47 protein-coding genes and 2 pseudogenes (1 of these 49 running past the window's edge) are annotated in these 57,671 nt (G+C 69.8%); 33 read left to right on the forward strand and 16 right to left on the reverse strand.

The features are described from left to right. Positions 1–320: 320 nt before the first annotated feature. Positions 321–1,499, forward strand: coding sequence for a serine hydrolase domain-containing protein (locus ACZ6CV_RS35280; protein ID WP_469255740.1), 1,179 nt, complete (start codon positions 321–323; stop codon positions 1,497–1,499). Between the two features lie 47 nt (positions 1,500–1,546). Here ACZ6CV_RS35280 and ACZ6CV_RS35285 read toward each other — a convergent pair whose 3' ends face one another. Then, a complete protein-coding gene (locus ACZ6CV_RS35285; RefSeq protein WP_469255742.1) occupies positions 1,547–2,662 on the reverse strand; it encodes an FAD-dependent oxidoreductase in 1,116 nt (371 codons plus the stop codon). A gap of 25 nt (positions 2,663–2,687) precedes the next feature. Next, a complete protein-coding gene (locus tag ACZ6CV_RS35290) occupies positions 2,688–3,749 on the reverse strand; it encodes a Clp protease N-terminal domain-containing protein (RefSeq protein ID WP_469255744.1) in 1,062 nt (353 codons plus the stop codon). A gap of 68 nt (positions 3,750–3,817) precedes the next feature. On the opposite strand from ACZ6CV_RS35290, the gene ACZ6CV_RS35295 reads away from it, so the two are divergent. From ACZ6CV_RS35295 to ACZ6CV_RS35305, 3 genes are all read left to right on the forward strand, one after another. Continuing rightward, the gene (locus ACZ6CV_RS35295) at positions 3,818–4,177 is read left to right on the forward strand and encodes an excisionase (protein WP_469255746.1); all 360 of its coding nucleotides are present in this window, start codon (positions 3,818–3,820) and stop codon (positions 4,175–4,177) included. A gap of 74 nt (positions 4,178–4,251) precedes the next feature. Continuing rightward, positions 4,252–5,328, forward strand: coding sequence for a YncE family protein (locus tag ACZ6CV_RS35300; RefSeq protein ID WP_469255748.1), 1,077 nt, complete (start codon positions 4,252–4,254; stop codon positions 5,326–5,328). A 118-nt stretch (positions 5,329–5,446) separates the two neighbouring features. Then, positions 5,447–6,049: an SRPBCC family protein gene (locus tag ACZ6CV_RS35305; RefSeq protein WP_469255749.1), complete on the forward strand. Its 603-nt coding sequence runs from the start codon at positions 5,447–5,449 to the stop codon at positions 6,047–6,049. Between the two features lie 444 nt (positions 6,050–6,493). On the opposite strand, the gene ACZ6CV_RS35310 is transcribed toward ACZ6CV_RS35305, so the two are convergent. Together ACZ6CV_RS35310 and ACZ6CV_RS35315 are read right to left on the reverse strand one after the other, a co-directional pair. Then, entirely contained in the window at positions 6,494–7,198 is a 705-nt protein-coding gene (locus ACZ6CV_RS35310) for a 2-phosphosulfolactate phosphatase (RefSeq protein WP_469255750.1), read from the reverse strand. Positions 7,199–7,300: 102 nt separating this feature from the next. Next, positions 7,301–7,921, reverse strand: a complete 621-nt coding sequence (locus ACZ6CV_RS35315) for an SMI1/KNR4 family protein (protein WP_469255752.1) — start codon at positions 7,919–7,921, stop codon at positions 7,301–7,303. Positions 7,922–8,243: 322 nt separating this feature from the next. On the opposite strand from ACZ6CV_RS35315, the pseudogene ACZ6CV_RS35320 reads away from it, so the two are divergent. The 6 genes and pseudogenes from ACZ6CV_RS35320 to ACZ6CV_RS35345 all read left to right on the forward strand — a co-directional run. Continuing rightward, positions 8,244–8,327: pseudogene (locus ACZ6CV_RS35320) on the forward strand (arsenite S-adenosylmethyltransferase); the annotation flags it as partial. A 427-nt stretch (positions 8,328–8,754) separates the two neighbouring features. After that, positions 8,755–9,315, forward strand: a complete 561-nt coding sequence (locus tag ACZ6CV_RS35325) for a TetR/AcrR family transcriptional regulator (RefSeq protein WP_469255754.1) — start codon at positions 8,755–8,757, stop codon at positions 9,313–9,315. A gap of 77 nt (positions 9,316–9,392) precedes the next feature. After that, positions 9,393–9,908, forward strand: a complete 516-nt coding sequence (locus tag ACZ6CV_RS35330; RefSeq protein WP_469255756.1) for a diadenosine tetraphosphate hydrolase — start codon at positions 9,393–9,395, stop codon at positions 9,906–9,908. A gap of 45 nt (positions 9,909–9,953) precedes the next feature. Further along, the gene (locus ACZ6CV_RS35335; RefSeq protein ID WP_469255758.1) at positions 9,954–11,009 is read left to right on the forward strand and encodes a type II toxin-antitoxin system Phd/YefM family antitoxin; all 1,056 of its coding nucleotides are present in this window, start codon (positions 9,954–9,956) and stop codon (positions 11,007–11,009) included. A gap of 144 nt (positions 11,010–11,153) precedes the next feature. After that, positions 11,154–12,272 carry a DUF8094 domain-containing protein gene (locus ACZ6CV_RS35340; RefSeq protein ID WP_469255760.1) on the forward strand — a complete coding sequence of 373 codons (1,119 nt, stop codon included), beginning with the start codon at positions 11,154–11,156 and terminating at the stop codon, positions 12,270–12,272. Positions 12,273–12,414: 142 nt separating this feature from the next. Next, positions 12,415–13,773, forward strand: coding sequence for an MFS transporter (locus ACZ6CV_RS35345; protein WP_469255831.1), 1,359 nt, complete (start codon positions 12,415–12,417; stop codon positions 13,771–13,773). A gap of 63 nt (positions 13,774–13,836) precedes the next feature. Here the strand turns inward: ACZ6CV_RS35345 and ACZ6CV_RS35350 are convergent, their stop codons facing one another. Next, positions 13,837–15,867: a hypothetical protein gene (locus ACZ6CV_RS35350; protein ID WP_469255761.1), complete on the reverse strand. Its 2,031-nt coding sequence runs from the start codon at positions 15,865–15,867 to the stop codon at positions 13,837–13,839. Between the two features lie 106 nt (positions 15,868–15,973). On the opposite strand from ACZ6CV_RS35350, the pseudogene ACZ6CV_RS35355 reads away from it, so the two are divergent. The 6 genes and pseudogenes from ACZ6CV_RS35355 to ACZ6CV_RS35380 form a co-directional block, all read left to right on the forward strand. Further along, positions 15,974–16,090: pseudogene (locus ACZ6CV_RS35355) on the forward strand (HAD domain-containing protein); the annotation flags it as partial. A 187-nt stretch (positions 16,091–16,277) separates the two neighbouring features. Continuing rightward, positions 16,278–16,871 (forward strand): hypothetical protein, encoded by a 594-nt coding sequence (locus tag ACZ6CV_RS35360; protein WP_469255833.1) that lies wholly within the window; start codon positions 16,278–16,280, stop codon positions 16,869–16,871. A 187-nt stretch (positions 16,872–17,058) separates the two neighbouring features. Continuing rightward, positions 17,059–17,472: a hypothetical protein gene (locus ACZ6CV_RS35365; RefSeq protein WP_469255763.1), complete on the forward strand. Its 414-nt coding sequence runs from the start codon at positions 17,059–17,061 to the stop codon at positions 17,470–17,472. 167 nt (positions 17,473–17,639) lie between these two features. Beyond that, complete coding sequence (gene argG, locus ACZ6CV_RS35370; protein WP_469255765.1) at positions 17,640–19,094, forward strand: argininosuccinate synthase; 1,455 nt, start codon at positions 17,640–17,642, stop codon at positions 19,092–19,094. A gap of 433 nt (positions 19,095–19,527) precedes the next feature. Beyond that, complete coding sequence (locus ACZ6CV_RS35375; protein ID WP_469255767.1) at positions 19,528–20,937, forward strand: acyltransferase family protein; 1,410 nt, start codon at positions 19,528–19,530, stop codon at positions 20,935–20,937. Then, entirely contained in the window at positions 20,934–21,293 is a 360-nt protein-coding gene (locus tag ACZ6CV_RS35380) for a GNAT family N-acetyltransferase (RefSeq protein ID WP_469255769.1), read from the forward strand. Before ACZ6CV_RS35375 ends, ACZ6CV_RS35380 begins: the two co-directional genes overlap by 4 nt. Before the next feature lie 38 nt (positions 21,294–21,331). On the opposite strand, the gene ACZ6CV_RS35385 is transcribed toward ACZ6CV_RS35380, so the two are convergent. Continuing rightward, positions 21,332–22,141, reverse strand: a complete 810-nt coding sequence (locus ACZ6CV_RS35385) for a LysR family transcriptional regulator (protein WP_469255771.1) — start codon at positions 22,139–22,141, stop codon at positions 21,332–21,334. Between the two features lie 68 nt (positions 22,142–22,209). Here ACZ6CV_RS35385 and ACZ6CV_RS35390 point away from each other — a divergent pair, with 68 nt between their 5' ends. Continuing rightward, entirely contained in the window at positions 22,210–23,118 is a 909-nt protein-coding gene (locus ACZ6CV_RS35390) for an NAD(P)H-binding protein (RefSeq protein ID WP_469255773.1), read from the forward strand. Between the two features lie 154 nt (positions 23,119–23,272). Next, complete coding sequence (locus ACZ6CV_RS35395) at positions 23,273–23,698, forward strand: pyridoxamine 5'-phosphate oxidase family protein (protein ID WP_469255775.1); 426 nt, start codon at positions 23,273–23,275, stop codon at positions 23,696–23,698. 121 nt (positions 23,699–23,819) lie between these two features. Here ACZ6CV_RS35395 and ACZ6CV_RS35400 read toward each other — a convergent pair whose 3' ends face one another. Both ACZ6CV_RS35400 and ACZ6CV_RS35405 read right to left on the reverse strand, forming a co-directional pair. Then, positions 23,820–24,335: a lytic polysaccharide monooxygenase auxiliary activity family 9 protein gene (locus tag ACZ6CV_RS35400; RefSeq protein WP_355820430.1), complete on the reverse strand. Its 516-nt coding sequence runs from the start codon at positions 24,333–24,335 to the stop codon at positions 23,820–23,822. Positions 24,336–24,677: 342 nt separating this feature from the next. Continuing rightward, a complete protein-coding gene (locus ACZ6CV_RS35405; RefSeq protein WP_469255777.1) occupies positions 24,678–25,406 on the reverse strand; it encodes an SDR family NAD(P)-dependent oxidoreductase in 729 nt (242 codons plus the stop codon). Between the two features lie 410 nt (positions 25,407–25,816). On the opposite strand from ACZ6CV_RS35405, the gene ACZ6CV_RS35410 reads away from it, so the two are divergent. Beyond that, entirely contained in the window at positions 25,817–26,323 is a 507-nt protein-coding gene (locus tag ACZ6CV_RS35410; protein ID WP_469255834.1) for a MarR family winged helix-turn-helix transcriptional regulator, read from the forward strand. 314 nt (positions 26,324–26,637) lie between these two features. On the opposite strand, the gene ACZ6CV_RS35415 is transcribed toward ACZ6CV_RS35410, so the two are convergent. Both ACZ6CV_RS35415 and ACZ6CV_RS35420 read right to left on the reverse strand, forming a co-directional pair. Beyond that, positions 26,638–27,108 carry a DIP1984 family protein gene (locus ACZ6CV_RS35415; RefSeq protein WP_358713203.1) on the reverse strand — a complete coding sequence of 157 codons (471 nt, stop codon included), beginning with the start codon at positions 27,106–27,108 and terminating at the stop codon, positions 26,638–26,640. Positions 27,109–27,122: 14 nt separating this feature from the next. Continuing rightward, positions 27,123–28,265 (reverse strand): protein kinase family protein, encoded by a 1,143-nt coding sequence (locus tag ACZ6CV_RS35420; protein ID WP_469255778.1) that lies wholly within the window; start codon positions 28,263–28,265, stop codon positions 27,123–27,125. Between the two features lie 261 nt (positions 28,266–28,526). On the opposite strand from ACZ6CV_RS35420, the gene ACZ6CV_RS35425 reads away from it, so the two are divergent. Beyond that, positions 28,527–29,936 (forward strand): AMP-binding protein, encoded by a 1,410-nt coding sequence (locus tag ACZ6CV_RS35425; protein WP_469255780.1) that lies wholly within the window; start codon positions 28,527–28,529, stop codon positions 29,934–29,936. Between the two features lie 68 nt (positions 29,937–30,004). Here the strand turns inward: ACZ6CV_RS35425 and ACZ6CV_RS35430 are convergent, their stop codons facing one another. The 3 genes from ACZ6CV_RS35430 to ACZ6CV_RS35440 all read right to left on the reverse strand — a co-directional run bounded on the left by ACZ6CV_RS35430 (position 30,005) and on the right by ACZ6CV_RS35440 (position 32,666). After that, positions 30,005–30,400, reverse strand: coding sequence for a DUF5958 family protein (locus tag ACZ6CV_RS35430; protein ID WP_469255782.1), 396 nt, complete (start codon positions 30,398–30,400; stop codon positions 30,005–30,007). A 335-nt stretch (positions 30,401–30,735) separates the two neighbouring features. Beyond that, positions 30,736–31,437, reverse strand: coding sequence for an alpha/beta fold hydrolase (locus tag ACZ6CV_RS35435; protein WP_469255783.1), 702 nt, complete (start codon positions 31,435–31,437; stop codon positions 30,736–30,738). Between the two features lie 101 nt (positions 31,438–31,538). Then, positions 31,539–32,666: a ScbA/BarX family gamma-butyrolactone biosynthesis protein gene (locus ACZ6CV_RS35440; protein ID WP_469255784.1), complete on the reverse strand. Its 1,128-nt coding sequence runs from the start codon at positions 32,664–32,666 to the stop codon at positions 31,539–31,541. 558 nt (positions 32,667–33,224) lie between these two features. Here ACZ6CV_RS35440 and ACZ6CV_RS35445 point away from each other — a divergent pair. Together ACZ6CV_RS35445 and ACZ6CV_RS35450 are read left to right on the forward strand one after the other, a co-directional pair. After that, entirely contained in the window at positions 33,225–33,881 is a 657-nt protein-coding gene (locus ACZ6CV_RS35445) for an HAD family hydrolase (protein ID WP_469255785.1), read from the forward strand. 331 nt (positions 33,882–34,212) lie between these two features. Next, complete coding sequence (locus tag ACZ6CV_RS35450; RefSeq protein ID WP_469255786.1) at positions 34,213–34,875, forward strand: ScbR family autoregulator-binding transcription factor; 663 nt, start codon at positions 34,213–34,215, stop codon at positions 34,873–34,875. A 40-nt stretch (positions 34,876–34,915) separates the two neighbouring features. Here the strand turns inward: ACZ6CV_RS35450 and ACZ6CV_RS35455 are convergent, their stop codons facing one another. Together ACZ6CV_RS35455 and ACZ6CV_RS35460 are read right to left on the reverse strand one after the other, a co-directional pair. Further along, positions 34,916–35,686, reverse strand: coding sequence for an SDR family NAD(P)-dependent oxidoreductase (locus tag ACZ6CV_RS35455; RefSeq protein ID WP_469255788.1), 771 nt, complete (start codon positions 35,684–35,686; stop codon positions 34,916–34,918). Between the two features lie 971 nt (positions 35,687–36,657). Further along, positions 36,658–37,359 carry a ScbR family autoregulator-binding transcription factor gene (locus ACZ6CV_RS35460; protein WP_469255790.1) on the reverse strand — a complete coding sequence of 234 codons (702 nt, stop codon included), beginning with the start codon at positions 37,357–37,359 and terminating at the stop codon, positions 36,658–36,660. A gap of 2,310 nt (positions 37,360–39,669) precedes the next feature. Here ACZ6CV_RS35460 and ACZ6CV_RS35465 point away from each other — a divergent pair. After that, a complete protein-coding gene (locus ACZ6CV_RS35465; RefSeq protein WP_469255836.1) occupies positions 39,670–40,491 on the forward strand; it encodes an AfsR/SARP family transcriptional regulator in 822 nt (273 codons plus the stop codon). 662 nt (positions 40,492–41,153) lie between these two features. On the opposite strand, the gene ACZ6CV_RS35470 is transcribed toward ACZ6CV_RS35465, so the two are convergent. Next, a complete protein-coding gene (locus ACZ6CV_RS35470) occupies positions 41,154–41,633 on the reverse strand; it encodes a GNAT family N-acetyltransferase (RefSeq protein WP_469255792.1) in 480 nt (159 codons plus the stop codon). 2,075 nt (positions 41,634–43,708) lie between these two features. Between ACZ6CV_RS35470 and ACZ6CV_RS35475 the strand changes: the two genes are divergently transcribed. From ACZ6CV_RS35475 to ACZ6CV_RS35520, 10 genes are all read left to right on the forward strand, one after another. Then, positions 43,709–44,773 (forward strand): type III polyketide synthase, encoded by a 1,065-nt coding sequence (locus tag ACZ6CV_RS35475; RefSeq protein ID WP_469255794.1) that lies wholly within the window; start codon positions 43,709–43,711, stop codon positions 44,771–44,773. 1,968 nt (positions 44,774–46,741) lie between these two features. Then, positions 46,742–47,281: a cupin domain-containing protein gene (locus tag ACZ6CV_RS35480; protein WP_469255796.1), complete on the forward strand. Its 540-nt coding sequence runs from the start codon at positions 46,742–46,744 to the stop codon at positions 47,279–47,281. Positions 47,282–47,286: 5 nt separating this feature from the next. Continuing rightward, positions 47,287–48,444: a DegT/DnrJ/EryC1/StrS family aminotransferase gene (locus ACZ6CV_RS35485; RefSeq protein WP_469255797.1), complete on the forward strand. Its 1,158-nt coding sequence runs from the start codon at positions 47,287–47,289 to the stop codon at positions 48,442–48,444. Continuing rightward, entirely contained in the window at positions 48,441–49,436 is a 996-nt protein-coding gene (locus ACZ6CV_RS35490) for a methyltransferase (RefSeq protein ID WP_469255799.1), read from the forward strand. Before ACZ6CV_RS35485 ends, ACZ6CV_RS35490 begins: the two co-directional genes overlap by 4 nt. Positions 49,437–49,620: 184 nt before the next feature. Beyond that, on the forward strand, positions 49,621–50,232 hold the full coding sequence (wrbA, locus tag ACZ6CV_RS35495) for an NAD(P)H:quinone oxidoreductase (protein WP_469255801.1): 612 nt from the start codon (positions 49,621–49,623) through the stop codon (positions 50,230–50,232). Positions 50,233–51,042: 810 nt separating this feature from the next. Continuing rightward, the gene (locus tag ACZ6CV_RS35500; protein ID WP_469255803.1) at positions 51,043–52,629 is read left to right on the forward strand and encodes a class I adenylate-forming enzyme family protein; all 1,587 of its coding nucleotides are present in this window, start codon (positions 51,043–51,045) and stop codon (positions 52,627–52,629) included. A 1,395-nt stretch (positions 52,630–54,024) separates the two neighbouring features. Further along, positions 54,025–55,242 (forward strand): methionine adenosyltransferase, encoded by a 1,218-nt coding sequence (gene metK, locus ACZ6CV_RS35505; RefSeq protein ID WP_362377284.1) that lies wholly within the window; start codon positions 54,025–54,027, stop codon positions 55,240–55,242. A 273-nt stretch (positions 55,243–55,515) separates the two neighbouring features. Then, positions 55,516–56,502 carry a carbohydrate kinase family protein gene (locus ACZ6CV_RS35510; protein ID WP_469255805.1) on the forward strand — a complete coding sequence of 329 codons (987 nt, stop codon included), beginning with the start codon at positions 55,516–55,518 and terminating at the stop codon, positions 56,500–56,502. Positions 56,503–56,585: 83 nt separating this feature from the next. Beyond that, the gene (metF, locus tag ACZ6CV_RS35515; protein ID WP_469255838.1) at positions 56,586–57,491 is read left to right on the forward strand and encodes a methylenetetrahydrofolate reductase [NAD(P)H]; all 906 of its coding nucleotides are present in this window, start codon (positions 56,586–56,588) and stop codon (positions 57,489–57,491) included. A gap of 81 nt (positions 57,492–57,572) precedes the next feature. Continuing rightward, positions 57,573–57,671 carry the 5' portion of a hypothetical protein gene (locus ACZ6CV_RS35520; protein ID WP_362377289.1) on the forward strand. 39 nt of this gene lie beyond the right edge of the window, so the window shows 99 of its 138 coding nt (coding positions 1–99); the start codon lies at positions 57,573–57,575; its stop codon lies off the right edge, out of view.

Here is a 57,671-nt window from a genome sequence, read left to right on the forward strand (position 1 = left end):
GGTGGCCTCGCCCAGCTCGGCCCCGCTCGTATTGCTGATGCACCACCATCCAGCAGTTCCGGTGTGTCCTCTCCTCCCCGGAGCCGTCGCGACGCCTCCGGTTGACACCGGCCGGCACCCTGCAGGCGGTCCAGCTCCCGGCCAGGTCTCCCCGCCACGGCTGTACTCCGCCATCGGGGAAGAAAAGTTCTGCGCGGAACGCGGCACGTTACTCGCCCGCGCACCCACCCCTGAGCCGGTTGGAGCAGAGCCGCGCGCCGATTCCTGGCCGGCAGGTGAAGCTGGGCGTCCCACCCCGTTCGCGCTCCAGGAGTCCTCCCGTGCCGGTCCCCACCTGCCCCCAGCAGCTCCGCCTGCCCCTTGTCACCCTGCTGGCCGCTGCCTGTATGGCCGGGCTGATGCAAGCTCCGGTCCGCGCGGCGGAGGCTTCCGCCGACGACCCCCGCGCACTGCGACGGCAGTTGCACGAACTGACCACGGCCCCCGGCGGGCCGCCCGGAGCCATCGCCGTCCTCAAGCGCGGCCCTCGCGCCGAAGCCGAGATCTACCGGGCCGGCGTCGCCGACACCGAAACCGGCCGCCCGATCAGGGCGACCGACCACATGCGCATCGCCAGTACGGCGAAGGCGTTCAGCGGGGCGGTCTCCCTCCGGCTCGTCGACCAGGGGAAGCTGCACCTGAACGACACCATCGGCAAAGTCCTTCCCCGGCTGCCGCGCGCCTGGCATCGGGTCACGCTGCGTCAGCTCCTGCACCACACCAGCGGCCTGCCCGACTTCAGCGCGGACCCTCGGTTCCTCGCCCTCCTTACGGAGAACCCGCGCCGCCGCTTCGACTCCCGCCGTCTCCTTGACTTCGTGGCAGAGGAGCCGTTGATGTTCCGCCCGGGCACCCGGTATCGCTACTCCAACTCCGACAACATCGCTGTGGCGCTGATGGCGGAGGCGGTCACACACCGCCGTTACGAGGATCTGCTCGCCCGGTTCGTGTACCGCCCGTGGGGTCTGCGCAGCACGAGCCTGCCGCAGGGCTACCGCGTGCCCGCGCCGTACATGCACGGCTACGACGTGACTCCCTCGAACCCGCCCGAGGACGTCAGCGAGGTGCTGAGCGCGTCAGGTGTCTGGGCGTCGGGCGGCATCATCTCGACGCCCAAGGACATGACGGCCTTCATCCGCGGCCACGCGAGCGGAAAGTCGCTCTCCGACCGGACCCGCCGTCAGCAACGGCACTGGGTGAAGGGAGCATCCGAGCCCGCGGGCCCCGGACGGAACAAGGCAGGCCTGGCCCTCTTCCGGTACGCCACGCGCTGCGGCGTGGTGTACGGCCACACCGGCAACTTCCCCGGCTACACGCAGCTGATCGCGGCCACCCCGGACGGCAGCCGGTCACTGACCGTCTCCCTCACCACCCAGATCAACAAGACGAACAAGCCCGAACTGCTCGACCGGCTCCGGACAGTGGAGGAGAACTTCGTCTGCGCGCTGCTGCGCAAATAGCCCGCAGTGACGTAACCCGCCGTGGGAACAGAGCAAGCCATGCCCGCTCAGTCCGGACGGAAGAACGCAAGCATGCGCCGGCCGGCGTCGGGTGACGTCAGGACTTCCTGGATGTACGCGGACTGCTCGCCCGCCGCGCGGGTGCGTTCGAACATCTCGGTCTCGTACTCCTTCACGGCGGCCGGGAAGTCGTCCGGGTGCGCGGCCAGCGCGAGGCCGAGCAGGGCACCGTCCAGCAGCGCCATGTTGGCGCCCTGCCCCACCGGCGGCATCAGGTGCGCGGCGTCGCCGAGCAGGGTGACGTCCGGTCTCGACGGCCAGGTCAGGCCGACCGGGAGCGTGGAGATCGAGCGGGGCAGCACCGTGTCGTCGCAGGCGGCGATCAGGCCGGTGAACCGCGCGTCCCAGCCCCGGAACAGCTCGACCAGCCGCACCTTGGCCGCGACCGGGTCGCCGAACGGGATCCCGCTCGTCGTGAGCCAGTCCTCGGCGGTGTCGTAGAAGCTGAGGTAGACGCGTACGCGGCCGTCGCCGTTGCGCTGCGCCGACAGGGACTGTCCGTCGCCGAGCACCCAGTAGTTGCCGCGCCCGACCATCGCCGCGATGTCGGGGTGGGTGCGGTCGACGTCGGGGATGCCGAGTTCGACGACGTTCTGACCGGTGTGCGCCGGCCGGGCGTCGGTGAGCAGCGGCCGGACCCGGGAATCGGCGCCATCCGCGCCGACGAGCAGCTCGTACGTGGCGCTGCTGCCGTCCGCGAAGTGCAGCAGCTCGTCGTCGACGGACCGCAACGCGCGCCCCCAGCGCACCGTGTGTTCGGGCAGAGAGCCCAGCAGCAGGTTGCGGAGATCGGCACGGTCGACCTCGGGCCGATCGAGCGGGGCGTCGTCGGGCGTGTCCTCCTGGAGCAGCAGGGTGCCGTCCGGCAGGAGGAGACGCAGGTCCTGTCCCTCGCGGCGGGCCATCGAGTGGAACTGCTCGATCAGCCCCGCCTCACGCATCGCTCGCTGCCCGGTCCCGGAGTGCAGATCGAGCATGCCGCCCTGGCCGCGCGCGTCGGGCGACGCGTCACGTTCGTACACGACCGCGTCGATGCCGTTCATGTGCAGCACCCGGGCGAGGGCCAGGCCGCCGAGGCCGGCTCCGATGATGGTGATGGTCATGACTGCCTCCGCGTCTGTCGCCGGTTCACCGACGGAACCGGAGCCGGGGGGCGAGCACCGTACGCACGGCCTTGGTCACGTCGCGCGCGCCAGGCCCACCCTTTCCGTGCCGACCCTCCTTGGCCGCACCCCCACCCCCACCTCCGCCCTCGGGTTCCGATTCCGGTTCAGATGCCCGTTCCGATTCCTGTTCCCGTTCCGGTTCCAGGACGTGCTGGAGCTGCTGCAGCAGCTGGTTGGTGGCACGCCAGAGGGGGACGAACATTCCGGCGACCGGCCCGACGCCCTGGACCGGGCCGCCGGTCGACTCGACGACCTTCTGCGCGGCCGCCATCGTCGACGGGTCCCGCAGGATGAGGTGTACTTCGTCGTCGACCAGGCGGAGCTCCATCTTGCGGGCGGCTGACTCCTCCGGGTTCGCGTCCGTGGTCGTCTCCGGATCCAGTGCGTCGATCTTGGCGGCGACGGCGTCCGGATCCACGCCGAGTTCGCGCAGCACCTTGGCGGCCATGCTGTTCTCCGCCCGCAGCATCGCCTCCAGCAGATGATGGCTGCCGACTGGTGCGCCACCGGCCAGCGCGCCGGCGGTGGCCAAGGTGTCCTCGGCGGCGGACGTCCCGGCCGGCCACGGTACGTCGACGACATCCTGTGGCCTGTCGAGCGCCGCCAGCACGGCGACACGGACCTTGCTGATCGGATCGAACCGAGCGGCGAGCACCTGAGCGCCGACGCCTTCGCCCTCCCTGACCAGGGCGAGCAGGATGTGCTCCGTACCGATGTCGGTGTGCCGCAGCTGCTGCGCCTCACGCAGGGCGAGTTCCAGCGTCTTCTTCGCGCTCGGCGCGAACGGGATGTGACCGCATAGCTCTTGAGTGCCGGGCTCGACCAACGCGACGACATCGGCCTGTGCCGTCACCTTGTCGTACCCGAGCTGGTGCAGGACTTTCGCCGCCGTACTTTCCGCCACTTCGAGCAGCCCCAACAGGATGTGCTCCGTGCCGATGCACTGGTGTTTGAGCAGCCTCGCCTCCTCCTGAGCCGTCACGACCACCTTGCGGGCTTTCACCGAAAACCTTTCGAAAGTCATGGCTCCATGGTCCCAACCATGTCAATGCGCTGCTATTGATAGGGTCACCGTGCCGAAGGGAGGGTGTGATGGAGACACCGTCGGACTGGGAGGCCCGACTCGCGCGCTGGCAGCGGGAGTTGGAGCTGTTCGAGCAGCTGGAGGAGACACCCTGGGTCACACTTGCCAAGGCTGAATCGGAGACCGGCGTTTCCCGCTCGGCCCTGCGTTCCTGGTACCGCAACGGCGAGATCCGGTCCCGCCTGGTGGACGGTCCCAACGGCCCCCAGAGACTGGTCCAGTTGGAAGCGGTCATCGAACGCGCCGCCGCGTCCCCGCGCATTCAACGCAGGGCGGAACGGGAAGTCAGCCTGGAGGCCCAAGTGACCCTGCTGCGGCACCGGGTCGACCAGCTCGAACTGCGGCTGGCGGCACTGGAGAAGGAGTAGCTCAGGCGAGCAAGTGATTACGGGTTACGGGTTACCGGGTGTGGCGTACGGGTCGGAGGATTGGGGTGGGCCCTGTGGTGACACGACGAACGGTGATCAAGGCGGTGGGGGCAGGAGCAGCGGTGGGGGCAGGGGCCTGGGCGGGTGGCCTGTCCGCGCCGACGCCGGCATCTGCGGCGTCCGCCGAGGCCGACGCATCGCGGGCGGCGAGGACCGACGCGCGGGACGAGCTGGTGGTCGTGGAAAAGAGTGGCCACTCGGTCAGTTTCTATGACGTCGCCTCGGGGGAGCGCAGGCAGACCGTCCACCTGCCCGAGTACCCGCACGAGATGGTCGTCGACTCACGTGGGCGATTCGCCTACGTCGGGCACTACGGAGTACGCATGTCCTCGGGCGTCGGCGAGGGCGGGGCCGCGATCTTCGTCATCGACCTGGCCGAGAGATCCCTGGCGCGCACCATCGACACGCGCCCGTTCAACCGCATCCACGGCATGGGAATCGACAGCCACGACCGGTTGTACGCGCTGAGTGAGGAGAAGGCGGTCCTGCTCGGGTTCGACGCACCGGCCACCGATGCGGCGCCGACGAGCGCGGTGCTCACCCAAGGGGTGAAGACCCACCTGTTCTCGCTCACCCGGGACGGCGAACGGGCCTACGTCACCGGCCTGTTGTCGCACACGGTGAGCTTGGTGCGGCCCCACGACGCCTCCGTACCGCCGCTTCTGTGCACGCCTGGCCGGCTACCCGAGAGCAGTTGCCTGAGCCAGGACGAGAGAACGCTGTTCGTAGCGGCCCGCAAGAGCGCGACGCTGGTCGCCCTGGACGCGCACACCCTCAAGGTGCGCCGGAGCGGGAAGGTTGCCGGAGATCCCCTGCGCGTGTACACGGTCGATGACGAACGGCTGTTGGTGACGGACATAGTCGGCGGCACGCTCACTGTCTGCGGCACCGACCTGCGCCCGATCCGCTCGCTCAAGCTCGACGGCACTCCGGCCGCGGTGGCTTTCCACCCTCACCAGCCGACCGCATACGTGTCGTTGCTCGGTGCGGACCGGATAGCCGTCGTCGACCTGGAGAGACTCAGCGTCACCGGCGGCTTCGGCACCAGATCCGAACCGGACTCGGCCGCGCTGCTGCCCGCAGCGCGCTGAAAGACGGAAGCCGAGCGAGACCGGGGCACCGGCGGCCGCCCACCACTCCTCGACGATCAGAGACTTCCCGTCCGGGCTACTCGTGAGTAGGGTCGGGGGTCGAGGATCGGAGTCCCGCATGCCCCGTACGCTCACAGTCTCCCGCAGCATCCTGGTCCAGGCGCCGCCATCGGCGGTGTACGAGCAAGTCAGCCGCCCTGCCCGGATGGGGCGCTGGAGCCCCGAGAACCTCGGTGCGACGGTGCCGGGCGCGGACGAACCCGCCCAGGTGGGCCTGGTGTTCGAGGGGCACAACAAACGCGGCGCTTTCCGCTGGACCACCCGCTGCACGGTGACCGCGGCGGTCCCGGGCAGGCACTTCGCCTTCCGCGTACATGCGATCGGCCTGAAGCACCCGCGCCTGAAGGCTCCCATCGCCACCTGGGAGTACCGGTTCAAGGAATGCGGAGGGCTCGAAGAGCGGGAACAGCGCAAGGGGCTCGACGGGACGATCGCGCGCAACGTAACACCCGGCCGGACGGGGACGGCAGGAGCGTCGGGGGCGGCGACGCGGGTGACCGAGACATGGACGGACGATCGTCGCGCCTGGCCGGACTGGGTGGCCGGCGCCTTCGACCGTATCGCCACGGGCGGCCACGCCTTCGCGACGTTCCAAGTGAGGAACATCGACCGAACTTTGAACAACCTGAAGAGGGAACTGGAAGCCGCGTCCGGCCGCTGACGGAAGGCAGGCTCCACGGTCGGCCTTGGGGGCCAGTGTTGTGCCCGCGCGACCCAATCTCAGTCCGCTTCAAGAGCGGGAGGAAGATTTGCGGCGGTGTGCGCTTCCGCGATGTTGAAGACGCTGGCGCACATGGGGCACTCCGCATGGCCGAATAGGTACCTGATCCCCTTCGCGAGCTGCCGCTGTCCGTCCCGGAAGACTGTGGCGTGCATCCAACGGCCGGGACCGCGAAGTTCTTCGGCCGCGGCAGGCCGCAGGGGCCGCTGCTCGAGGTCGCCCCGATCCCAGTCTCGGACGGCCGAATAGCAACCGTAGTCGCCGACCGCGATGGTCATCTCGGCTTCGCAGTGCAGACAGGACACCGTAGAGAAGTCGTCCAACCGCAGATTGGCAGGGCCCCGGGGACTTCCTGGTCATTGCGGGACAGCTCTTGGCGAGCGATCAACGCGCGGCTTCGGTGGTCAGCGGCGGCGGTACTGCGCACGGCCGGAGGATCATCAGAGAGTCTTCCAGCGTCGCCACCATGGCAAAGGGGAACCGGTCCAACTCCAGGCAGAGCGCGACGTCGTCCGGATGGACTCCTTGACGTATCCCCTCCGCCAGCTCCGTGGCTGCGCGTGACGCGCCGGCGCGGCGGAGGAACTCGGCCGCCACCGGCTCGGCACCGGCGGCGCTGGCCGCGATGTATTGCGCACACGCCAGATCTTCATCGGCGCGCCCGTCCTCGCCGGTGACCACGAACGTGACACGGTCACAGCCGCGTTCCCGCAAGAGCCGGGCAGTCGCCTCTGCCACGACGAAGCCGGCGCACAGCACCAGAGACGCCTCCTTCACCGCAAGGGCGCCGACCGTCCCCGCAGTCGTCTTCTGTACGACGGTCCGTCCACGAAGGTCGACGGACCGCAGCAGACCAGGGGAGTTGACGGCGTCGAAACCCGGCGCAGGCGGACCGTCTTTGAGGGTCACCCAGTCCGGATGGCGGGTCTTGAGAGCCAGGGCATCGTCCAGTGACTCGGCGAGGACGATCTCCTCGGCCCCTTGGGCGAAGGCCCAGGCAGCCACCGTGAATGCGCGCATGACGTCGACCACGACCGCCACGCGCGGCACTTCGACCAGCTCGGCGATGCCGAGGAAACGAGCGTCCATCCGGTCATGATCAGCCATGCCCGACCCAAAGCGGGCGGAAGGTGACCGGCGCCACTTCACGCCGTCCCGGCCGCCGCCGCGAGCGTCTCCCTGACGCAGGGGCTAAGGCCAGCGCCTCAGCGGCTGACCGTTCAGCTCGTCGCAGCCCTCTTCGTCCCACCACAAACCGCCTTGCGCGGTCAGGTACGGGCGCAGTCCGCGGACCTCTCCACCCTCATGAAGGGCCTGCGCGACCTCGTGCAGAAGGCTCGCCAGATCGGGCCAGGAATCGGTGAAGTCGCCGCCACCGCTGTGGCCCGCCCAGCCGAGCCGCCCCTCTTCCGGACCGGGACGTCGGTCGATCACCTGGGCGGCGCCGTCGGCGCTCTCGGCCCAGGGAATCCAGAGCGGGTGCCACCAGGGCTCGTCATCCCAGGGACGAGAGGTCAGGCCGTCGTTTTCCGCCGCGACGTCCATACAGGTCTGCCACCGGTCCACGATGCCGCTCACCGAGAGAGGGGACTGCTCCGGCAGGATGGTCGTCCAGGTGCTCACGCCGTTGTGGCATCGCAGGGATTCGACCAGGTCGGCGGGGAATGGAGCGCCGAGAATCCCTTCCGCCCGTCGGATCTCGTCGGAGGTCGCCGGTGGGTTGAGCTGGGGGAGATCCGCCGCGGCGTGCGTCGCCAGCCAGTCGGCGATCACACGCCAGGACTCCGACGGGGACAAGATCTGCGGTGCCATGACGACATCCTGCCTCAGGCGTCCGACAAGCGGGTCCTGGACCGACGGCTGCCGCCTCCCTGGCCCCGCCAGCCCTGGTGCCCACCCTTGCGGGCGGGATGGCCAGATATAGGGGGGATACGCCACCGGCAGCCTTCGTGACCGAATCCTTAGCACCATGAGCCAGGATGTCGACCTGCGCGAGACCGTCCGCAGGCGCTAGGCGGCCGCCGCGGTTCAGGGGGCCAAAGGCGGCACCGGGTGTTGCGGCCCGTCCCCGTACCCGTCCACTTCCCTGTCCCTGTCCCTGTCCGAGACCGATGCCACCCTCTACGCCCCCGACAACTGCGTGATCAACCTGTCCACCGACAAGGCCGCCGTCTTCACCGAAATGTTCCGCGTCCTAGTCCCGGGCGGCCGTGGGGGAGAGGTCCTGTGAACCGCAGCCGAGGGCGTGACCGTCGCCCTGTCAGCTCCGGCAGGGGGAGTGACAACCGATCACGCTGTCGCCCTGAACGGCCAAGGCACGTCCGACGGGTGGGGCGGCTCACCTGGTGGGAGGGGCGCGCCAGGGAGCCCGCGGCCCCACCCGTCGGGCGGTTCCCGGTGGTGGGCGGGTGGCCGGCCTCCCGCGGCGGCTGCCCTGCCGGTTGATGCGTACACCGGGATCCTGGGTGGTGCATGGGGCGCAAAGCCACAGCAACTGCTCGGCAGGGACAGAAAGACCGGTCTGTCTCGTGAGCCGTTGCTTAGACGATGGCAGCGGGCGGTGGCTCTGTCCAGGGCTATTCTGGACGGTGATGGACAGCGTCCCGCCGCCAAAGACGCGTCGACCCGCGCCTCGTGAACGGATATTGAGTACCGCGTACGAGCTCTTCTCGCGACGCGGCATCCGTGCTGTGGGCATCGACGAGGTCATCGCGCGCTCGGGGGTCGCCAAGGCCACGCTCTACCGGCACTTTCCCTCGAAGGACGCGCTGGTGCTCGCGTTCCTCGCCCGCCGCGAGAGGCAGTGGACGTTGGGGCTCGTCGTGGCCGGTGCCCGCAGCCGGGGCGGCTCACCGGAGGAACGGCTGCTGGCGATCTTCGACGTCTTCGACGAGTGGTTCCGCGGTGACGACTTCGACACCTGCACGTTCATCAACGTCCTGCTGGAGATGGGCTGCGAGCACCCTCTCGGGCGGGCGAGCATCGACTACTTGAGCAACATCCGCTCGCTCGTGCGCGGCATGGCCGAAGAGGCGGGGCTGCGCGACGCGGACTCGTTCGCGCGGTCCTGGCACATCCTGATGAAGGGCTCCATCATCTCGGCGGCCGAGGGCGACGTCGACGCCGCCCTCCGGGCACGGAAGATGGCATCCACGCTGATCGCACAGCACCGTTGTCCGGTCGGGGAGGGCACGAACCCGAAGTAGGGGGGGCGAGCGATGGCCGTGGGGCGTGGGCGAGGATGGGGCCCCGACAGGCGACGTACGAATGGATGTGACACGGCATGACGAGTGAGGGCCACAGGGATTGGCGCGAGAACCGGATAGCGAGTGCGCTGGCTGGCCAAAACCCCACCGTGCTAAGGCGGTTGACGGCCGGTTTCGCCGCGCTCGGTGACGTCCAGTTCCTGCCGGGCTACTCGGTCCTCCTTGTCGACGAGCCCCACGTGGAGCGGCTCTCCGACCTGCCGAAGGCGAAGCGGCATGCGTTCCTGTCCGACATGGACGCGCTCGGGGAGGCCGTGGAACTGGCCTGCCAGCGCCTCGACGCGGGGTTCCGCCGGGTGAACCTGGAGATCCTCGGCAACACCGACGGATTCCTCCACGCGCATGTCTGGCCCCGGTACGCATGGGAGCCGGCCGACCTGGTGCGACTGCCGGTCTGGCTCTACCCGCGCGAGAACTGGGCGGACGAGCGGTACGCGCTGGCGTCCCGGCACGACGAGCTCCGAGCCTCGATCGCGGAGGAGTTGGACGGCCTGGTGGCGGGCGGACAGGTGGCGGCCGGGACCATCCCGTAGGGCGGCGCACCCCGGCTCGACCTACCGTCGCTAAGGTCATGGCCTATGACGAGTGTCGAACTGAGCGCGTTCATGGCGGACTTCGCGACTGCGGTCGCCCATGTCGAGGAGACGGGCGAGCGATTGTCCTGCACCGACGGCGGCGAAGCGACGGCGGTGCTGCTCTCCGCGTCCGACCTCGCCGAGTTGGAGCACTTCGCCCAACGCAACTATGACGGTCCGAGGCCCCGGCCGACGGCGGCACGGGAGAAGTCCCTCGGACCTGTGTCGCAAGGTCCGTACACCCGGTACCTGGATGTCGACGGGGTGCGGATGACGTTCGTACGGGAGCGCGCGGTCGCCGCCGAACTGCGGTCCGTGGAAGAGCTCGACTGGCTGGAGCGCAAAGCGGCCATGGGACGCCAGGGGTACATGGACCCGAAACAGGCCGCGGCCTTCAAGGAGTTCCTCGCCCGCCAGCCCCCGGACGGCGACGGGCTCGCCTGGATCGCCGGAAGCTGGCAGGAGCAACGCCCCTTCACCGTGCTGGAATTCATCAAGGGCCGGACCTGTGAGGAGGTCGCCCTCGCCTACGGCGCCGACCCTCAGGACGTCACCGACGGACTGCTGCTGCACCAAGTGTGGGAGCGGGACGAGCGGGACGGCTCCGACGACGTCGACCGCGTCCTCGTCTTCGGGGAAGCGGGCGGCTGGACGTGGCTGGGCTACCACGACTTCGACCACGCCTTCTCCCGCCGGCTCGCCCCTCCGCCCCCGGAGCAGATCACACTGACGGCGACCTCGGCCAAGGGCATCTACGCCTTCAGCTACAGCAAGGACGGGGAGTACCAGAACCCCTATCCGCTCGACGACAGCCTCGATGCGCGGCGCGACATGTACGAACTCATCTGGTACACGCCCAGCGAGGCCCCCTTCGCCCCGGACGCGCCCCTGGGCTTCCTCAACCCGCACATGCGCCGCGCGGAAGAGAACACCGAGTGGACGGACGGCATCGCGTTGTTCTTCGCCGGTCTGGAGCGCGCCTTCGGGGTGTCCTTGCCCCAGGACGGGATCACGTCCGGGAACGTGTGCTGTGCTCGCCCCGCCCGCCGGACGGCCTGAGGCGTGAAGCCCGACGCCGCGCAACCCGACGTCCCGTAACCCGACGTCGCACCGCGGCACCCGGCAGGTGTGCGCGTCGGTGCGAAAGCTAACGTTGCGTTCCGGAAGATACGTCAGCCACCGCACCGACCAACGGGGAATTCCTTGCGCAAGCTCGGCACGCAGCACACGCAGCCCACGCAGCACACGCAGCACACGCAGCCCACGCTTCATGCGCGGCGCACGCACCGCACCACCCGCGCCGCCCTCCTCATGACCGCGGGCACCGCCGCGCTCGCCCTCACCGTCACCGCCTGTTCTTCGAAGTCCGGGGGCGCGGACGACGGAAAGAACGCTGCGGACAGCGCGCCCAAGGGCTTGGTCTCGCAGGCCGAGGCGAAGAAGATCGTCGACCACTACGTGAAGGTCAACAACCGGGCCAACGCCAAGCGCGACAGCGGCGTTCTGTCCGCGGTCGAGGGCGGCGGACTCTTCGAGGCGAGCGCGAACGGCTACAAGCAGGACAAGCTGCTTTCGGCGAAGGAGCGGGCCGAGAGGCGCAAGCCCTTCGACTACGTGAATCGCGAATACCTCATCCCGTCCGCGAAGAGCCACGCCACCTGGTTCGCGCTGCGCACCGACACCAAGGATCACAGCGGCACCTCGGCCAAGACCAGCCGCGCCACCGTCGTCTTCGACAAGCAGGACGGCGACTGGAAGGCCGTGTGGAGCGGCTGGACCACCAAGAAGGACCCCAAGACACCCGAACTCGCCAAGGACGCCGACGGGTTCGTGCTCCCGGTCACCGACACCGCCAAGAAGCGAGGTGTCCTCGCCCCCGACCAGATGGACGACGCACTGGTCGCGCTCTACAAGGGTGACGAGAAGCTCGGTTCAAAGGTCGGCGCCAGCGAGACCTCGAAGTGGATGACGCAATTCCCGGTGGAGCAGAACAAGATGCTCACGCCCGGCGGCAAGTCCGAGTTCAAGGCGGGCGAGACCGACCACAAGAAGGTCTACGCCCTCCAGACGAAGCAAGGTGGCACGCTGACCTTCTTCGACGCGGTCGTGCAGGAGTACATGCACGCCACCGACCCGGCCGCGCGCATCACCCCGTCCCCGCAGATCGCCTTCCTCGTCGGCAGCAAGAAGGACGAGCTGCTGTTCAACGTGGACTACCTGCACCAGGGAGAGGCGTACATCCCGGCCAAGGGCAAGGTCTCCATGGTCACGGACAGCTGGGACATGACCAAGGCGGAGGGCCCGCAGCGCGGCCTACTCTGATCTGCGCCGACCTCTCGCCGGGCCCGGCTCGTACGGACCAGCGCCGACCTCTCGTACGGGCCCCGTCCGGCCCGTACGGACCTACGATGAGGCCATGCCGGAGCACGACACGTCGTCAGGTGCTCACCGCGGACGTACCACCATGCGTTCGGTCCTGCGGAACCGCACCTACCGCCGCCTGTTCACCGCCCACGCCCTGGCCCTGACCGGTACCGGCCTGGCGACCGTGGCGCTGAGCCTGTTGGCGTACGACCTCGCGGGCTCGGACGCCTCCGCGGTCCTCGGCACCGCATTGGCGATCAAGATGGTGGCCTGCGTGGGCCTCGCCCCGGTGATCGGCGCCTTCGCCGAACGCCTGCCGCGCCGCGCCCTGTTGGTGGCGATGGACGTCACCCGCGCCGGAACCGCCCTCGCGCTGCCCTTCGTCGACCACGTCTGGCAGATCTACGTCCTGATCTTCCTGATGCAGGCCGCCTCGGCCGCCTTCACGCCGACCTTCCAGGCCACCCTGCCCGAAATCCTGCCCGCCGAGCGTGACTATCTGCACGCACTGACACTCTCGCGCCTCGCCTACGAACTGGAGAGCCTGGTCAGCCCGGTGCTCGCCGCCGCCCTGCTCGCGCTGATCACCTACGACTGGCTGTTCGTCGGCACCGCCCTCGGCTTCGTTGCCTCCGCGACGCTCGTCCTGTCGGTCGTCCTGCCCGTCCCGCGCCCCGTAGAACGTACCGGCGGCGGCTGGGCCGGAGCGACGTTCGGGACCCGCCTGCACTGGGCCACACCCCGGCTGCGTGCCCTGCTCGCACTCGACCTCGCCACGGCTGCCGCGGGCTCCATGGTCATCGTCAACACCGTGGTGCTCGTCCGCGACCACCTGCATCGCGGTGCGGGCGACGTCTCACTTGCCTTGGCCGCGTTCGGGGCCGGCTCCGTGGCGGCCGCCTTGGTCGTACCGCGCGGCCTGGAGCGGTTCGGTGACCGAGCGGTGATGTTGCCCGCCGGATTCACGCTCGGTGCCGTCCTCGCGCTGTCCGCTGTGGGGTCCGCGCACGGGACGGCGGCCTGGGCAGAGCTGTTGCTCGCCTGGGGTCTGCTCGGCGTGGGCACCTCCCTGATCCTCACGCCGGCCGGCCGACTCGTCCGCCGCTCGGCCGCGCCTGCCGACCTCCCCGCCGCGTTCGCGGCACGCTTCGCCCTCTCCCACAGCGGCTGGCTGCTCACCTACCCCCTCGCGGGGCGGCTGGCGGCCGGCGCGGGTACGGGCACGGCCGCCGTGACGCTCGCCGGGATCGCGCTCGCCGCCGCGACCGTCGCGGCCCGGGTGTGGCCGGTACGCGACCCGGCCCGCCTCACCCACCTCCACACCGCCCTGCCCGCGGACCACCCCCACCTCGCCGACGCCCACGCGGTCCCCCACGGCTGGCGGCACGCACACGACTACGTCATCGACGCCCGCCACCCGCGCTGGCCCGCTCCGGGGCGTACCGCGGGCGCGTACTAGCCCTCGCCACACGGATTTCGCAGGAGACTTCACCTCCGTCAGCCCCGACCGTCGGGGGCGCCCTCAGCCGGAACGGGGGCCCCGAGGGCGCCCCACCTCCGCGAGGTCCTCGCCGTCCGCCAGCCGCGCCCGTACCGTCACCCGGGCGTCCCTCGGCGCACGGGCCGCGAGGAAGCGGCCGCGCTTGCGCTCGTCGACGTCACCGGTCACGGTGATCCGGGTGACCTCGCGGCTCCCCGCGACGAGCAGGAATCGGTGCCCCGATCCCGACGTCCAGCGAGTACTGGCCACGACATGCTGGCCGAACCGGCTGCAGGCGGCCGTCGGCCCGGCGCGCCCCACGATCTTCGCCTGCGACGTCGGGGATTCGGTGGACGTACGGAACTGGATCAGCACGCTGCCGGGACCGCGCCAGGTCGAGGCGCGCACACAGGACCACACGGCCCGGCCGTCGTTCTCGGGCAACTCCTGCTCGGCGAAGTCCCACCGGTTGACGGCCCGTACACCGCTCCCGTGCAACTCTGCGAGACGGCACGCGCCCCGCGCCCAACTCGCCAGCGCCGCCCCGCTGGTGGCCTCGCGGGGTTGACGGGCCGGGGCGCCGCGCCCGGGCAGCGATGTGTAGCTGAGGTGCGCGGGGGTGAGCCCACCCAGGTCAGTGACGAGGAAGGCGTGCTTCTCCACGATCCGTCGGGAGGAGCGCAGTTGAAGTACGGGGAGTTCGGTGCAGGAACCCGTGGCCGACGGGGTGGCGACCGCTGCCGTGAGCCCTCCGTCGGAGATGTCGAGCGGATGGCCCGGCGAGTTGGGCCGGAGCAGGTCGCGCGTGTCGGCCTCGGCGATCCACGGGGCGGTGAGATAGCGGACCTTGCCGTCCTTGCGGCTGAGGGCCACCGCCGCGGCTGTCGTCACGTCGGAGTCGTCGGCGCGGGCGAAGTCCAGGGACGCGGGCGCCGAAGCGTCGTCCGGCTCCCCGTAACGGACCACGCGGCGACCGTCGTAGAACACCACGACGGCCTCCCCGCCCACCTCGGCGGCGTACAGCAACTGCGTTCCCCTGGGCGGTGGTTCGGTGGTCGTGGCCGCCGCGGCGCCGACACGGGTGCCGCGCGGTGGGTCGGTCCAGGCGGAGAGAGCGCGCGTGAGCAGGGCGCGGTCGTCCACGCGGGAGCCGCGGGCCGGCCATGCGCTGAAGTCCACCCGCGAGGTGTCCGCCCACGCGGCGGGGGAGGTGCGGAGCAGGGCGTCGGCGTTGATCGCGGGGCGCTCGCCGGAGGGGCGGGACGGCTCGTCCCGGGGCGCGGAGCCGAGCGACACGAGCGCCACACAGCTGATGGCGGCGATGCCCGCGGCGCACCCGACGAGACGGAACCGGCGTCTGCGGCGCAGCAGATCGGTGGGCCGGGTCTGGACGGAACAGGCGTCGAACTCCTGTGACTTCAGCAGCGTGCCGGCCGCGTCGCCCACCGTCGCCTCGACCCGGGACGCGGCATCCAGCGCCTTCGCCGGGTCGGCCACGCCCGCGGCGGCGAGCAGGTCGGCGACCTCCGCGCGGGGCAGCCCGTCGAGGCGGCACAGCACGAAGGCCGCGCGGGCCGGCGCGGACACCTCCGACAGGAGCCGCGCCAGTGCGATCTCCTCGGTGCCGCCGGCACGGGGGAACAGGCGCAGCCCCCAGACGACGGGCAGCGCCGGCCGCAGGGTGCGGGGCGGCGGCACGCGGTCCGGCCATCCACGCGGACGCCGCTCGTGCGCCAGCGCCGCGCACAGCACCCGTCCCGTCACCCAGGCCGCGTCGGCCCCGGCCGACCAGGAGGCACCGGGCCCGCGTGCGCCGCCCCGTCCCTCCTCCCGCGCCCCGCCCGCCCTCGGCACCGGGACCCTCGGCGGCGCGTACCGCGCGCGGAAGCCGGGCAGCGCGCGCTGCACCAGGGCGTGCGCGACCAGGACGCGGCGGTGACGGCTGAGAGCGGTGGGCAGGGTGAGATACGCGAGACGTACGAGCCGGGTGTACCGGTCGAGGATGACGGCCTCGGCCTGGTCGAGGGCCACGGGCTCGGTCCTCTTCGCCCGGCGCCGCTGCGATGTGCTCATCGGTCAAGAGGCCTTCCGAAGGCTGACGACGTTCCGTCCTGACCTCCGTCAAACGAGTGAATCCTGCGATGGTCACAGCAGGAGCGGCGGGAACCGGAGCCGTGGCAGGGCCTGGGTGGCGGCGCACCACCCCGGGCGGGCACTGCTGCACCGGGTCGACCCGCGCCACGGCCTCCGCGACGCGGACTTCCGCGCTCTGGACGCCTGGCTCCGCGCCGCGTGACTCAGCCCCGGGCGGCCGCTGTTGCCGTTCGGTGACACGGAAGACAGAGCTGTGACGTGGGCGAGGGCAACGAGTTCGCGGGGCCACGGGTCGTATGTGGCGTAGGAAGGAAGCGCGGGACCGTCCGCCCTTCGACTAGCAGTCTGAACCGAATGAGCTGGGGGAAACAGTGGAGATGAACATGCGTATGAGCAAGGGACTGCTCGCGATGGGCGCCGCGTTGGCGGCCGCAGGTGTCGCCGTCGGCACGGTGCCCGCCACCGCGGCAGGCACGCCCCGGTTCCTGGCCGCCTCCGAACTGCCGCCGCACGCGTCGTCGGAGTGGACCGCGGGCCCGGTGACCTCCGGCCAGCCCGACCCGCTCCCGATGTGTGTCGGCGAGGCGCTGCCGTCGATCTCCGTACACCGCGCCTACCGCACCGACCTCGACACCAACGCCCTTCAGGTGACCGTCGTCGAGCGCAACGAGCAGCGCGCCAAGGACTTCGCGGCCCTGCTGCGCAAGGACCTGGACGGCTGCGCGAAGAAGGTGATGGCCGAGAACCCGGACATCACCGCCAGGCAGAAGTACTACGGCAAGGTCGACGTCGAGGAGGGCGCCCACGTCTACGGCGTCCACACCGCCGCGACGTGGGGCGCCTCCGACATCAACATGTTCTCGGTCGGCCGTGACGGCAACACCGTGACGCTCGTGCACTGGGGGCAGATGGGCGGCTTCGCCGACGCCCAGGTCGCCGACTTCAAGAAGACCACCGCCACGGCCGTCAACAAGCTCTACTAGGAGTTCTGCCGGGTGCGACGACGCCGGGTCCGATCTCGGCATCCCTCTGAAGGGGTGGGAGAATCGGGCCCGGCAAGACCGCGCCCGAGCTTCCTCGCCGGTGCGCCGGTCTCGTCGCACGAGGATTCGGCCGGGGTGAGGCCGGGCGCCGGGGTCGCTTCCGGCACCCGGTGGTGGGGAGGAACCGATGGTGCTGAAGTGGTGGGACATCGCCAAGGGGGCCCGCGCCGTTCCTGAACCCATGGCCACACTGTTCGTCTGGACGACGGCCTGCTCGAGCTCCTTGGTGCTGGTCATCACCTTCGACCTGCTCGGCGCGCTCGACCGCACCGGGCTCGCCCTCGCCGCGCTGTCCGTGCTCGCCGGCCTGGTCGGCACCCTCGGCCGGTTCGTCGCGGCGCCCGGCACCGCGGTGCTGTGCTGGGCGCTCCTGAACGTCTTCGCCGCCCACCCCACCGGCGAGCTCTCCTGGGCCGGGCACCGGGACCCGGGCTGGGTGGCGTGCCTGCTGGGCGCCGCGCTCATCGGCACGGCGACGGCCCGGGTCTGGTACGCCCGGGCCGCGTACCGCCGCCTCACCCCGTTCGACGGCGCGGCCTGATACTCCTGGGGCCCGCGCTTCCGGCCTGACTTCCGTCGAGGCGGGGCCCTCACCCTGCTCCGCCCCCCGCGACTCTCGTACGCCGTACGACCCCTTCGTAGACCCGTCGTACGGCACCTCCGCACGGCACCTTTGCATGACCATGCGAGATGATGCATACTCTTCCTATGTCTAAGGTCCTCACCTCCCTTCCCGCCGGCGAACGTGTCGGCATCGCCTTCTCGGGCGGTCTCGACACCTCCGTCGCGGTCGCGTGGATGCGCGACAAGGGTGCCGTCCCCTGCACCTACACCGCCGACATCGGTCAGTACGACGAGCCCGACATCGCCTCGGTGCCCGGCCGAGCGAAGACCTACGGCGCCGAGATCGCGCGCCTGGTCGACTGCCGCGAGGCGCTCGTCGAGGAGGGCCTGGCCGCGCTCACCTGCGGTGCGTTCCACATCCGCTCCGGCGGCCGCGCGTACTTCAACACCACCCCGCTCGGCCGCGCCGTCACCGGCACGCTCCTGGTCCGGGCGATGCTCGAGGACGACGTCCAGATCTGGGGCGACGGGTCCACCTTCAAGGGCAACGACATCGAGCGGTTCTACCGGTACGGGCTGCTCGCCAACCCGCAGCTGCGGATCTACAAGCCCTGGCTGGACGCGGACTTCGTGACCGAGCTCGGCGGCCGCAAGGAAATGTCGGAGTGGCTGCTCGCCCACGAGCTGCCCTACCGGGACAGCACGGAGAAGGCGTACTCCACCGACGCCAACATCTGGGGCGCCACGCACGAGGCGAAGACGCTGGAGCACCTGGACACGGGTGTCGAGACGGTCGAGCCGATCATGGGCGTGCGGTTCTGGGACCCCGAGGTCGAGATCGCCGCCGAGGACGTCACGATCGGCTTCGACCAGGGCCGGCCGGTGACGATCAATGGCAAGGAGTTCGCCTCCGCCGTCGACCTGGTGATGGAGGCCAACGCCATCGGCGGCCGCCACGGCATGGGCATGTCCGACCAGATCGAGAACCGGATCATCGAGGCCAAGAGCCGCGGCATCTACGAGGCGCCCGGCATGGCCCTCCTGCACGCCGCGTACGAGCGCCTGGTGAACGCGATCCACAACGAGGACACCCTCGCCCAGTACCACAACGAGGGCCGGCGCCTTGGCCGCCTCATGTACGAGGGCCGCTGGCTGGACCCGCAGGCCCTGATGGTCCGGGAGTCGCTGCAGCGCTGGGTCGGCGCCGCCGTCACCGGCGAGGTCACCCTGCGGCTGCGGCGCGGCGAGGACTACTCGATCCTCGACACCACAGGCCCGGCGTTCAGCTACCACCCGGACAAGCTGTCCATGGAGCGCACCGAGGACTCGGCGTTCGGCCCGGTCGACCGGATCGGCCAGCTCACCATGCGCAACCTGGACATCGCCGACTCGCGCGCCAAGCTGGAGCAGTACGCGGGCCTCGGCCTGATCGGCACCGCCAACCCGTCGATCGGCGCCGCCCAGGCGGCCGCGACCGGTCTGATCGGCAGCATGCCGGAGATGCCCGAGGGCGGTGCCGAGGCCATCGCCTCCCGCGGTCAGGTCTCCGCGGAGGACGAGATGCTGGACCGCGCCGCCATGGAGTTCGGCACGGACTGACCTGCGTACGAGCTCGGGCTGAGCACAGTCCGGGCAGCTGCTGATCGCCACCCGCACCGCGGGGAGGGGCCGGTACGACGCCATGGATCTGGGCGTCGTACCGGCCCTTGCGCGTGGGGGACACGGCGCAAGGCGCGAGGTGCGAAGCGCGCGGCACGGGGTAACGGGTGTGAGCAGACACCACCCGAACGAGCGCACTTGGCCCCGCGTGCGGGGACTTGGCGCGGTGCCCTGTCGACCCCGCGGACCTGGCATCGAGTGCCGAGCGGTCCGTCTCGCCCGGGTCGGTGGACGCGACCGGCGGAGTTTTACGCGGGTGTAGAAGTATGGCTAGGGTGCCGGGAACGCACCGCGATGACGCACCACCCGCATCTTCGGCACGACGCTTTGCACGGCATGGTCTCGCGGGCCCGGGTTCACTGTGGGAGGCATCTTGAAGGAGACGTCACGCCCGACCGGCCGTCACGCGATGCCGCTCCCCCCTCAGCGGCCCACCGCGACCCCGGTCACCGGCCAGGGCCCCGCCTCGGGAACGAGAACCGCCCAGCCAGGTGACGGGTCATGCGTACCCGGTACGAGGGGTGACGCGGGAGCCGCGAGGGGCAGGCCGGCGGACTCGAGGACCAGCGCGCGCGACGCGAGGGGCAGCGCGCGAGACGCGAGGGGCAGCGCGCGAGACGCGAGGGGCAGCGGGGGAGACCGGCAGCCGAAGCGCCGGGACGCCTTCTTCGACAACGCCAAGTACCTCGCGATCGTCCTCGTCGCGATGGGCCACGCCTGGGAGCCGCTGCGCGGTGACAGCCGGGCCGCCGCCGCCCTCTACATCACCGTCTACACCTTCCACATGCCGGCGTTCATCGTCATCTCCGGCTACTTCTCCCGCAGCTTCGACGCGAGTCCGCACCGGATCAAACGCCTGGTCACCGGCGTCGCCGTGCCCTACGTGATCTTCGAGGTCGCGTACACGTTCTTCAAGCGGTGGGCGGGCGACGACCCGGACTACCCCATCAGCCTGCTCGACCCCTGGTACCTGACCTGGTTCCTGGCCGCACTGTTCATCTGGCGACTCACCACCCCGATCTGGCAGGCCGTACGGTGGCCGCTGCCGATCGCTCTGGCCATCGCCGTCCTGGCATCCGTATCGCCGGACATCGGCGACGACCTCGACCTGCAGCGCGTCCTGCAGTTCCTGCCCTTCTTCGTCCTCGGGCTGATCCTGCGGCCCGCTCACTTCCAGCTGGTGCGCCGCAGGGAGGCGCGCCTGCTGGCCCTGCCCGTCGTCGCGGCGGCGCTGGTCTTCGCCTACTGGGCCGCTCCGCGGATGAACGCGGCGTGGTTCTACCGCCGTGACAGCGCCCAGGAACTGGCCGCGCCCGGCTGGGCGGGCGGCGTGATGACGTTGGCGATGTTCGGCTGCTCGCTGGTGCTGGTCGCCTGCTTCTTCGCCTGGGTGCCGGGCCGCACGCTCTGGTTCACGGCCCTCGGCGCCGGGACGCTGTACGGCTACCTCCTGCACGGCTTCCTCGCCAAGGGATCCCGCTTCGGCGACTGGTACGACGCCGACTGGATCCACCGGCCGCTCGGTGAGGTCACCGTGACGCTCCTCGCCGGGACGGTGATCACGCTGCTGTGCACGCCGCCGGTCCAGCGCATGTTCCGCTTCAGCATGGAACCGAAGATGACCTGGGCCTTCCGGCAGGACGCGGCCGACCTCGCCAAGGGCCGCACCACAGGCCGTACAACGGCCCGCGCCAAGAGCCGCACCCCGGGTCACGCCAAGCGCCACGCCAAAGGCCGCACCAGGGGCCGTGAACAGGGCAGACGGAGCGGAAGAGCCGAGTGAGCCGCCCGGCCCGGCCGCCCGCCGTCCACTTCGAGCGCGTCGTCGAGACACCGCCCGCGGGCCGCCAGGCCTTCACCATGCTGGCCCACGGCGAACGGCCGGTGGGCTGCCTCGAATACCAGGTCTGCCACCCCTGTCGACGCGGATACATCGGCAACATCGCGGTCGCCGCCCACTGGCAAGGGCTCGGCCTCGGCCGACACGCACTGCACACGGCCCTCGCCCCGTGCCCCGGTTACATCTGGTCCACGTCACGGCAGTCCGCCGAGGGCAAGCGCTTCTTCACCGCCATGGCGGACGAGTTGGAGATCGCCTTCCCACCCGACGGGATGCGCTGCCCGCACATGGCGCCCTGACCCACGGACCAGTCGGCGCCGCCTCGGGCCGAGTGCCGTCAGGCGCCGCGCAGCGTCGCGACGGCGATCTCCTCGAAGTCGCGCAGCAGCTTCTCCTGCCGCTCCGCGCGGACGACCAGACACGTCTCGACCCCGGGAGCGTCCGTGACGGGCACGTGCACGAGGTCGGGGCGCGAGTAGGAGCGGGCAACGCTCAGCGGTACGAGGGCGATGCCGCGACCGGAGGCGATGAGCTCAAACTTCTCTTCGAGGGACGCCGTCTTCCGCGTGGGTGAGTCCAGCATGGGCCCGTCGGTCAGGTCGGCGGAGGTGAGCTCGTCACGGTGGGCCAACGGGTGCGCGGCCGGCATGCAGGCGACCCGGGGCTCGTGGCCGATGGGTACGACACGCAGTCCGGCCTCGTCGAAAGGACGCCGCAGATAACCGATCTGGGCCCGGCCGTCGCGGAGCGGCGCGTCCTGCTCCCACCAGCGCGCCGGGACGACGTCGGTCTCCACCGTCGGGTGGAGTGCGGCGAACGCTCGGATCGCGTCCGCCACGTACAGGCCGGGGGAGAAGGCGACGGACAGCCGTTGCACGCCACGGTCGACGTCGTGCACGCGGCGTACCGCCGCCGCGGCGGCCGCGAGGATCCCCTGCGCCTCCTCGTGCAGCTGCTTGCCGGCCGCCGTGAGCTCCACGCTGCGGGTCGTACGCACGAACAGCGCGCACCCCAACTCCTGCTCGAACGAACGGACTTGGCGACTGAGGACCGGCTGCGTGATGTAGAGCTGCTCAGCCGCCCGGCCGAAGTGCCGGTGCTCGGCCACCGCGGCGAAGTAGCGGAGCTTGCGCAGATCCAGATCCATGCCCTCAGGGTATCAATCTCCGGAAAGGGTATTGGACGCCACGGACGGCAGGCCCCGAGACTCGACACATGATCGTCATCACGACACCCACCGGCCAGATCGGCGGCCGGCTCCTGGACATCCTGCTCAACGACGCCCTCCCCCGCGGGGAGGACCTGCGCGTCATCGTGCGCGACCCGGCGAAACTCCCCGAGTCGGCCCGCGCCCGCGTCGACGTGATCACCGGCTCCCACGGCGACGCGGAGGTCGTCGACCGGGCCTTCACCGGCGCGGACGCGGTCTTCTGGCTCGTACCGCCCGACTCCCGCGCCCCGAGCCTGGACGCCGTCTACTCGGGATTCACCCGCGCCGCCGCGGAGGCGTTCGTGCACCACAAGGTGGGGCACGTCGTCGGCGTCTCCGCTCTCGGCCGCGGCACTCCCGTCGCGGACCGCGCCGGGCAGGTGACGGCCTCGCTGGAGATGGACGACCTCATCGCGGGCACGGGTGTGGCCTATCGCGCCCTCGCCAACCCGACGTTCATGGACAACCTGCTGCGCCAGCTGCCGTCGATCCGCGACCATGGCGTGTTCACGGACGTCGTCTCCGCCGACCGCAGGGCGCCGATGGCGGCCTGCCGTGATATCGCCGCGACCGCCGCGGGCCTGCTGCTCGACCGCTCCTGGACGGGGGTGGGTGAGGTCCCGGTGCTCGGCCCCGAGGATCTGTCCCCGAACGACCAGGCGCGCATCATGTCCGAGGTGCTCGGCCGCCCGGTCCGCTACGAGCGACAGTCGTACGACGACTGCCGTGCGGCGTTCGGCGCGTACGGCGCCGGCGACGCGTTCATCGAGGGCTACGTCGAGATGATGCGCGCCAAGGACGACGGCCTCGACGGCGGTGTTCGACGCACCCCGCAGACCGCGGGTTCGACGAGCTTCCGCACCTGGTGCGAGGAGGTCCTGAAGCCGGCGATCGGCGCGGAGGGTGTGAGCTGAGTTCAGAGCCAGGTGTACGGCCAGATGCAGGGCCAGATGTAGGGCCAGGGCTGATCCGGGTCCGCGTACGCGACGACACGTGGACGTGGAATACCCGTGGAGCGGGGCGAGTTGGGGATCATGACGGGACGCCCACGATCGAAGGAGACCCGCGATGCCCCTCAGCGTCGAAGAGCGCGAGCAGTTCCTGGCCGAGCCGCACATCGGAGCGCTGGCCGTTGCGGCGGGCGAGGGGCGGGCGCCGCTCACGCTGCCGATCTGGTACCAGTACGCCCCGGGCGGCGACCTGTGGGTCATGACCGCCCGCGACTCCAAGAAGGGGAAGCTGATCGCCGAGGCGGGACGCTTCTCGCTGATGGTCGACCGCCTGGAGCCGACCGTCCGCTATGTGTCCGTCGAGGGCCCGGTGGTCCGGACCGAGGAGGCGACCATCGAGCAGTTGCGGGAGATGACGGCGCGCTACCTCCCGGCCGACAAGGTCGAGCCGTACGTGGAAGGTGCCTGGAAGGCGCACGGCGACGAGGTCGTCTTCACCCTGCGGCCCGAGCGCTGGTACTCGTCGGACCTCGGGGCGGTCTGACGCCTCGACCCGGCCGACGGGGCACGGACGGAGACGGAGACGGCGAGCTCTGAGGCGCGCCCCCACTGAGCGGCCGAAGTGGGGGCGCGCCTCGGTCGGTGTACGGCCAACAGTCCTACAGTTAGCGGATGTTGACGTCGATGCACGCGTAGAACGCGTTGGACGTGTCGCCGATGTTCCACACCGCGAGGACCTTGTGTCGGCCGGTGGCGTTGCCGAGGTTGACCTGGTGCGTGACGGTCGCGGGCGGTTGCTGGTTGCCCCCGTCGATGGTGGCGACCTTCGTGCCGTCGACGAAGTACTCGTAGTTCGCGGTGCGGTGACGGGCGGTGAACGTCCAGGTGAAGGTCTGCGTCCTGCTGACGTCACTCACCCGCCAGCCCTTGTTGTCGTTGTCGAGTTCCGCGAACCTGGCGTTGCCGCCGCTGCAACTGCGCAGACCCTTGGGCCCCTCGACGCTCTGTGGCTCGTACTTGATCTCGCCGCACGACACCGTGCCGGCCGCACACTGCGCCTGCCGGCTCGCCGGTGCGTTCACGTAGCCGTGCGCGCTGGCCGAACCGGTCGGCAGCGTGAGGGCGAGGACCGGCGCCAGGCCGGCGCCGATCGCGGCGGCTATCTTCCGCTTCTTGTCCATGCGTACTCCTTCACTGCATTGCTTCATGGGGGTGTGCAGCGCGAAGTGCTCTTGTGGGGGTGGGGGTGAGGTGGGGGCGGTAGTGGGGGATAGGGGACGGTTGGGGACGCGGGTGCGGGTGAGGGGGGAACGGGGAGGACGTGTCGGGGGTGGCCGCGCCGAATGGTGTGGCCACGTGGGCGCGACTGCTGATTAGTCCGGACCATAGACTTTGGCGAGCCGCGGTCAAGGTCGGTTTCGCGCCATGCGGAGAACCCTGACATCGGGGCAGCGAACGGCCGCCTCGGGCGGAGGCCGAGTGCCTCAACGGGTCTTGTGCGCACCGCCGTTGACGTGCAGCACCTAACCGGTGATGTGACGTGCACCGGGTGACGCGAGGAAGGCGATCGTCTCCGCGACGTCCGAGGGCGCACCAGCACGGCCCGTGGCGGTCGAGGCCACGAGCTGCTCGCGCCTCTCCGCCGGAAGCCGGTCCCGGAAGAACTCGGTGTCGGCGATGAAGCCGGGCGCGACCACGTTGGCGGTGATGTCGCGCGGCCCGAGGGTGTTCGCGAGGTCCAGATTCCAGGTGGAGAGGCCGGCCTTGGAGGCGCCGTAGCTGCCGTACGACCCGGAGCCGCGGTTCGCGGCGATCGACCCGATGTGGATGACCGCCCCGCCGTGTGCGAGCCGGGGGTCCAGTGCCCTGGTGGTCAAGGCGGCGCTGACGAGATTCGCGTCCAGATTGGCACGGAAGGCCTGTGCGTAGGCGATGAGGTCGGCCTCCTCGCCGAGCTCGAGGTCCGGCTGTGACGCGGTGTCGAAGTCGGTGTTCCCGCCGGCGTTGTTGACGAGGACGTCGATCCGCTCCGGCAGTCGGGCGAGGAGGGCGGTGAGCGCCTCCGGCTTGGTGTGGTCGCACACCAGCCCGCGTATGTCGCCGTCGACCTCCGCGGCCTCCTTGGCCAGCCGGTCGAGCGGTTCGGGTCGACGGCCGGTGACGAACACGGTGTCGCCGCGCTCGGCGAAGTGCCGGGCGGTCGCGCGGCCGATGCCGGTCCCGCCGCCGGTGATCAGGATGGTGCGTGCCATAAGCTGAACTCCGTACTCCATTGAGGCCTAAATTTAGAGCTAAACGTATCACTGTGGTGAGGGTCGCGAGGGTAAGGAGCGCCAGATGAACGTCAGATGGGGGATGCAAGAGGGATGCGCGGGGATGTCCCGACACGAGAGGTGAGGATGTGGGGTTGATGGGATCCGGGCCGACGGAAGGGCTAGGTGAGGGAGTGGCCGGGCGTGCCGGGGGAGGAGGCGGTTTCGAGGCAGGAGCGAGCGGCGCACGAGGTCCCGTAGCTCGCGGAGGGCTCGACGATGACGCCGCACGGGCCTCCGTAGCTCGCGGAGGGCTCGACGACGAGGCACGGGCTTCCGTGCCTCGTCGAGGCCGGGACAACGGTGGTCCGCCTCCCGGCGACGCCACCTCCGCGTACACCGCACGGGACATCGCCGACGCCTGGGAGCGGGAGCGCCCCGGCACCCCCGCCACCTCGATCGGCATCGTCACGCCCATCTGGCAGCTGGCGAAACTCTTCGGTGACGACCGGCGCCGGGTGCTCGCCCGAGCGGGGGTGGACACCGCGACACTCGACCTGCTCAGCGTCCTGCGCCGCAGCGGAGCCCCCTACACCCTGACCACCCGCGAACTGGGCCACCTCTCCATGGTCACGGCAGGGGCGGTGTCCCAACGGGTGGCCCGCGCCGAACGTGAGGGCCTCGTCACCCGACGCCCTGGCGAGGGCCGCCCGCGTACCGTCGACGTCACCTTGACCGATGCCGGTCACGCCCTAGTGGAGGCCACCGTCGACCAAGTGCTCGGCAGGGAGGCCGACTTGATCGGCGGCCTCACCGCGGAGCAACAGGCCCAGCTGGCCGAGCTGTTGAGCATCCTGCTCACCGACGTCCAACGGAGTCTCGGGGACGAGCGGATCACTCAGGTGGGCGAGGAGTGAGGACCTCGGATCGCCGCGTGTGATTGCTGGCGGATGCTGGCGAAGGAGTGCGGTGGATGGCGACTGCCTGCGATGGGGAAACCCCGAGCCCGCCCTCACTGCCCGGATCTGCACGTGGTGATGTGCTGTGCAATGTGCACTGTCACCTGTACGCGGTGCGGAGCTGCGTTGTTGACGGGGAATCGAACCCCTGCGTTGCTCTCCACGCGCCAGGAGTGAGCCGAAAACCGCGGCTCTCGGTGTGTGCACGCCTCCGGAACAGCTACCTGCTCCCCATCGCCTTCGGCTGGAACGCCCGCGTTCCGCCGGACGGTTCAGTCCAGCAGGTCGGCCTCCCAGTTCGCGCGCTGGATGCGTACGTCGATCTCCCGGATGTCCCGCGCGAGCGCATCCGCCTGCCCGCGCAGTTCGGCCACGGGGAGAGCGGACAGCATCATCAGCTCGGACCGCAGCTGTCGGCCGTACCCGCGATCGCCGGTTCCCGCCGCGGCGTCCGCGGCCGCGGTGACCACCGAGTGGCGCAGCCGCAGGACGTCCCGGCGCGCGAGCGCGTCGGTGAGCGTGCCGTCCTCGCCCAGGTCGACCGTCGCATTGGTCCGGTTGATCCGCCGGATCAGCGACTCGAGGGTGTCCAGCGCCTCGCCGGCGTCGGACAACAGCTGCGCGGCGTCCTCGGCGGGCGTCTCGCCCTCCTGGTACCGCGCGCTGCTGACGACGCGCGAGCGCAACTGCTCCACACGACGCGTCGCTTCCGCACGCTCGGCCAGTGCCTCAGCAAGTTTCACTGTCTTCCCCCCGTTCACTGAGTTCGCAAGATCGCATGAGTATACGAACACGGGGATGGTGCGTGCGCACGGGTTTTTTCAACCAGAATCCGTCGAACGTCCTCTTTAGGGTACGGAACGCCCCGGCTCTCTTGCTGCAACCGGCCGAGGAAGTCGGTCACGACCGCCGTGAGCGGCGCAAGACGGGTGAGGAGAGCGGCAGTTTCCGGCGGATCGACGGGTGGAGGCCGACCTTCGGCGCACGCACGTATCAGCGCCTCCCGTTCCGCTCGCTCGTAGCCGTAGAGGCAGCTGATGAGCGAGTTGACGAGATAGCTGAGGGTGTACGCGCGATCGTACGTTCTGTGCGCATCGAAGAAGTCACGTTCCGCGGGCGACAGATCGAACCGCGAGGAAAGCGCCAGCCCGAAGTCGGCGAAGTAGAGCCGCTGCCCGTCGGTCAGGATGTTCTGGAAGTGGGCGTCGAAATGGAGAAGCCCGCGGTCGTTCATGAAGGAGGTCCCGGCCACCAGTTCCTCCTCGATGAAGGTGCAGGCCCGGACGACCGCGTCGGGGCCCATCCGCACCTGCTCGGCAAGCCAAGCGTGCAGGGTTTGCGGGATGTACTCGAGAAACAGCACAACACTCGACGAGGATTCTTCAAGGCCGGATATCCGGCGTCGTACGCCGCCGCCCCCGCCCCAATAGGCCACGGCCCGCTCGATGTCGGCGAGTTCCGACGGCAGGGTGACCGGTGCCGCGTTCGGGAGTACCCGCCAGTGATACATGAGCGGGAACCCCTGATGACCGCCCGAGAGCACCCAGTTCGTCGTCATGGTGTGCGCGGCCACTTCGCGCCACGCACCGAAGCCCGGCCCACCGATGCCGTATTGGCAGAAGAGGGGCAGCCCGAAGGTGTTCGCCGTGGAGCGGTGGTGATCCGGTTGCAGCTCCACTTCGGTGAGGGGCACGCGTTTCACGAAGACCGGCAGGCCGGCGACTTGGAGAACCGCGGAGCTCCCGCCGATGCCGGATCCGAGCGGCGAGGCCGTGGCCAGGAGGCGCTGCAGCTCACGATCACTGCGCAGGGCGAGGTCGGTTGAGACGCGACGGTAGGTAGCGGGGCGGGAGCGGGAGCGGGAGCGGGGATGGGGATGGGTGCTGGGGTTGGGGTGCATCGGCCGTGCCGCTTTCCCTTCATCGACTACAGCGAGTGTGCGGTGTGCGTGAGGTCTGGGGGTGCCGGGGGAGCGGGGCACCTTGGATGTTCCGCCGAGGGACGTCGTCACCCGTGGTTCGCATAGCGCATTGCGCGTGATCACGTGGGCCGACTGGAATGACTGGATTGAAAAGTCGGAGCACTGGGCGTGGCCAGTACGCCCGGTACACCGGTAGGCCCACCCCACCCCACCCGGAACGCCTGGTACAGAAGGAACCGCATGACATCCGTGCTCGCGGGCTGCACGCCCTGGCCAGAGGAGTTCGTCGACCGTTACTGGAAGGCCGGCCACTGGCGCGGCAACACGCTCGACAACCTGCTGCGCGGCTGGGCCCTGCAGTACGGGGCACGGACCGCGCTGGTCCAGGACGACACCCGTCTCACGTACGCGCAGCTGAACCGGCGCGTCGACCGTATGGCCGCCGGCTTCCGACTGCGTGGCCTCCGACCGGGGCAACGGGTCGTCGTCCAGATGCCGAACGTTCCCGAGTTCGTCATCACCGTGTTCGCGCTGATGCGGGTAGGCGCGATCCCCGTGTTCTGCCCGATGCCATACCGGGGTGCCGAGGTCTCGTACCTCGTACGCATCACGGAGGCGGCCGGATACGTCGGCCCGTCGACCTATCAGGGCTTCGACCACTCCGTGATGGTCGCTGGCGTCGCGGCCCAAGGGGTGTTCCTGCGGCGGGTGTTCACGTACGAAGCCCCAGGCACATCCTCTCCGTACGGTGGCCTCACGATCGACCCGACGGGTTGTCACTACTTCCCCCTGGCCTCCGTGGACGCGCCGCCCGAACGGCCGCAAGTACGGGGCGCGGACGGCGTGGCATTCTTTCTGCTCTCCGGCGACAGCACCGGCGCCGAGAACCCTAGGCTCGTCCCGCGCACTCACAACGACTACGCCTACCAGGCCCGTGCGGCCGCCGAGTTGCTGTCGCTCTCCGAGGACGACGTGTACCTCGCCGCCATGCCCGCCGAGTCCAACTTCGCCTTCGGCTGCCCCGGAATCATCGGCACGTTCACCGTCGGCGGCACCGTAGTCCTGGTCGAGGACCCGGAACCCGAGAGCTGCCTGACGGCCATAGACCGAGAGCGGGTCACGATCACGGCACTGGAACCGACGGAAGCCCAGCGCTGGCTAGACGTACTCCCCAAGGCTGAAGCCGAGGTAAACAGCCTGCGCCTGGCCCAACTCGTAGGCGGGCCAATGCAATACGCGACGGGGACGGCGACGGCGACTGCGGAGGGTATTACACGCGAACTGGGTTGCGACGTCCAACGGCTCTTCGGCATGGCCGAGGGGCTGCTCACCCTCACCCGGGTCGACGACCCGCTCGACGAGCCGGAGAAGCCCACCCGCACCACCACGCAGAGCCGTCCACTCTCACCCGACGACGAGATCCGCATAGTCGACGCGAACGGCAAGGAGACGGCCCCGGGCGAGCCCGGCGAACTCCTCACCCGCGGCCCGTACACGATCAGGGGCTACTACCGAGCACCCGACCACAACACACGCGCCATCACCTCCGACGGCTACTTCCGCACGGGCGTCCGGGCAATGAGCACCCTGGAGGGCGGGGTGGTCGTCATGGGCGACTTGGAGACACGAGCCCGCCCCGCCCAGACCTGATCACCGACCACTCGTCGTCGAAGGTGTGGAGGCGGTCAAGGACGAAGGCGCGGACGTCGCCACGGACATCACCGGTGTCCGCCCAGCTGGTGCCAGGCGTGGCGGCACCCATGGCCACAGAACCGAGCCCGCCGCCGCTCGTCGGCGACGCCGAGCAGGGCGACCAGTAGCCGGAACGCCTTGACACGCTCGTCCCGCGGCAAACTGATGATCTTTGTCAGCTGTTCGGCCAGGTGCCCACGGGTGATCAACACGGCCGGGGTGTGGGTGGTCCGAATCCCGGCCCTGCGGATGGCCTCGGGCCCGTCCTCGATGAGGGCACGGGCCTGGATGCAGAAGCCCGCCAAGTCACGCTGGACTTCGAACTGCTCGGTGTCGTCCAGGTTCTTGAACCATTCGACGCCCTGATCAAGCGGACGAATGCCCTGCGCCAACTCGTTCAGAACCACCACGCGCTCGTCCAACCCGCCCCCTCCACAACCCGACGCCCCGACCACCTGCATGACCATCGAACCACGGCTCCCATCCCGGACGCCCCAGCCGGGTCGCGCGGACAAGGCGTATGCCTACGGCCCAGGACCGCGCCGAGCTACGCCGGCGGGGGCTCCGCTGCACCATCGCGGTTGAGTGCGGCATCAATGTCCTCAAGAGGTAGCGGGCCGTGGGCTCGCGGTAACGACAAACTCGCGGTCCGCTATGAGGCGATAAGGCGACTGCCCTCGTAGCAGCCTTCAACGAGTGGCGGTGACCAGCGCAGTTGACACGACCTGGCCAGGAGCCCCCAACTATCGAACTGCCGTCATACCCCGGCCGCTATGCCGAGAAGAATCTGCGCCAGTTCGCGTGGCTGGGAGAACATCGGCCAGTGGCCGGTGGCCATCTCGATGAGCCGCCAGCGCCCGCCGGCCAGCAACTTGGCTACGTCGTCACTCGGCTCGGGATCACCGAGCGTGCACTTGAGGTAAGTCGACGGGAGGTCGCCGAGCGGTCTTTCCAGCACGGAGGGTTCCGTCAGCGTGGCACCCGGGTGCGGCGTCGAACCGCCCACGATCCTTGCGATCTGGTCGTCGGTGAGGCCGTGACCCTCGAAGTGAGCCGCGGGCGCGACCGGCCAGCAGCCGCCATGCGCAGCGATCGATGCTCTCATCATCGTCCCACCGTCGGGCCAGGCAGAGACGAAGGGTTGACCCTCGACCGGGATGCTGGAGTCAAGGAAGACCACATGCGCTAGCCGGTCAACGATCCGCCCGGCGGCCTGACCGCTCGGAATACCCGAGTAGCTGTGACCCACCAGGAAGACGTCATACAGATCTTGGTGCTCGACCTCATCAACTATGTCTTGGACGTGGGTCTGTTGCCCGGCTGGCACGCCTCGCTTCTCAGCGAGACCGGACAGCGTCAGCGGATGGACGCCATGCCCGGCCGCACGTAGGTGCGGCACCACGTCGTCCCACGCCCACGATCCGAGTAGCGCGCCTGCAATGAGTACGAAGTTCGCCATGGCCGCACCGTAGCGGCGTGACCCGACGATCACCCTCGAAATGCTTTCGCCACACGCCCTAGAGCGTGATGCCCGGTCCGGCGCACATGCCGCCGCCCCCGTTAGGCAGTGGTCGCAGTGTGGTGCGTGGTGAAGGTGGGCTGTTCGTTCTGGTACCCGGTGATGGTGTGGGTCCGGGTTTGTGGGGCGGTGGTGGGCTGAGGGGCGATGGTGATGTAGCAGGGGTCAGTGAGCTCGACGTACCGGTGGAACTGGGTGCGGGTATGCGTGGTGGTGGCGTCCGGCGGGAGGTGCGGGCGGGTCGCTTGGCGGGCGGCCTCGATGAGGACCATGCCGGGGATGTGGTCGGTGTCGTGGTCGAACAGGATCGGATGCATGGGGTCGGGGTTGAGGAGCCAGGTGCGGGGCCGGGAGGTAGGGGCGAGCACGAGGTCGTGGGTGTGGGAGCGACCGAAGGTGGTGGGGTTTTGGTTGGTGGGCGTGTGACGGAGAGCGCTGAGGGTGGCCATCGGAGTGGCACGTATGCGTCGGTAGACGGCGGGGGAGACGCAGGTGAAGTGTCCACGGCCGGTGGCGACGATGTGCTGGTGCGCGTTGGTGATGGTGAGGTAGATGGCGAAGTTCGCGCCACGGGTGCTGCGGGTGAGGATGGCGTTGAGGCTGAGCTCGGTGGGGGTGGTCTCGATGCCGAGATGCTGGGGATGCGTGGTGACCGTCATGTCCTGCATGACGAAGTGATGGTCCAGCGGGACCTGGTGCTCCGTGTGTGCGAGATAGATGCCGGACTGGCGGACCGTTTCGCACGCTTGGAGATGATCGTGGCTGCGCCCGTCCGGAGTGGAGAAGAAGGAGTGGGTGCGGGGCCACTGACCGGTGAGGACGTAGGTGTTCTCACCGGTCTTTCGGTGTCCTGTGAGGAAGACTTCGGCGTGTGCCGCGCGATGAACGTACTGCCGAGCGACGGTGCTGGAGGGCGCGGGCGGCGGCGCCGGCGTGCAGGGGGCGGTGAGGGGGCCGGGTATGGCCAGCGTCTTCTGAGTCGCCACCGCGTTCATGGGCTTCACCGGCGCGGCCGCGGGGGCGGTCGCGCCGGAGTGCGCCGTCACGGCGCCGGGCTCGTCCTGCGCCTCGTAGGGACCAAATAGGCCCTCCGGGCACTGCGGATTCTGATCGCTGGGTGTGGTCCCGCTGTTGCAACTGTTCTGTGGCGTCAGGACAAGACCGCTCATGAACCTCTCCCCCTGGAGGTGAATGAAACTGAAGCCATAACATACATACCCACCGGTTTTTGAGACAAGAGTCGGTGGGGATTACATGTGACGACGTGGGGGAATGGCGGCAGTTACGAGTATCGGGATTCTGTCACGCTGGGTAGCTCCCTTTTGGTGGGGGATTCAGCATAAGGGGATCTGTGCCGTCCGTTTAATATGAAACCGAGCGGTCGGTTTCATCGGTCTCGCGACGGTACCGGCCCTGGCTTCGGCGCTTGCAGATGCCTGTGTCACCGGTGTCTGTGATTCTCTACGGAGAGTCGGCTGCGGGGATGGGTTAACGGCGATCTCCGAAACCGTGAACCTCGTAAACGGGGAGGCGTTTCATGCTGTGCTCCTGAGTGGAGCCGGGGCTGCTGGTGGGGTGCTGGGTTGGCGCCGCCGGAGACAGGGGAGTTGTCGTGGTCGGTGAGGATTGGCGTGTGCATTGTGGAGCCGGGCAGGTGATCGGTGTCGGTGGTAGCGAGGGCGGGTGCGGGGGGCGATCGCGGGCAGGGGCTGGCGCACCTAAGCCTGGTGGCGGTCAATATCGATGGCGTTCTGCTGAACGACAGTTTCGGTCCGGTGATCAAGCGCCTGGTGGAATCACGAGGCGGTGTGTACGGGGAGGAATTGGAAAAGGCATTGTTGTCGCAGCCGCAGATGGAGGCGGCGCAAGTGGCCGCGGAAGTTCTGGGTGGGAGTGCGCGAGAACTGTTGGAAGCGTATTTCCAGGAGCGGGAACGCTATGTTCGCGAACATCCGATCAGGATCCTGGACGGCGCGGATGGTTTGTTGCGGAGGCTGCGGTCGCTGAAGGTGCGAGCTGTCTGCTATGGGGGTCTGGAGAGATCGCATTTCGACCGCTACCTGGGGCGCATGGCAGACTATTTCGACGAACCTGTTTATGTCTGTACGAACGATTTCCGTCCGGGTATCCGGGAGATTGCGGAGATATTCGCACTCCGTTTGGATCAAGTGCTGTTCATTGATGACGTGGCGCGGGTGGCGGAGGCTGCGCGGGAACTTGGGACGCCATTCATCGGCCATCCCAGTGGTGAGGAGACGGGTTTCCAGCGGCGGTCGATGGAGCGGGCGGGGGTTCGGCACGTGGTCGGTGCGCTCAAAGAGATCGATGAGGAGCTGCTGCGCAGGGTGGATGCGGAGGCGGCTGCCGGAGAGTCTTGGCGCTAACGGGTTGGCGCTGGGGAAGATAACTCCCGCCCTCCGCCTACACGTTGCCGCTAGATGGCCGCAGCGGATAGCGATCACTCGTGCACGTACGCCACATCCTTGGCGTTGCCTGACGGCAGCTGCCTGCTGGATGCGCCCGGTGGCCTCAGCGGCACGGAGTGCAACGGATCCGAGAGCAGGGGGAGGTCGTCAGGTGGGCAGGTGACGGGCAGAAGGGCGCTCAAGATCCTTGGCGGGGTCGTTCGGGGAAGTTATGGGTAAGGTACGCGCACAACGATTGTTTTCGGGTCCGCTGCATACCCGATACGGCGCGGAGTGCAGGGGAGGCCACGTGGCGCAGCAGGAGCGTGCGGTTCGAACGCGCCGCGCGGTGTTGGAGGCAGCCGCGATCGTGTTCGGCGAGCATGGGTACGCGGCGGCCACGGTGTCGGACATCCTCAAGATCGCCGGGGTCACCAAGGGGGCGTTGTACTTCCACTTCGACTCCAAGGAGGCTTTGGCGCGGGGAGTGTTGGACGCGCAGACCGCCTATACGGGACCGTCGCAGGACCTCAAGGTCCAGGAATGGATCGATGTGGGGCTTCTGCTTGCGCACCGGCTGCCGAGGGATCCGGTGGTTCGAGCCGGCGCCGTGCTCTCATCCGACCCGCTGGGCAGGGAACAGTACGGCAGTGCGTGGCCGGCGTGGGTCGACCTGTCCGTCGGGATGCTGACCGAGGCCAAGGATCGGGGGGAGATTCTCTCGCATGTGGTGCCGCGACAGACAGCGGAACTTCTCGTCGGTGCCTTCCATGGGGTTCAGCTGTTCTCGCAACTGGAGTGTGGGCTGAGCGATGTCGAACGGCGCATCGCGACGCTCTATGACCATGTGATACCGGCCATCGTGGTGCCCGCGGTACTGGCCCGTCTGGATCTGACGCCGGACCGGGGGGCACGCCTGTTCGCACAGACGGTGGCCGTTCCGCGCCCTGTACTGGCCGATAGCGTCTCCTGAAGCGCTCCGCCCGCGCGGCGTCGGGGCCGCCTCTCTTGACTCACCAGGTGGTGGCCCCGCCGTCGACGGGCAGAGTGGCGCCGGTGACGAAGGAGGCGCGATCGCTGCACAGCCAGGCGGCCGCTTCGGCGATCTCGTCGGGTTCCGCCATCCGGTTCTGCGGTGAAGAGGCTTTGCTCCTGGCTTCCTGGGCAGGGAAGCGGCTGAACCAGTCCTCGACCATTTCGGAGCGGGCCAGGTTCGGGGCGATGGCGTTGACTCGAATGTTGCTGGAGGCGTACTCGACCGCGGCGACCTTGGTGAGGCCGACCACGGCGTGCTTGGCGGCGATGTAGGGGGCGGCCACTGAGGTGGCGACCAGGCCGGCCACGCTGCTGGTGTTCACGATCGCTCCTCCACCGTTCTCGATCATCGCGCCGATTTCGGGGCGCAAGCAGTTCCAGACCCCGCGCACGTTGGTGTCCATGATCAGGTCGTAGACGGTGTCGTCCATCAGGTGCAAGGGGGTCTTCTCCACGGCGGTACCCGCGTTGTTGAACGCCACGTCCAGGCGGCCGTGGGTCTCCACGGCGTGGGCGACAGCCCGGCGCATGTCTGCGGCGACTTGGACGTCGGCGATGCAGTAAGAGGCCTGGGCACCTTCGGCGCGCAACTCTTTGACCAGGAGGGCCAATCGGTCCTCGCGCCGGGAGACCAGCATCACGTGGGCGCCCTCACGCGTGAACACCCGGACCGCCGCCGCGCCGATCCCGCTGCTGGCCCCGGTGATGAGGGCGACTTTGCCCCCGAGTGATCCCTGAGCGTGCGTCAACCTGCGTGCTCCTCCCGTGTTTTGGCGGCAGGTGCCGCAACGTGACACCCCGCTCATGGCGTGCGGATCACGGCAGTAGCTTAGCGTGCCCGTTCGATAACAGGCGTCGGATTCCCGCTTGTTGTTCTCCCGGGTCGAGCCTGGATGGTGCTGCGAATCTGGAGACGGGGTGGTGCGGGGGCGCGGATGCGTGAGAGGTCGCTGGGGGGAGAGCGGGACGCCGTCGGGATTGATGTCGCTCTGCCCGACCGAGGCGTACGCCTTCTCGTCGGGCCCGGGGCGGGTTTGCCGACGTCGGCCAGTGCCGTCCAGGTCGCCTTGGAGAGCTAGGCGGCGCGACGGACCGGCTCGGCACGTATACCGACGGGGAATTCGTGAATCCACCCGGGCCTGCAACTGGCCTTGCAGGCCCTACCCTTGCGCTCCCCAGGTGACGTACTGATCGGCTTCGCTGCTCGGCGGGAGTGCCGGAGGGGTAGGCGGTCTCGTCGACCGCGGGCGTGCGTCGTACCGGCGTGCGTCGTACCGGCAGGCGACGCCAAGTTCGCGCATCCGGGCTGCCGGGGCGGTGCGTCGATGTCCCGCTGGGTTGGGGTGCCTTTGCTGGCAGCAGTTGTCAGCAGCCCCCGAGGGGGCGAAGGCCGTTCCATGCTCTTGCGTCAAGGATTGTGTCCTAGGCCGCAAAAGGATCCCGAAGGCCTCTGATGTGAGCGGTGTGCGGCAGGTTGGTGCCTACCTCGTTGGAGACCAGCGAAAGGCTGTTGGCCAGGCAGACTCTGAAGCAGGGACCATCGCCCTTGGCTGCTTCCTGGGCTGATTCCTGGGCCGGGGCCTCCCCATGCGCCGGCCATGCTGTGCGCACCCAGAGCCCGCCGATGCGGGTGATTCGGGACGGTTGCCAAATTCGGTGCCGGGTGCGGTGCGCCGATTGGGCTGCCGAGTGGTGGTAATGAAAGCTGAACCCCTCCGTGTCACGCGATGTCAGGCGCGATGCGTCCTGCTCCGCCGTCGTTCTTCTCAGCCCCACCTTCGTGATGGCCGATGCCGCCCTCGATGTGCGGATCATCGGTGCCGTGCGGGTTGCACGCGCTGTGGGCTGTGGGGGCGGTGATGGTCGGGAGGAGGAGTTCCCAGAAGGTGGTGAGGGGGGCGGGGGTGAGCCATTGCTGGTTGGTGCGGCTGAGGACTTCGAGGCCGGTGGTGGTGGCCACGATGGTGGTGGTGAGGTGATCGGGGTGGATGTTGCTGTTGAGAGCGTTTTGGGTGGCAGCGCGAGTGATGAGCTGATGGATACAGGTGTGCCATTGCTGGCGGAGGTTGTGGGTGGTGTGAGGGGTGGTGTCGGTGTTGAGCCGGAATCCAGCTCGAACGGTTGTGTTGTGGTGCAGCAGGTGGTTGAGGTGGTGGGTGAGGTCAATGAGGGTTTGGAGGGAGTTCGAGTGGTGGCGGATGTCGTTTGCGGTCTGGTGGAGGGCCTGGGTGGCGGACTGCTCCACGGCGTTGGCGATGGCGGCCTTGTTCTCGAAGTGGAAGTGGAGGGCGCCGCGACTGACGCCGGCGCCGTTGCTGATGTCGTCAAGGCTGGTTCTGGTGTAGCCGTGCCGTTCGAAGAGCCTTGCGGCAGAAAGAATCAGGGCGTTGCGGGTACGGGTGGCCCGTTCCTGCTTGCTCACGGGGTGACTCCTGTCGAGGGTGGATTTTGGTCACCATATAAAACCAGCATGGCGGTTTCGTATCTAGGGTTATACAGGTTGGGCCTGCCCTAGTGGGGCGGGTGTGTCGTCTTCCGCTTGCCGTGGGCGGGCGGCGCGGTCACGGTCACCTTGGTAGTTGCTCGGGGGTGGGAGGGGTGGGCCGGGGCGGAAATTTGGCTTGAAGGGTCGGTGTTCAGTCCTCTCGGGTCGCGTCTGGGTGAGCGGTGAGAAGTGATCGGACAGGCAACTGAGGTGGGGTGGCCGAAAACCGAACCGGCGGTATGTTTTGGTGAGTTGGAGCGGTCGGTCGGCGGCCAGTGGCTGCTCATCCGGAGTGCTGGGTGGTGGCTGGCTGAAACGGAGGGGTGCGGGGGAGGGCTGGAGCAGGGGGGTGTTCCAGCGGTATCCGAGTGCGCTTTGAGGCGGGCGGTCGATTGTGGGCGTATTGCGGGGAGGGGGACCTGTGGACGCCGGTGAGGTCGCACTGTTCAAGGTGGTGCGTGGTCGAGCCTCTGAGGAGGAGCTCGCCGCGGTTGCGGTCACGTTGTTCTCGCTAGCGGCGGGGTCGGCGGGACGGGGTCGTTTGGTTGCAGCTGGTGCTGGCGCTGATGCCGGTGCTGGTGGAGGTGTGGCGGCCGGTCCAGGCGCGGGCGGCCGGTTCGGCGGAAGGGCCTCTTGGCGCGCGCCTGAGGCGACCGCGTACCGGGCGCCGCACAGCTGGCGTTGAGTCGCGGAGTCCAGAGTCCGCCTGACCCGATGACGGGGGCGGTCCCGCTTACGGTGCGCCCAGGAGGACCTGCCTAGCGGGGTGCGCGACTGGCGGCAGAGTCGCCGGCCTTGTCTTCGCTCCCTCAAATCCTTTGAGCCTGCGGCGTGTTGGCGTCAGGGGCCTGTTGTCGCATCCGGTGGCCGCGGTGGAGCTGATCGGCGCCGCGTCCCGCGCCCCCAACTCCCCTGATTCCAGACGGTTTACGGTTCGCTGGGTCCGCGATCCTCCGGGTAGTCGAGCGTGCGACCCTCCAGGACGGCCGAGAGCCCCTTCCGTTCGGCGGATCGTTGGGTTGGTCGTGGCTCCACGGCTGTTCGGAGGGGGCTTCCGTCTCGGTCTGTCGTGCGCCCCGTCTTGCGCTCCCGCGCTCTCCGGCAACTCGTGCCGGCAAGGCGGGGTCGGCTTTGGTACGGCCCCCAGCAAGGCGTGCTGGTGCGGCCTTTGGGGCAGCGGCGTCCCACCCCGCGGGCGCAACCCCCGTACTTCCTTAGCGGTTCGGGCACGAGCTCCATCTCGCTTGGTCTGTTGAGCGAGGCTGAGTGCAGCCCGCACGTCGCTGCATCGCGTCGGCTGCGTGGTGGCTGGCGTCCTCGGGGGCGCCCCGTTCTTGAACTCCCGAGGCCCCTCTCCCCGTTGCGATTGCTTCGTTCTCGACGCTCGTGCGGTGGCGGGTTCGCCGGTCTCGTTGTCCGGGTTGCGCTCGAGGGACTCTGACTCCCTTGCGACGCAAGCCCGTTGTCCCCTTCGTGCTGTCCGCACCCTGCGGTGGCGTCTGTACGTGCTCGTCCGCTTTTTGGCCAAGGCATGGGCGGGGCTCGGTCGGGGAAGCCAGAAACAGCGGATGGTCGCTGTTTTTGTGAGTATGGACCGCCGCGGTGAGAGGTCGTTGAGCTGGGCTTTTCTGGTGCGTGGGTGGTGTCGTGGTGGGCTGCGGGTAGGGGTCGGGTAGAAACCAGCTACGCGGTTTTCTATTGACAGGGGGTGGGGGATCCAATTGAATTTGGGTGCGGTTCAGCGCGGTGTTTGTGTAGGCGGGCTTTTTGATCTTCGCTTTCAGGGGGGCGCTGTGGACGTTGAGGTGCGCGGTCGGGGGCTTGGTGGGGGACAACGTTTGCTTGGTTGTCGTGTGGACGTTGCTCTGGGCTGCTTGTTCCTGGTCCTGTGTGTCTAACGTGCGGTGATGCAGAGTCTGTTGACGGCCTTGGACGTGCCGGCGTCCGTCCCGCATGCGGGCGCAGGAGGGAGGGGGCGGTGTCGTTGTACTGCCCTTGGTCCGTGGTGATGCGCCGCCGCTTGCCGTCGGGGGTCTCTCGTCCGCGGCCCGTGTTGGGTCCTTGCGTTGCGGTAGGGCTGTCAATGGTTCTGGGTCGGGTTGCCTGCTGAGAGAGCATCAAAGCGCTTGGCCCTGCGGTGTGTTGTCGATGTTGCTGTCTGTGTGGTGGGGGTGGGGTGGGCTGTTGGTGGCGGGTTGTTGATCGTGTGGTTGTGGTTGGTGGTCGATGATGTTCGGGGGATTTGTTGTGAGGGTTCGGGTTTTGGGTCCGTTGGGTGCTGAGGTTGACGGGGTGTCGTTTGTTCCGTCTGCGGGGAAGCCGCGGCAGATTTTGTCTTTGTTTGCTTTGTATCCGGGGCGGGTGGTGCCGGTTCCGATGTTGATGGAGGAGTTGTGGGGGACGGAGCCGCCGCAGAGTGCGTTGACGACGTTGCAGACTTATATTTTGCAGTTGCGGCGTCATTTGGGTGTGGCGTTGGGGGTGGAGGGCCGGGGTTCGGTGAAGGAGGTGCTGGCGACGCGGCATGGGGGGTATTTGATGCGGATACCTGTTGAGAGTGTGGATGTGCAGGTGTATGAGCGTCTGGCGGGTGAGGGTCGGGCGGCGTTTGATGCGGGTGATGATGTGGGGGCGGCGGATTGTTTTCGGCGGGCGTTGGCGTTGTGGCGGGGGCCGGCGTTGGTGGATGTGCGGGTGGGGCCGATTTTGGAGATTGAGGTGATGCGTTTGGAGGAGAGCCGTTTGGGGACGGTGGAGCGGCGTATTGATGCTGATCTGCGGTTGGGGCGGCATGCGGAGTTGATTGCTGAGTTGACGGAGTTGACGGCGCGTTATCCTCAGCATGAGGGGTTGCATTCGCAGGCGATGGTGGCGTTGTACCGGTCGGGGCGTCAGGCGTCGGCGTTGGAGATTTACCGTAGGTTGCGGATCAGGATGATCGAGGGTTTGGGTGTGGAGCCGTCGCCGCAGGTGCAGCGGTTGCATCAGGCGATGCTGGCGGTGGATCCGCAGTTGGATGTGGTGGCGGGGCCGCGGCGGGGTTCGACGTTTGATCTGTATGCCGCGTGAGGTGGACCGGCGGCTGGGGGTGTTGTTCCGCGCTCCGGCGGTCGGCGTTGGGGTTCGGGCCGGTGGGCGCGTCCCGGCGGTGACCGGCTGGTCCGCCTGGTGCGGGTCCGGTGGTGTGGGCCTGGTTCGGGGCTGGTGCCCGGAGGCTTGGCTGTCCTGCCCTGTCCTGTGACTGTTGCCGACGTGTCCCGCTGTGTGCTGTCTCTTTCTCGGGGGCCAGTTGTTGAACGGTCCCGTCCCGCTTCAGAGACCTGCGCCTTCCGTCGGCCCTGTCTGTTCAGCGGCACGCGGGGCCTATGCGAGCGGCGAGTTGAAGGCGTGCTGTGTCGAGGGATTCGGACGCGTGTCTCTCGGCTGTGGTGTTTGCAGGCCGGTGACTTCTTGCCGATGAAGAGGGCATGCGAAGGCCCTCCCGGCGATTTGCAGGCGCTGAGGTCTGGGCGGGCCGTTGAGTGCGAGGAGGCTCCGGTGCTCACCGTAGATCCGGACGCGGTGAGGGTGGGGCCCGGCTGAGAGCGGGTCACCAGTCGAGGGTGGTTGGGCCGGGATGGGTATGAGGGCCGGTCAACACCAACTGCGTCGGGTCGTTCATCCGCGTCGCCGCCCCGAGCGCTGCTGTCCGTTCTCCGGCTGGTCCTCTTTGTGTGGCCGCGTGCGCGGGGTCATCGTGCGGGGCGCCATTCCATGAGGAGGTTGGGGCCTTCCTGTGCCAGGCGGTGGAAGCCGGCCTTCTCCCAGGCGTGCACAGCCCGGAGGTTGGATGCCGCGGGATCGACGGTCACGCGGCGCCATCCGCGTTCCGAGCACAAGTACGTGACCAGCGCGCGGGCCGCGTCTGGGCCCAGGCCCCGGCCCCGGGCTGCAGAGGTCAGCACCACGTCGATGCCACCCTCGGTCGCATCGGCGTGCCAGTACTGCGCATAGCCCACCGCTGTGTCCTGGGCGAGTACCAGGAAGGACTCCACCTGTGGGCGGCGCCGTCCCACGTATTTCTCTGCGACCTCCTGCCGTGACAGCGGCACCCCACCCCAGTGCTCCACGAAATCGGGGTCGGCGAACCACGAGGCCAGCAAATCGAGATCGTTCTCGGTGGTCGGGACAAGGCGAGTCAGCGCGCCCTCGAGAGCGACGTCACCGGCCATCGGACAGCCTCCATTTGAGATGCCAGCCGCACAAGAAGATTAACGATCACTCGGCGTACGTGACCACAACAAGGGGCCGGAGCCCGTTCTCGTGGACGGAGCCAACTGCCGGTGAACGGTGTCGCGGGTCCACCCATGCGAGGAGGCAGGTGTTGTCGGCGGTGGAGTGTGGAGCGGCGTGTCTTGCTGGTGGCCGGGTTGGTTCTGCCGGACTTGGCGGCAGGTCGGCTGCCCGCTCCCGCTGGCCACCTGGCGGGTGCCTCCCCTGTTGGGGGCATCGGCGTGGTCGCGGGCGGTCCATGCGATGGGGGATTGCGGGTGTGGAGTGAGGTATTCGCGGGCCCGCGTGCGCTGGTGGACGTGAGCGTGTAGCCCGTCCGTGACGGGGCGGGGTGAGCGAGTCCCCGGGTGGCGTTGCGGGCCTGTCTGCTGAGCTGGTTGCCGCCCAGGGGTCGGCAGCCTTCGTCCCGCGTCTTGCGCGGGGCGCGTGGGGCTGGGGTGGGAGGGGTTGTCTGCTGGTGTGGCCCGGGCGGGTCGGGTGTCCCCTATCCGGGCGCCCCGTTTCGGGGGTGTCTGTGTCGGTGGCAGTGTGTCTTCGCCTGGCCGGTGTGTTGCCTGCAGGTCGGGTTGCTCCCGCCCGGCTGGGGGAGGACGCATCCCGCTTCGGAGGGGGGCACGTCCGGTGAACTCCCTCTCCCTCTGCGGTGGTTGTGGGGTGTGGTGTCTTCGGTGTGGGGTGTCTGGTCGGGGGGTTGTGTGGTTGTGCGCCAGTGTCTCTGTCAGTGACCTACGTCACTTTCGGGGGTCTTGGTGCCGGGGCGGTGGCCGTGTCACTATTCCTGCACGACGTCCCTGCCCAAAGCCGGTTCTGGCACGGTGGGTTGAGGGTTCGTATCCGCCGCTCGCATCCAGACCATTGCCGAGCTGTCTGCTCCCGGGATGCCGGGTTTCGTTGAGTTCCTCCTTTCCTGACCTTCCTTCACCGTAGGCCCGTATGCCGTGATGCGGTGGTGTTCTGGTGTCGTTGGGCCTGCGGGCCGGTGGCATGGGATTCTCCGTCCTCCTTCCCAGAGGGTGGAGGGCGGGCATGTTCCGTGTTCCTGGGGGCGGTTGGGGGACTCGGGTATCGGGGCTGTGATCGTGCAGGCGGTCGCGGGTCGGTAGCCGGTTGCGTATGTCTCGGTCGTAGTGCGCCTCCGCAACATGGCCGGCCTCGCTTCTGTCTCTCTCGCGTCCCTGGCTGGGGGCGGTTCGCCTGCTGTCTGGGTGCGCCTGTGCTGCCTGGCTGCACGCTCGGTCGCTGACTGGCTCGCCCAGCCGTGCCGGATGGGCTTGGTCGGCTGTCTGTTCCTGGGCCGGGTGGGTTGGATTCCCGTTGTGGGTAGTGCTGTTGTCCTCTCCTTGTGCTGGTGTCGGGGAGAGGGCTCTGTCGTGTCCGGTGGTGTGGTCCGGGTGTGCTTCGGATCGGAGGCGCCTCCCGCTGGGGAGCGGAAGGGTGGCGGGGTATCCACAGCCTCAATTCCGGGGCCTGGTGCTGTTTCACCGTTCAGCCCCGGGCGGGGCGGGTGTTCGTTGTACAGAGTCTTCCGCCGTGTCCCAGCCGCCCCCGGCACGCCCCCGGGTACCTCCAGCACATCTCCGGAACACCCAACTGCACGTCCCCGGGTTGTCTCCAGCACGTCCCGCAGTACTTTCAGCGCGCCCCCGGGTTGTCTCCGGCGCGTTTCAGTACATAGCCCGCCGATTTTCCTGGGCCTTCTTGTATGCCTCTTCGTCTGTCGTCTCCTTTCCTCTCCTGTTGTTCCTCGCCGTTGTCCGTGGGGCTGGTCTTCGAAGGCCGGCTGCTGGCCGGCTCTTGAAAGAGGAAGGGGTGGGGGAGGGGGGCGGCCGTTTCGCCGGTTAGGGCGTGCAGTCGGCCGGTTGGGGTTGGTGTTCAGGGTGGTTGGGGTGTGTTGGCTGCTGCCCTTCGCTTGCCCTTGTTGTCGCCCTGGAGGGGGGTGGGGGCGGGGTTTGAGTGTGTGTGGGTGTTTCGTTCACGTGTCTAAGGCAGACTCTAGAGAAAGTGGATTCCCGTTATGCCCAGGCTATGCAAGCCGTCAGTGCGTGTACCGGAATACGTCATCACGGCGGAAGAGACGCTGGAGTTCGCCGAGAGGGCGCATGCCGGGAAGCCGCAGCTTCCTCTGGCGCTTCGGCTGATCCGTAACACGGGGGTGGTGAAGCGGCATATCGTCCAGCCCATCGAGCAGACGCTGCGGCACCCGGGGTTGAGTGAGCGTAACCGTGTCTATGAGGCGGAGTCGAAGAAACGCACCCCCGAGGTGGTGGAGGAGGCTCTGGCCAATGCGGGGGTGACCGCTCGTGACATCGATGCGATCATCTACGTGTCGTGCACCGGGTTTTTGATGCCGTCGCTGACGGCCTGGCTCATCAACAAGCTGGGTTTTCGTTCCGACACCCGCCAGATTCCCATCGCGCAGCTGGGCTGCGCGGCCGGTGGTGCGGCGATCAACCGTGCGCATGACTTCTGCCTGGCCCACCCGGGCAGCAACGTGCTGATCGTCTCCTGCGAGCTGTGCTCGCTGTGCTACCAGCCCGACATGGACGACATCGGCTCGCTGCTCTCCGACGGGCTGTTCGGGGACGCGGTCGCGGCCGCGGTGGTGCGTGGCAGGGGCGGTACGGGGATCGAGCTGGAGCGCAACTCCTCGTATCTCATTCCCGATACCGAGGAGTGGATCTCCTATGCGGTGCGGGAGACCGGTTTCCACTTCCAGCTGGACCGGCGGGTGCCGGGGACGATGGAGCCGCTGGCGCCGGTGCTGCGTGAGTTCGCCGCCGGCCATGGCTGGGATGCCTCCAACCTCGACTTCTACATCATCCACGCGGGCGGTCCCAGGATTTTGAGTGACCTCGCGAAGTTCCTGGATGTGGACCGCAAGGTGTTCCGTCACAGCTGGTCGACGCTGACGGAGTACGGCAACATCGCCTCCGCGGTCGTGCTGGACGCGGCGCTGCGGCTGTTCGAGGAGGACACCCCGATGCCCGATGCCACCGGGCTGATCGCCGGGTTCGGGCCCGGTATCACCGCGGAGATGGCGCTGGGCCGCTGGAACAGCGACACCCCGCCCGCCTCCTGACCCCGCCGGGCCACCCCGGCCCCTGTCGGCACCGGCGACGCCCACAGCCTCCAACCCACGGCTCACGGCCTACGGCTTCTGGTTGCGCTCACGGCTCGCCGTCTTCGGCTCACGGGCCTTCGTCCCGATGCGGGGCTCACGGCTTACAGTCACGGCTCTCGCCTTCCGGCCCCGATCTCGGCTCACGGCCTGCAGCCACGGCTCTCGGCTCTCGGCCCCGATCTCGGCTCACGGCCTGCGGTCACGGCTCTCGGTTTCGGCCCTCGTCCTGCGGGCTCTGCACCGGGGTTGGGCCCACCGGGCCTTCGGCTCATGGGCTTTCGGGTTGCGGCCTTCGGCCCGGCCTTGGCGTGCGGCGGCTGCTTTCCGCCTCGGGCCCGCGGCCCGTTGCTTTCGGGTGACGGTCTCCGGCTTGTGGCGCACGGCCCGTTTCCTCGGCATACGGTCTTCGGCCCCGGCCCCCGCTGTGGGGTGTTCAGCTCGGCCTTCGGGCTTCGGTTCTTGGCCCACCAGGCCTGTGGCCCAGGGGCTTTCGGCTCCGGCTCGCGGTCTGCTGTCTTCGGGTTGCGACCTCCGGCCGGCTGCCCCTGGTGTCCGGTCCGCTGGCTTCGGGTTACGGCCTGCGGCTTTTGGGGCGCGGCCCGTTGCTTCGGCTTACGGCTTACGGCTTTGGGGCCGGCCCCGGGTGTTCAGCTCCGGCCTCCGGCCTCCGCTTCTCGGTCCCACAGGCCTTGGGCCCAGGGGCTTTCGGGTTGCGGCCTCCGGCGCGGCCTTGGCGTACGGTCCGTTGTCTTCGGGGTGCGGTCTTCGGTCCCGGCCCTGGCGTACGGCTCGCTGTCTTCGGCTCGCGGGCTGCGGCCTGGATGCTCGGTTCACGGCCTCCGGTCCTCGGCCTTTGGGTTGTGGGCCCCGGAGTTGGGCCCCACCAGGCCTGTGGCCTACGGGCTTTCGGTTGCGACCTTGGCGTACGGGGTGCGGCCTTCGGTCCCGGCCTCCGGCGTACGGTCCGCTGCCTCGGCGTTCGGCCTTCGGCGCCGGCTCTGGTGTTCAGCGCCGGCGTCCGGCCTTCGGGCTCCGGGTTTCGGTCCCGGCCCTCGGCTCACGGCCCGCTGTCTTCGGGTGATGGCCCCCGGCCCTCGGCTCGCGGTCCGTTGCTTTCGGCCTCCGGCCTGTGGCGTGCGGCCCGTTGCCTCGGGTTACGGTCTTCGGCCCCGGCTTCGGTGTTCAGCTGCGACGTCCGGCCTCTGGGCTCTTGGCCGCCGGGGTTGGGCCCACCAGGCCTGCGGCTCGCGGGGTTTTCGGTTCCGCTTCGCGGTCTGGCGTCTGCGGTTCACGGCTTGCGGCCCCGATGCTCGGCTCCGGCCTGCGCTCATGGCTCATGGCTCACGGCTGTGGCCTCCGGGCAGTCGGCCCGGCGTTCGCTCCACCAGGTTTGCGGCCTACCAGGCCTGCGGTCCAGGGGGTTGCGGTCTTTGGCCTTCGACGGTGGTCTTCGGACCCCGGCCCCGGGGTTCGGGCCGCCAGGTCTCCGGTCCAAGGGGTTTCGGCATCCGGTCCCGGTGGCGGCATCCGGCCCGTCAGGTCTGCGGCCCAAGGGGTTTCGGTCTCCGGCCCTCGACGGCGGCCTCCGGCCCCGGTGGCGGTATCCGGTCCCCGGCGGCGGCATCCGGGTCCCGGGCGGTGCTCTCCGAGCCCCGGCGGTGGTCTTCGGCCCTTGCCCTCGGGCGGTGGTCTGCGGGCCCTGTCCTCGGGCGGTGGTCTGCGAGCCCCAGCCCCCCACACATCCCGGCGGTGCCGGTGGTCTGGGGTGTGGGTGCACGGCGTGTTCGCCGCCTGGCGGGGCGTGAGACCGCATCCCTGCTCCGCCCCGCCGCCCCGCGCCACCCCCCTTTTTTTGTTCCTCTCGCCCTCTCGTCCTCTCGTCCCTTTTGTCCTTTCGTCTTCTTGTCCATGAAGGAAACCCATCACATGACTGGCCTGATCGTCCCGCCCGGTGGGGGACGCAAGCTGATCACTCCGGCGCAGGAAGTGACCTTCAAGGCCACCCAGGCGCAGGGCTCTTCGGTCTCGATCTTCGAGGTGGTCGTGCCGCCCGGGTTCGACGTCGGCGCCCACGTGCATCACGAGTCCCAGGAGTTCTTCTACGTCCTTGAGGGCGAGCTGGACCTGATGTGCTTCGAGCCCCTCGAGCGGACCCCGGACACCTGGCACCACTGGCGCTCGGCCACCGGGGAGCGCGTCATCCGCGCGGGTGAGGGCGGCTGCATGTTCGTACCGCCCGGTATCCCGCACGCCTTTCGCAACGCCACCGACAAACCCGTCCGGATGCTCTTCGAGAGCTATCCCTCACCCGACCACGAGCAGTACTTCGAAGAGATCACCGAGATCTGGGCGCGGGGCACCACCGTCGATCCCGCGGCCGTGGAGGAGATGCGCAAACGCTACGACGTCGAGGAACTCACCCCCCTGCGCTACACCCCGCCCCCCTCCGCCGGCAACGGGAAGTGACCGAAATGAACACCCCCATACCCCTGGTCCACGCCAGCCTGGGCGAGAAGGAACTGGCCGCCGTCGCCGAGGTGTTCGCCTCGGGCTGGCCGGCCGGCCAGGGCCCCAGGGGCAAGGCCCTGGAAGCCCAGCTCACCCACCGCTACACCCGCCAGGCCGTCGCGGTCAGCAACTGCGGCGCCGCCCTGCACCTGGCACTGCTCGCCCTGGGCGTGCGGGCCGGCGATGAGGTCATCGTCGCCGACTACACCTTCCCCGCCCCCGCCCACGCCGTGCGCTACCTGGACGCGGTGCCCGTCTTCGCCGACGTCCGCGCCGACACCCACACCCTGGACCCCGCCAGCGTCGCCGACCTCATCACCCCCAGGACCGTCGGCATCATCGCCGTGGACACCGTGGGCCTGCCCGCCGACTACCGCGAACTGCAGGCCCTGGCCGATGCCCGCGGCCTGTTCGTGATCGAGGACGCCGCCTGCGCGGTCGGCGCCACCTACCAGGGCCGCGAGGCCGGAACCCTGGCCGAGGTGGCCTGCCTGTCCTTCCACGGACGCAAGGGCGCCACCAGCGGCGAGGGCGGCGCCCTGGTGGCCGCCGACCCCGCCATCGCCCAGGACGCGCGCCTGCGCTCCTCCTTCGGCATCGGCAGCATCTTCGACCAGTCGAAGATCGTGGGCCTGCCCATTGCCCAGTTCACCGAGATCGGCTACAACTTCAAACTCTCCGACATCGCCGCCGCGATCCTGCAGGTCCAGATCGAACGCATCGGGGAACTCCTGGAGCGCCGCGCCACCGTCGCCGCCCACTACCACCACCTCCTGGCCGACGAGGAACTGCTGAGCCTGCCCACGGTGCCCGCCGACCGTACGCATGCCTGGCAGTCCTACCTGGTGCGCCTGGACGAGCGGGTGGACCGCGCCGCGCTGGCCGCGGACCTGCGCGCCCAGGGCATCGGCTGCGGCCACGGCACCTGGGCCACCCACCTGCAGCCGGTCTTCGAGGCCAAGCAGACCTGCCCCGTCTCCGCCGCCCTCTACCACCACCACCTGGCCATCCCCATGCACGCCGAACTCACCCCCGAGCAGGTCGAACGGGTCGCGAGCCGGCTGCGCACCGCCCTTCACACGCACGCGGCCCCCGCCCGGGCCCTGGGAGGAACCCGATGAGCGAGCACCAGCCCACCCCGGACACGGTCCTGCGCCTGATCAACGGCTACTGGTCCACCGGCATCATCGGCGCCGCCGCCGGCCACCGCCTGTTCACCCACCTCGACGACGGCGCCCACAGCGCCCAGATGCTCGCCGAGCGTGCGGGCATCTCCCCGCGCGGCGCGCAGAGCCTGCTGGACGGCCTGGTCAGCATCGGCCTGGTCCACCTGGAGGAGGGCACCTACCGCAACAGCCCCGAAGCCGACGCCTACCTCGTCGAGGGCCGCCCGGCCGACCTGAGCGCCATGGCCCGCCTCAAGCTCACCCACATGGGCAGCCTGACAGGGCTGGCCGACGTGGTCGCCGCCGGCGGCCCGGTCAGCGACCCGGCCGTCGAGGTCGCCGACAACCCGCACTGGGGCCAGGTCGTGCCCGCCATCGCCGCCCAGTCCGTGCCCGCCGCCGCCGTCGCCGCCGACGTCCTTGGCCTGGACGACGCCGGAGCCCTGTCCATCCTGGACGTCGGCGGCGGCTCGGGCATCTACTCCGCGACCTGGCTTAAGCGCAACCCTGCCGCCCGTGCCACCCAGCTCGACTGGGAACCCATCAACGCCATCGCCCGCCGCCTGCTCGCCGAACGCGGCCTGAGCGACCGCTTCACCTGCATCGACGGCGACTTCCACCACACCGACTTCGGCCAGCACGCCTACGACGTCGCCGTCTACTCCCACATCGCCCACCAGGAAGGCCCCGAGGACAACATCGCCGTCTTCACCCGCCTCAAAGACGCCCTCAAACCCGGCGGCGCCCTCATCGTGTGCGACTACGTCGTCGACGACGACCGCAGCGGCCCCGCCTTCCCGCTCCTCTTCGCCTGCGAAATGCTCCTCAAGAGCAAGCAGGGCGGCACCTGGCGGCGCACCGACTACCACGCCTGGCTCAGCAAAGCCGGCTTCAGCGACATCACCTTCCACGCCGCCCCGCCCGCCACCCTCGTCATCGCCCGCTAACCACCCCAACCCCCCAACTGCCGGGCCCAGCAGGCGCGTCAGGGGTCGGGCGGGGGAGGGGCATCAGTCAGCGGCGGCGCCGGCGGCGCGGGCAGCGGCGAAACCCCCGCACCAACGCCGGAACGCCGGAACGCCGGCACACCGGTATGCCGGTACACCACGTAAAAAGAAAAGGGAATCTGCTGTGGAATCTGTGAACGTTGCCATCATCTATTACAGCGCGACCGGCACCGTGCACACGCTGGCCAAGGCGGTCGCCGAGGGCGCGGAGAAAGCGGGCGCGCAGGTACGGCTGCGCACGGTGGCCGAGACCGCCCCCCAGGCGGCGATCGAGGCCAACCCGGCCTGGGCGGCCCACCGTGAGGCCACCGCCGACGTCGCCGAAGCGAGCCACGACGACCTCGCCTGGGCCGACGCGGTCCTGTTCGGCACACCCAGCCGGTTCGGGAACCCCGCAAGCCAGCTGCGGGCCTTCATCGACACCACCGGACCCCTGTGGTTCGCCGGGAAGATCGCCGGGAAGGTGTTCTCCGCGTTCACCGCCAGCAACACCGCCCACGGCGGACAGGAATCCACCATCCTGGCCCTGTCCAACACCTTCTACCACTGGGGCGGCATCATCGTGCCCCCCGGCTACACCGACCCCGTCCAGTTCCAGTCCGGCAACCCGTATGGCACCTCCCACGTCGCCGGCGACGGCGCCCCCGGCGACATCGCCCTCCAGGCAGCACGCCACCAGGCACGCCGCGTCGTGGACACCACCGCCGCCCTCAAAACCGGCCGCGCCACCCTCTGAGCCTCTGAGGACGGCAAGCGCGAGGCCGGGCGTCAACTGCCCGCCGGATGGGGCCGGTTGCGGTGCTCCCACGTCTCTCACGGTGCCTGGCTCATACGGTGCTGCGGTGCTGCGCCGTGTGGTGTGTCCCCCGCCCGGGGGTGAGTCCGGCCGGCCTCCGGGGTGGGGCGTCACTCATCGCCGTCCCCGGGTGCCGGCCGGTGGCCACGGGCCAGGCCGGGGGCGCGGCCGGCTGCGTGGACCGGCCCGAGGGGGCGCCCCCGGCGCCCCGGCGCGGCCCAGGCGTCCATCCGGCCCGCGCCCTGTGCAGGGTGTGGGGCCGGCGGCGTCCGCCTCGTCCGCCTCGCTCCTTTCGACGACGCAGCCCTACGCAATGTGAGGCCGCCCACCCCTTGCCTCCCCGCCCGGCCCCCACCCGGACGGGGAGGCAAGGAGCGGGCGGCGGCTGCGGCACCCGCCCCACCAACGCACCCTGCGCCCTGCACGCCCTGCGCCCTACTCACACTGCCCCACTCGCCCCGTGCGCCCCGCGTGCCCCACACGCCCGGGGTTCGCCCGGCCCGCTCCGCGCGCCCTGCACCCGGGGTTTGCCCGGCCCGCCTCGCCCGCCCTGCACGCCCTGCGCCCCGCGCACCCTGTGCCCGGGGTTTGCGCGCCTCACCCGCCTGCGCCTCCCGCGCGCCTGCGCCCGGGTTTGCCCGCCTCACCCGCTCCGCCCCCCCCACGCTCCCCGCGCCCGGGGCCTGCCCGGCCGGGGGCGGGGTCCAGGCGGGGTTTCGTCCATCCGTTCCCGCAGAAGGAGACAGCCCGATGAAGGGCTCCACGGTCTACCGATCGATACAAAAGCGCGGCCTGCACCTCGGACTCCTGCCGGAGATGGCCGCGGCCGTCAACGGTTCGACGCCGCTCACCCTCGACCACGACCTGGACGTCCTGCCCCATCTGGGACGGCGTCTGACGGTCGCGGAGTTCGCCGACGCCATCGACGACCTGGCGGCCCGGCTGTGGGCGGCCGGGGTACGGCCCGGTGAGCACATCGTGGTCCACAAGAGCGCCAACGCCGACATCTGGATGCTCGGCGCCGCCGCCTCCCGTATCGGCGCCATCCCGGTGATGCTCTCGCCCGCCCTGGACGGCGCGACCGTCGGCGCCCTCATCCAGCGCCTGGAGCGGCCCAGCCTGCTCACCGACACCCCCAAACTCCAGGGCATGACCCAACTACCCCTCAAGGACATCACCCGCCGCGTCATCGTGAGCGCCGGTGAACACCCCGGCGCCCAGTGCCTGACCGCGCTCGCCGGCTCCCCCCGGGTACGCGCCCGGATCCGCCCGATCGACGAAGCGGCCGTCATCACCCACACCTCCGGCACCACCGGACTGCCCAAACTCGTCGTGCACACCCCCCGCACCCAGGGCATCCGCCTGGTGCCGCAGTGGCGGCTGCTGGCTTTGATGCGCCGCAAGGACACCGTCGCCATCCACATCCCCTTCGTGCACTCACGGATGGTGGCGGCCATGTCCCTGGCCCTGCTGAAACAACTGCCGATCCTGCTGATGAACGCATCGGATCCCGACAGCGTCGCCGAGCAGTTCGCCGCCCACCGGCCCGGCTTCGTCGAGGCCCTGCCCAACTCCCTGATGGACTGGGAGGACCTGGCCGCCGACCCGCGCCGCCCCTTCTCCTCGGTGAAAATCTTCAGCAGCACCTTCGATGCCATCCACCCGCGCACCATGAGCCGGCTGCTGAACTCCTCCGAGCGCCCCGGCGCCCTGTTCTTCCAGATCTACGGCCAGAGCGAGGTCGGCCCGGCCGTGGGCCGCGCCTACTTCCGCTCCTCCGCGCACAAGGCCAACGGCCGCTGCGTGGGCTGGGCGATGCCGCTGGGGGCCGCGAAGGTCCGCGTCACCAGCCGCAACGGCCGGCCCCCCTCCCAGGACAACCCCGGCTTCATCGAAGTGGCCTGGGAAGGCCTGGCCAAGACCTACTTCGCCGAACAGGAGCGCTACGACACCAACCGCAACGGCGCCTGGTGGCGCACCGGCGACGTCGGCTACCGCACCGCGCTGGGCTGCCTGCACATGCTCGACCGGGAAGTCGACATGATCGAAGGCGTCACCAGCTCCCTTCAGGTCGAGGACGTCGTCTTGGGCCGGCTGCCCGAACTGAGCGAACTCGTCGTGGTGACCGGCCCCGGCGACCGGCCCGTCCCCGTCGTCTGCACCACCGACGACACCCCCCTGGACCTCGCCCGCTGGCGCGCCGCGGTCACCGCCTTCCCCCAGCTCGCCGACCCCGTCCAGATCCCCCAGGCCGAACTGCCGCGCACCGCCACCCTCAAGGTCCAGCGCAACGCGCTGGCCCACCAGCTCCACACCCGCCTCTCCGACCCCGCCTGACCCCCCGCGCCCGCCAACCCCGGCGCCCCGCAACCGCGTTCACCCCGGCGCTGAACCCGGCAGCCGGAACGCGGAGGCCGGGGCGCGGGGTGCGGGGGAGGGGGTACGAGCCCGCCGCGCGGGACCCGGCCGGGGTGGGGGAGAGGTGTACGGGCGGGGTGTACGGGTGGGCGGGCCCGGCTCGCCTACCCGGTGCCGGCCGGGAGCCACCGCACAGGGCAGCGGCGCACCACAGCCGGGCAGAGGCATACAGGTGCGGTGCCCCTGCGGGCCACACGCGGGGGAGAGGCCTACGGGTACTGGACGGGCCAGGCCCAAGGGAACGGCATATGAGCCTGCCGCAGCGGGAGTGCCGCTGTGCACCGTCGCGGCAACACTCTTGACCGCGCCGCCCGCGCCAGGCCCGTACCGCCGGATACCCCCGGTGCACCGAGCCCTCGTGCCCTGCCAGGGTCGCGGTTCGGCCCAAGAACTGTCCCGTACGCGGGGGTTGGCCCCGGGGGCCCTGTGCCTGCCTCCGCCCCGCCCGGTGCGCGGTTGGGGCCTATGAGCTGTGTCGTGCACGGGAGTTGACCCTGGCAGGGCCTACGTTCACCCCGGCTCCGCTCGGCGCGCGGTTCAGTCCAAGAGTTTGTCCCCTACGCGGGAGGCGGCCCCGGCGGGCCTCATGCCTGCCTCCGCCGCGCGGTTCGGTCCAAGGGCTGTTCCGTACCAGGGAGTTGGCGCCGTCGGGTCCCAAGCCCGCCGCCGGTTCCGCCCGGCGCAAGGTTCGGTCCGAAAGCCAGTCCCCTACGCGGGAGTGGCGCCCCGCCGTCCCTGCGCTCACACTCGGCTCCGCTTGGCGCGCGGTACAGCCCAAGAGCTGTCCCGTACGCGGCAGGCGGCCCCGGAGAACCTCGTGCCCGCCTCCGCCGGGTCGGCCCAAGGCTGTCCCGTACGAGGAGGTTGAACCCTGCAAGTCCCAAGCCCGTCCCTCCCGGCTCCATCCGGTGCGCGGTTCGGTCCCAAGGCCCGTCTCGTACGCGGGAGTGGGTCCCCGTCGTCCCCGCACGCCCCTCGGCCCTGCTCGGCGCGCGGTCGCCCAAGGTCCGCCCCCTACTCGGGAGTTGGGCCTGGAGGGTTCCGCGTTCGCCTGCGGCTTCGGCTGGTGGCCGCACGGTCCCGTCCCCGACGAACCGTGCCGTGGCCGGCCTGCCGGTCAACCCTGCCCACGCGAGGCGGCCTTGAGTCGGCCCGCCCGCCCCGCCGCGTCGGGCCGGTCGTCGGGGCCGGGAGGGTGCCCGGCGCCTGCCCCTGCCCGGCCCCCGCGCCGGTGGCCTGCGTCGGGGCCCCGAGCTCACACGCCCCGTTCCGCCGTGCACGTCATCCATTCGCCCTGCTACGTCCTGGAGAGTCATGTCCCGTCGTCTGTTCACCTCGGAGTCCGTGACCGAGGGCCACCCCGACAAGATCGCCGACCAGATCAGCGACACCATCCTGGACGCCCTGCTCAGCCAGGATCCCGCCTCCCGGGTCGCGGTCGAGACGCTGATCACCACCGGCCAGGTGCACATCGCGGGCGAGGTGACCACCGCCGCCTACGCCGACATCGCCACCCTGGTCCGCCAGAAGATCCTCGACATCGGCTACGACTCCTCCGCCAAGGGCTTCGACGGCGCCTCCTGCGGGGTGTCGGTGTCCATCGGCGCGCAGTCCCCCGACATCGCCCAGGGCGTGGACACCGCCTATGAGAAGCGGGTCGAGGGTGATGAGGACGAGCTGGACAAGCAGGGCGCGGGCGACCAGGGCCTGATGTTCGGCTACGCCACCGACGAGACGCCCGCCCTGATGCCGCTGCCCATCGAGCTGGCCCACCGTCTCTCGCGTCGCCTGAGCGAGGTCCGCAAGGACGGCACCGTCCCCTACCTGCGCCCCGACGGCAAGACCCAGGTCACCATCGAGTACCAGGGCAGCCGGCCGGCCCGGCTGGACACCATCGTGGTCTCCTCCCAGCACGCCGCCGACATCGACCTGGACGACCAGCTCACCCCCGACCTGCGCGCACACGTCGTCGAGCACGTGCTGGCCCAGCTCGCCACGGAGGGCATCAAACTCGACACCGACGACTACCGGCTCTTCGTCAACCCCACCGGCCGCTTCGAGATCGGCGGCCCGATGGGCGACGCCGGCCTGACCGGCCGCAAAATCATTGTCGACACCTACGGCGGCATGGCCCGCCACGGCGGCGGCGCCTTCTCCGGCAAGGACCCCTCCAAGGTCGACCGCTCCGCCGCCTACGCGATGCGCTGGGTCGCCAAGAACATCGTCGCCGCCCAGCTGGCCACCCGCTGCGAGGTCCAGGTCGCCTACGCCATCGGCAAGGCCGAACCGGTCGGGCTGTTCATCGAGACCTTCGGCACCGCCACCGTCCCCCAGGCCCACATCGAACGCGCCGTCGGCGAGGTCTTCGACCTGCGCCCCGCCGCGATCATCCGCGACCTGGACCTGCTGCGCCCCATCTACGCCCAGAGCGCCGCCTACGGCCACTTCGGCCGCGAACTGCCCGACTTCACCTGGGAGCGCACCGACCGCGCCGACGCCCTGCGCGCGGCCGCCGACGCCGACGCCGGCTGACCCCCGCCGGGCGGGCGGGGGTGTGCGGCGGGGTGGTGGCGCCCCCGCCGCGCGGACGTGTGGACGCGCGCCCCGCCGCGCGCCGGCGCGCCCCGCCCCGGCCCGGCGCCCTGCCCGTACCGCCCACCGCCCCGCCAGGCGGTGACCGCACCCCCTCGCCGTACCCCCCCTCGCCGTACCCCCCGCCGCGCCGCCGCCCGCCCCGTCCTGCCCGATGCCCGCCGGCCCCGGCCCTCACCGGCCGGCCCCCCGCTTCAAGGGAGTGCTTTGTCCGTGCGTATCGCCGTGACCGGATCGATAGCGACCGACCATCTGATGGTGTTCCCCGGCCGTTTCGCCGAGCAGCTGATCAAAGAGCAACTGGAGCGCGTCTCCCTGTCGTTCCTCGCCGACCGGCTCGAGGTCCGCCAAGGCGGTGTCGGCGCCAACATCGCCTTCGGCCTGGGGCTGCTGCGGCTGAACCCGGTCCTGATCGGCGCGGCCGGACTCGACTTCGCCGCGTACGGGCGCCGGCTGGAGGAACACGGCGTGGACATCTCCGCCGTCCAGGTCAGCGACACCCTGCACACCGCGCGTTTCGTGTGCACCACGGACCAGGACCAGAACCAGATCGCCACCTTCTACGCCGGCGCCATGGCCGAGGCCGCCCACATCGACCTCGCCGCCGTCACTGCCCGCACCGGCACCCCCTTGCTCGTCCTGGTCGGCGCGGACGATCCCGCCGCGATGCTGCGCCACACCGCCGCCGCCCACGCCCTGGACATTCCGCTGGCCGCCGACCCCTCCCAGCAGCTGGCCCGCCTCGAGCGCGACCAGGCCCGCCGCCTGGTCGAGGGGGCGCGCTGGCTGTTCACCAACGAGTACGAGGCCGCCCTGCTCCAGGAGCGCACCGGCTGGAGCGAGTCCCAGCTCTTGGAGCGCGTCGGCACCTGGATCACCACCCTGGGCGCCGGCGGCGTCAGCCTGGCCCGTACCGGCTGCCCCCGCCTGAGCGTGCCCGCCGTCCCCGCCGCCACCATCGCCGACCCCACCGGCGCCGGCGACGCCTTCCGCTCCGGCTTCCTGGCCGCCACCGCCTGGCAACTGCCCCAGGAACGCGCCGCCCAGCTCGGCTGCGCCCTGGCCACCACCGTCCTGGAATCGGTCGGCACCCAGGAGTACAAGCTCAGCCCCGCCGACCTGCTCACCCGCATCGAGCACACCTACGGGCCCGCCGCCGCCCGCGCCCTGCAGGCCCCGCTCACGGCCAGCACCTCATGACCCCGCCCCGCGCCCACGCCCCCCACAGCGTCCCCCGCAGCGCTCCACGCCAGGACGCCGTCAGCCGCGCACCGCGCGAGCGCATCCGCAGCCTGCGCGAGATCGTCGCCGGCCCCGCCCCCAGCTTCTCCTTCGAGTTCTTCCCGCCCAAGGACGAGGCCGCCGCCCGCCTGCTGTGGCGCACCATCCGCCGTATCGAGACCCTCGCTCCCGCCTTCGTCTCGGTCACCTACGGCGCCGGCGGCTCCTCCCGCGAGCGCACCGTGGAGCTCACCCAGCGCATCGCCGCCGACACGACGCTGCGCCCGGTCGCCCATCTGACCGCGGTCGGCCACTCGGTGGCCGAACTGCGCCACATCATCGGCCAGTACGCCGACGCCGGCGTCCGCGACGTCCTGGCCCTGCGCGGCGACCCGCCCGGCGACCCGGGCGCCTGCTGGAGCGCCCACCCCCAGGGCCTGGCCCACGCCCATGAACTGGTGCGCCTGGTCAAGGAGTCGGGGGAGTTCAGCGTCGGCGTCGCCGCCTTTCCCGAACGCCACCCCCGCTCGCCCGACTGGGACAGCGACATCCGCCACTTCGTCGCCAAGTGCCGGGCGGGCGCCGACTACGCCATCACCCAGATGTTCTTCGACGTCGAGGACTACCTGCGGCTGCGCGAGAAGGTGACGGCCGCGGGCTGCACCACCCCGATCATCCCCGAGATCATGCCGGCCACCGACGTGCGCCAGATCAGCCGCTTCGCCCAGCTCAGCGGCGCCGCCTTCCCCGAAGCGCTGGCCCACCGCCTGGAGGCCGCCCGCGACAACCGCGCCGAGGGCCGGCGCATCGGCGTCGAGCACGCCACGCTCATGGCCCAGCGCCTGCTGGCCGAAGGCGCCCCCGGACTGCACTACATCACCCTCAACCGCTCCACGGCCACGCTCGAGATCCACCGCAACCTCACCCACACGCGCAGCGCCCCGCACCGTCTCGCAGCCCGCCACTGACCAAGGCCCCGACCGCACGGCCCGTCCATACCGCCGCTGACCCCGGCTACCGCCACGGACCCCGACCGGCAGGAGGATCACGTGTACGACAGCGAAGAGGAGGACCACCGGCCCTCCCGGGAGATGGCCCTGGCCCCGCCGCGCACCCCGCCGCTGCGGCTCGCCGGCATCGACGAGGAC

Source organism: Streptomyces sp. NPDC041713 (assembly GCF_055591085.1).

What these genes read in the sequence shown, in the direction of transcription:
- ACZ6CV_RS35395 (WP_469255775.1), top strand. Translation starts at nt 23,273, where the DNA reads ATGCCCCTCAGCGTCGAAGAGCGCGAGCAGTTCCTGGCCGAGCCGCAC.
- ACZ6CV_RS35440 (WP_469255784.1), bottom strand. Translation starts at nt 32,666, where the DNA reads ATGAGCGGTCTTGTCCTGACGCCACAGAACAGTTGCAACAGCGGGACC.
- ACZ6CV_RS35365 (WP_469255763.1), top strand. Translation starts at nt 17,059, where the DNA reads ATGGTGCTGAAGTGGTGGGACATCGCCAAGGGGGCCCGCGCCGTTCCT.
- ACZ6CV_RS35480 (WP_469255796.1), top strand. Translation starts at nt 46,742, where the DNA reads ATGACTGGCCTGATCGTCCCGCCCGGTGGGGGACGCAAGCTGATCACT.
- ACZ6CV_RS35310 (WP_469255750.1), bottom strand. Translation starts at nt 7,198, where the DNA reads ATGGACGCTCGTTTCCTCGGCATCGCCGAGCTGGTCGAAGTGCCGCGC.
- argG (WP_469255765.1), top strand. Translation starts at nt 17,640, where the DNA reads ATGTCTAAGGTCCTCACCTCCCTTCCCGCCGGCGAACGTGTCGGCATC.
- ACZ6CV_RS35485 (WP_469255797.1), top strand. Translation starts at nt 47,287, where the DNA reads ATGAACACCCCCATACCCCTGGTCCACGCCAGCCTGGGCGAGAAGGAA.
- ACZ6CV_RS35390 (WP_469255773.1), top strand. Translation starts at nt 22,210, where the DNA reads ATGATCGTCATCACGACACCCACCGGCCAGATCGGCGGCCGGCTCCTG.
- ACZ6CV_RS35285 (WP_469255742.1), bottom strand. Translation starts at nt 2,662, where the DNA reads ATGACCATCACCATCATCGGAGCCGGCCTCGGCGGCCTGGCCCTCGCC.
- metK (WP_362377284.1), top strand. Translation starts at nt 54,025, where the DNA reads ATGTCCCGTCGTCTGTTCACCTCGGAGTCCGTGACCGAGGGCCACCCC.
- ACZ6CV_RS35345 (WP_469255831.1), top strand. Translation starts at nt 12,415, where the DNA reads ATGCGTTCGGTCCTGCGGAACCGCACCTACCGCCGCCTGTTCACCGCC.
- ACZ6CV_RS35290 (WP_469255744.1), bottom strand. Translation starts at nt 3,749, where the DNA reads ATGACTTTCGAAAGGTTTTCGGTGAAAGCCCGCAAGGTGGTCGTGACG.
- ACZ6CV_RS35400 (WP_355820430.1), bottom strand. Translation starts at nt 24,335, where the DNA reads ATGGACAAGAAGCGGAAGATAGCCGCCGCGATCGGCGCCGGCCTGGCG.
- ACZ6CV_RS35405 (WP_469255777.1), bottom strand. Translation starts at nt 25,406, where the DNA reads ATGGCACGCACCATCCTGATCACCGGCGGCGGGACCGGCATCGGCCGC.
- ACZ6CV_RS35360 (WP_469255833.1), top strand. Translation starts at nt 16,278, where the DNA reads ATGAGCAAGGGACTGCTCGCGATGGGCGCCGCGTTGGCGGCCGCAGGT.
- ACZ6CV_RS35420 (WP_469255778.1), bottom strand. Translation starts at nt 28,265, where the DNA reads ATGCACCCCAACCCCAGCACCCATCCCCATCCCCGCTCCCGCTCCCGC.
- ACZ6CV_RS35435 (WP_469255783.1), bottom strand. Translation starts at nt 31,437, where the DNA reads ATGGCGAACTTCGTACTCATTGCAGGCGCGCTACTCGGATCGTGGGCG.
- ACZ6CV_RS35305 (WP_469255749.1), top strand. Translation starts at nt 5,447, where the DNA reads ATGCCCCGTACGCTCACAGTCTCCCGCAGCATCCTGGTCCAGGCGCCG.
- ACZ6CV_RS35385 (WP_469255771.1), bottom strand. Translation starts at nt 22,141, where the DNA reads ATGGATCTGGATCTGCGCAAGCTCCGCTACTTCGCCGCGGTGGCCGAG.
- ACZ6CV_RS35470 (WP_469255792.1), bottom strand. Translation starts at nt 41,633, where the DNA reads ATGGCCGGTGACGTCGCTCTCGAGGGCGCGCTGACTCGCCTTGTCCCG.
- ACZ6CV_RS35425 (WP_469255780.1), top strand. Translation starts at nt 28,527, where the DNA reads ATGACATCCGTGCTCGCGGGCTGCACGCCCTGGCCAGAGGAGTTCGTC.
- ACZ6CV_RS35500 (WP_469255803.1), top strand. Translation starts at nt 51,043, where the DNA reads ATGAAGGGCTCCACGGTCTACCGATCGATACAAAAGCGCGGCCTGCAC.
- ACZ6CV_RS35335 (WP_469255758.1), top strand. Translation starts at nt 9,954, where the DNA reads ATGACGAGTGTCGAACTGAGCGCGTTCATGGCGGACTTCGCGACTGCG.
- ACZ6CV_RS35475 (WP_469255794.1), top strand. Translation starts at nt 43,709, where the DNA reads ATGCCCAGGCTATGCAAGCCGTCAGTGCGTGTACCGGAATACGTCATC.
- ACZ6CV_RS35330 (WP_469255756.1), top strand. Translation starts at nt 9,393, where the DNA reads ATGACGAGTGAGGGCCACAGGGATTGGCGCGAGAACCGGATAGCGAGT.
- ACZ6CV_RS35295 (WP_469255746.1), top strand. Translation starts at nt 3,818, where the DNA reads ATGGAGACACCGTCGGACTGGGAGGCCCGACTCGCGCGCTGGCAGCGG.
- ACZ6CV_RS35350 (WP_469255761.1), bottom strand. Translation starts at nt 15,867, where the DNA reads ATGAGCACATCGCAGCGGCGCCGGGCGAAGAGGACCGAGCCCGTGGCC.
- ACZ6CV_RS35315 (WP_469255752.1), bottom strand. Translation starts at nt 7,921, where the DNA reads ATGGCACCGCAGATCTTGTCCCCGTCGGAGTCCTGGCGTGTGATCGCC.
- ACZ6CV_RS35490 (WP_469255799.1), top strand. Translation starts at nt 48,441, where the DNA reads ATGAGCGAGCACCAGCCCACCCCGGACACGGTCCTGCGCCTGATCAAC.